The sequence below is a fragment of the Streptococcus suis genome, assembly GCF_046032535.1.
In the GTDB taxonomy this organism is placed as follows: Bacteria; Bacillota; Bacilli; order Lactobacillales; family Streptococcaceae; genus Streptococcus; species Streptococcus suis_AK.
Genome location: NZ_JARQPL010000006.1, coordinates 1 through 57,671, shown reverse-complemented (window position 1 = coordinate 57,671; position 57,671 = coordinate 1). Strand labels below are relative to the sequence as shown.

The window sequence follows — 57,671 nt, the reverse complement described above, 5'->3', positions numbered from 1 at the left end:
GGATCGGGAAGGTTACCTTTTGTCCTTGCTATCTCATCCTCGAAAGCAGGTCCAGTCAAGTCCCTGGCAGTCCTATCTACACGATCAGGGAAGGCTTCCTCAGACAGTTGAGGCCATTCAATTTATCCATATCCACCTTTGGTCACAAAAAGAGGCCCAGCTGGATGCCTGGCAGGCCATGATGACCGACCTCTTGCCCAGTCAACTGGCTCAGGTGCAGCTGACGCCTCAAGATTATCTCATTGTATTGGAGCAGGGCATCTGGATGGATCATCAGACCGTTTTACAGGACACCCTGTCGGCCTTGGAGTTCGACTTCGGCTTGCGGTTGACCCTCTTTGTTGGGCAGGTCTGGCCTAAACACGTCGCAGACCACTGGCCTCGACTCTATCAAGCAGAAGCTCAACTCTTTGCTCACTGGCGGGCACGCTACCAGCAGTCAGCCGTCCTCTCCTTTAGTCAACTCTTTCTTTGGGGACAAGGCAGAGCAGGCTTAGAATTTAGCCTGATAAAAGCCAGTATGCTGGAGCTGATTGATCAGCAGGATATGCAGGCTATCATTCTAGCCCTATGGACAGAAGGAGCTGTGGTTACCAAGGCCGCTCAAGTCCTCTATATCCACCGCAATACTCTCCAATACCGTTTGGAAAAGTGGCAGGATTTGACGGGACTCCAATTAAAAGACCTGACTGACTTGAGTTTCTGCTATCAAGTATTATTAGATAGACAATTTTGATATTTTGTGCAACTTGCACAGAATATCTTTTTTCTTTTGGTCAACTTGACATAGAAAAATAAAGCGTTTTCATTTACAATAAAACTATCAAAGAAAGCGAGGATTGGACATGGTTCAACTTAATCTTAAAAATATCTACAAAAAATACCCAAACAGCGAGCACTACTCAGTTGAAGACTTCAACTTGGACATCAAGGACAAGGAATTTATCGTATTCGTAGGTCCTTCAGGATGTGGTAAGTCAACAACTCTTCGTATGATTGCTGGTTTGGAAGATATCACAGAAGGGGAAGCGTACATCGACGGCGTATTGATGAATGATGTGGCTCCAAAAGACCGTGACATTGCCATGGTATTCCAGAACTATGCCCTCTATCCACACATGACTGTATTTGACAATATGGCTTTTGGTCTTAAGTTGCGCAAATACAGCAAGGACGAAATCAAAAAACGTGTAGAAGAAGCTGCACAAATCCTTGGCTTGACAGAATTCTTAGAACGTAAACCAGCTGACCTTTCAGGTGGACAACGCCAACGTGTTGCCATGGGTCGTGCCATCGTTCGTGATGCAAAAGTATTCTTGATGGATGAACCTTTGTCAAACTTGGATGCCAAATTGCGTGTGTCCATGCGTACAGAGATTGCTAAAATCCACCGCCGTATTGGTGCGACAACCATCTACGTAACGCACGACCAAACAGAAGCCATGACCTTGGCAGACCGTATCGTTATCATGTCTGCAACTAAGAATGAAGCCGGTACAGGTACAATCGGTCGTATCGAACAAATCGGTAGCCCAGAAGAGCTCTACAATAAACCTGTAAACAAATTTGTTGCCAGCTTCATCGGTAGCCCTGCAATGAACTTCTTTACAGTGACTCTTCAAGAAGGTGTGCTTGTTGGAGATGGTTTCAAAGTAGATCTTCCAGAAGGTCGTCGCAAGCATTTGGAAGAAAAAGGCTACAACGGCAAGAGCTTCACACTTGGTATCCGTCCAGAAGACATCAAAGCTTCTCAGTTGGAATTGGACACTTATCCAAGTTCAATTATCGAAGCGGAAGTAGTTGTGTCTGAACTTCTCGGTGCAGAAACTATGCTTTACTCTAAAGTGGGTAGCACAGAGTTTGTATCTCGTGTCGATGCACGCGACTACCACAACCCAGGAGACAAAGTTCGCTTGACCTTCAACCTCAACAAAGCACATTTCTTTGATGATGAAACAAGTAAGGCGATTGTCTAACCTTTCTAAAATCGTTCATAAAACACCTGACCGCTAGATGAAAATCTGGCGGTTTTTTGGGTTGAGAACGCATAAATACTTGTTTTTTTTATTAAATTCTATATAATAAATATAGAAAACACTTACAGGAGGTCCCCTTATGAAGAAGCTACTGAGAAAAATTCGTATAACGGCTCTTTATATTTTGCTTTATAATCTCATTTTAATCCTCTCCATTTGGTTAGGAAAGGTATCTTCCAAGGAAGAATTTATGATTGCAGTCGCAGGGAATGCAGTCATGATGGGTATATCTTTCTTGCATTTGCACAACCAAGTATCGTCATTTAGTTTATCTTTTATTACGTCGTTAACTCACCTTGTCTAACTCCAGTTATGCCTGCGGCTCGTTGCCTAGTACTAAAAGTAAACTAAAAGACTATATCAGATGAATTTCATGGAAAAGTAGAAGAACCGTCGGCTTAAACTGACGGTTCTTGGTCTTTATAGACTTCGTAAAAGTCAACCTTGAGGCGAATAAAAGCCTCCATATCGTGTAGGAGTTGGAAGAGGGTGGCACGGGTTTCAAATTCTTCTCGGGTTTGTGGCAGAGGTCGCTCGCGGAAGGTGGCATGGAAGAGTTCGATATCAAGGAGCAGTTCCTTGGCGGAGTTTTCTCGGCTCAGTTGCTGGGCTGCTCGCTCGAAGAGGCTGGACAGGATGACATTTTCTCTGCCTTCCAGTAAACATTTGTTGATATTTCCTGCCATGGTTCGCAGGATTTTGTTTTGTGCGGCCCGCATTTCAAAGTAATGGACCTGGTAGTTGGTCTGCTGGAAGAGCTGGTTGTGGCGGTCTAGGTAGACGACTTTCAGGGCTTGCTCCAAGGTCTGATCCAGCTGCGTAATCAATTCTGCCTCGTTTCGTCCGTCGCCGTTAAGTAGAAAGGCTTCAAAGCGGAGGAGAATCTGCTTGAGCAGGTCTTCGACTTGGTCGTGGTAGGCCTGGATTTTCTTTTCTTGCGAGGGCATATAGAGGTTGAACAGGAGTGCCAGTCCTGCCCCAATCAGAAAAAGCGCCAGCTCATTTCCCAAAAAAATCAGCGAAATATCCTGCTCCAGCAAGAGATGGGTGATGAGGACGGTCGAGGGGGCAATGCCTGCCTCCCAGTTGAAACGGTAGGCCAGGGGGACGTAGAGGGCTAGGTAGATGCCCAGGGTCCAGATGCCAAAGCCAAATAGGGTGAAGGTCAGGACGGCGATGGTCAGGGCCAGGAGGGTGGAAAAGAGGCGGTTGCGGGCCATTTTGAAGCTGGACTTGCGGGTATCGAGGACGCTGAGAATGGCGATGATACCGGCAGCTGTCGCATAGGACAAACCCAGGGCGGTCGCTAGGTAAATAGCCAGAACGGTGGCAAATATCAGTTTAATCGTTCGGAGGGAGAGGGACATGGGGGCTCCTTTGGTTTTAGTCTTCTTTTTATTGTACCATAAAACCCTCCTAAGGTTAGGAGGGTTGAATTTATGCAAACAAAGCAATAATACCGACTACCAAATAGCAGACTAGCTTGTAGCTTTCGTTGATGAGGATGAGGTTGATAGGGCGTTGCTTAAAGACGTAGTTTTTCAATGAAGCAAGGACCGCAATCACGCCCATGCCACCAGCTGCGTGGAGTGGTGAAACATCAAGGGTTTTGATGAAGAAAATAGCCACAACAGCAGTCAGTACTTCAATGACAAGGGAAATCACCATTTCCTTCTGACCATTTTTTCCAGCCTGACGGTCTGCTTCTACCTTAGTCATGTCAATGCCTGAAGCCTTGATCCAAGCATCGCGGAAAATCAAACCATACCACAATCCACCAATAGCAAAGGCAATCAGACCTGCCACAATTCCAAAAATAAGTGTCATAAAATCTCCTTTTTCGATTCCGTTTGTACGGACAAGTAATAGGCATAAGGATACCACACTATCTAACCGTGGGCAACTATTTGAGTTGAAGTATAGAGGGAAGATTTAAAGAAAAGTAAAATCTAATTGTTTGCACAGGCACTTTTATATATGCCCTGTTATACTAAGTATAACAGGTATTGCATTACCATGCAATACCAATCCTATAAGCTCTGGAGTAGATTTTAAGCGATGAAGAGAGGGAGAGTTAAGTGCAATGAATTCTTTTGAGAAACAGCAACGACACAATGAAAAAATTAGGAGTATGAATGCACAAGCACGAGCCATGAGTGCTCAAGCAATAGCACTTCAAAAACAAAATAACATTTTGCAAAAAGAGCATGAGCGTCAAATTGAAAAAGAGTTTAAGGATAGAATTTTTCAATTACGATTGCACTTAGCACAGGTTACGGATGAGAGTCAACGATTTGTCATCCAGCAAATGCTTAGCGAAGCTGAGGAAGATTATGAGAATTATCAAAGAGAGCAAGCTGAGAAACGTTTGGCAGACGCAAAAAGACGAAAGATATGGCTAATCATTTCAAGTATTGTGGCTGTGTTAGGAATGGCTGGCTTATATTTTGTATACCAAGATATTTCTCAAGTTACAGTTCCTGAATTATATGGTATTGAGCTATCTGAAGCTAAGGATTTACTGTATGAAGAGGGGTTAAAAGTTGGTACAATAACAGAAGTTGGTGGACAGTCAGTTCAGCCTGGGATGGTTAGTGTATCTTCTCCAAGTAGTGGGAAGAAGGTAAAGCGGGGAAGTGCGGTTAACTTAATTATTGCTAAAAATGTAGATGCAAAGGATACTACCGTAGTTGAGGATGGTTCGACTAGTGAGGTAGCAACTAGTAAGACAGCTGGAAGTTTGCAAGCTTCTAGCCAGTCTCAGGTAGGTAGCGCCGTTCAATCGTTTACTGTGGATATTAAAAAACAAGGACTGGTTATTCGTCAGGAACCTAGTTTATCTGGAGAAGTTGTGACCAATATAGAACCTGGAACGTACACGATAGTTGAGACGACTCAAAAGGAAGGACATAGTTGGGGCAGATTAAAGTCAGGACAGGGTTGGATTTCGTTGACAGATTTGCATAATCCTGTACCGCAGGTTGATACCAAAAACTTAACGACAGATCAGGTAAAAGCTTGGGTCATGGATGATTTATTTAGCCGTAGCGTCATGATTGAAAAGTATCGAAAAGACCAGGTTGTCATAAGTGTTCGTATAGCTGAAGATGGTCTAGTATATGCAGATGTAACTGTACCATCAGACCCTAATTTTGAACCACGAGATTGGAGTTATCGGATTAATAGTCGTGGGGAGTTGGAAGCTAGTGAGTATGATACAGATCCGGAACAAGGGGGTGTCAACTGGTATGTTGCCCAACATTATTATCTGGAAAACGGTGTGAACTAAGAAAGCTGAGAAATTCTCGGCTTTTTCCTTTTCAAAAATATGCTATAATACTCTTATGGAACATAATGATATTGTATATGGTGTACATGCTGTGGTGGAGAGTTTGGAGGCCAACACCGGCAACAAGCTCTACATCCAGGATGATTTACGCGGAAAAAATGTAGAAAAAATCAAGGCCCTCGCGGCAGAGAAAAAGGTGTCGATTTCTTGGACGCCCAAGAAGACCCTGTCGGACATGACAGAAGGTGCGGTCCACCAAGGCTTTGTCCTGCGGGTTTCTGAGTTTGCCTATGCGGACCTGTCGGTGATTTTGGAAAAGGCAGAGCAGGAAGACAATCCCCTCATTCTCATCTTGGACGGTCTGACAGACACCCACAACTTTGGCTCGATTTTGCGGACCGCAGATGCCACTCAGGTAGCTGGCATCATCATTCCCAAGCACCGAGCAGTTGGGGTGACCCCAGTTGTGGCAAAGACCTCAACAGGTGCGGTGGCCCATGTCCCAATCGCCCGAGTGACCAATCTTAGCCAAACCCTCGACAAACTCAAGGAGGCTGGTTTCTGGGTATTTGGTACCGATATGAACGGAACCCCAAGCCACAAGTGGAACACAGCTGGTAAGCTGGCCCTGATTATCGGCAACGAAGGTAAGGGCATTTCCAGCAATATCAAAAAGCAGGTGGATGAGATGATTACTATTCCTATGAAGGGCCATGTCCAATCTCTCAACGCCAGCGTAGCAGCCGCTGTGCTCATGTACGAAGTATTTCGGAAGAAAATCTAAATGAAAGAAAAAGTTCTCATTGTAGATGGCTACAACATGATTGCCTTTTGGCAGGCCACTAAGCAAGATTTTAAAAAGGGAGACTTGGATGCGGCCAGAACGACCTTGCTTCGAACCCTGTCTCACTACGCAGCCTTTGAACAGATTGAGGTGATTTGTGTCTTTGATGCCCACCATGTGCCAGGTCTTCGCCAGCAATATGATGAATTCAAGGTATCGGTCATTTTTACAGAGGAGGAAGAGACGGCAGATAGCTATATCGAACGGCTCAGCGCCCAGCTCAATAGTGACCGTCGCAAGCAGGTTTCCGTCGCAACCAGCGACCTCAACGAACAATGGGTGGTCTTCTCGCAAGGGGTCTTACGGGTTTCGGCGCGTGAGTTGGAGGAGAGAACCAGGGTTATCAAGAAGGACTTGGACAAGTTTGTGGACCAGGTCGAACTCTACACCCCACGGCTCAATCCCTGGTCAGATGGGAATTTTCAAGCCTTAAAAGAAATGATGGAGGAAATGAAAGAGTGACATTTACAATCGTAACCGATTCGACATCGGATTTGCCAATCAGCTGGGTCCAAGAAAATGATGTGACTGTGCTTGGTTTGACCATTAACCTAGATGGCGTAACCTATGAAACAGTCGGTGAAAACCGCTTGACCTCAGCAGCATTACTGGAGAAAATGGCTTCTGGCAGTCAGCCGACAACCAGTCAGGTCAATGTTGGTCAGTTTGAAGAAGTTTTTGAAGCAGCAGCCAAGGAAGGCAAAGAGGTACTTTACCTCGCTTTCTCAGCAGCTCTTTCAGGGACCTATCAGAGCGGAACCATTGCACGCGATATGGTCTTGGACAACTACCCAGATGCTGTTATCGAAATAGTGGATACCAAGGCAGCAACGATTGGCGAAGGCTATCTGGTCATGCAGGCGGCTCAAGCACGAGCTGCGGGCAAGTCTTTGGCTGAGACCAAGGCACTCATTGAAGAATTGGTGCCACGTTTGCGGACCTATCTCTTGGTTGACGACCTTAACCACTTGGTGCGTGGTGGCCGCTTGTCCAAGGCAGCAGCCCTAATCGGTGGTTTGGTCAATATTAAACCTCTCCTTGCACTCAATGCGGAAGGGAAGTTAGAAGCCATTGCCAAAATTCGTGGCCGTAAAAAAGGGATTAAGGAAATGCTGAACCTGACCTTGGACAACTTGGATCATTCTACGGTCATGGTGGCCTATACAGGTGATATTGAGGCGGCTGAAGCGATTAAGGCAACCTTGTTGGAAGACAGCCGTGTTACTGATGTGCTCTTGACAGAGTTAGGGCCAATTATTGCCACCCATACAGGTACAGGGGTGCTAGCTATCCTATCCATCAATAAGAAAGAGAGATAATCTCTTTTCTTTATTCACACAAAAAGAAAACGGTTACAAATAACAAAACATATCCATTTGGAGGTTCTTATGAAACGTTTATTGTCATGCTATGCCAGTGATATCGTGGGAGCGACCAAGGAGGAGCTCAAGCAGTCCATCTTGTCCAGTGAAGGTCGGATTATTATGGGAGAAACAGTGGTCACAGCGGCTCCCTTGATTGCGGGGGTGACCAATGCGGAGATGATGGCTGCTTTTGGTTGTGACCTCTTGGTGCTCAACGAATTGGATGTCTTTCATCCGGAGATTGTTGGTTTTTATGACTGCGACAATCCTATCGCGGAAATCAAGCGGTTGACAGGTCGATTGGTCGGGATTAACTTGGAGCCTGTGGATAGCAGCCAAGAGGTCCAAGACCAGCAGATTTTTCTCAAACCGGGTCGTCAGGTCAGTCCAGAAAGTCTGGAACAGGCCCAAGCCCTTGGCGTAGACTTCATCATGCTGACAGGTAATCCTGCTACGGGTGTGTCCATGGCTGCAATTCGCTCTGCTATTGGCCTTGCCAAAGAACACTTTGGGGGCCTCATCTTTGCGGGGAAAATGCACGGTGCGGGTCTGGGAGAGTCGGTCGTGGACAGCCAAGCCCTGCTGGACTTTGTGGACTTGGGGGCTGACGGTGTTCTTATTCCTGCGGTTGGAACGGTGCCGGGCGTGCGGGAGGAAATCGTGGCACCGATCGTCAGTCAGGTCAAGGCGCGTGGTGGTCTGGTTATTTCGACCATTGGGACCAGTCAGGAGAGTGCGGACAGCCAGACGGTGCGGGAGTTTGGGCTCAGCAACAAGCGGGTGGGCTCGGACATCCACCATATTGGAGACGGGGGCTACGGTCGTATGCCTGACCCTGAAAATATCTTGGCTCTGTCCTTGGCGGTCAGAGGCAAACGGCACACCTATTTCAAAATGGGGCAATCGGTAAGAAGATAGGGATTTGGTGTCATTTTTCTGCTGTAACTGTTCGCTTTTTCTATCCTTGCTTTAGCCTGGAGAAAAAATAAAAAAAGTAAAGTAAAATAGCTTGACGGAGAACAGTAGTTTTGATAGAATGGTATACGGTATTGTTTACCCCATTTGAAAGGCCCCGGAACCTTCCAAATACCTGCGGACCGGAACATCCGCCCAGTAAACAAAAACGATTCGTATAGGAGAAATCATGAACAAAACAACATTTATGGCTAAACCAGGCCAAGTTGAACGTAAATGGTATGTAGTAGACGCTACTGATGTACCTCTTGGACGTCTTTCTGCAGTAGTTGCTAGCGTACTTCGCGGAAAAAACAAACCAACTTTCACACCTCACACTGATACTGGTGACTTCGTTATCGTTATCAACGCTGAGAAAGTGAAATTGACTGGTAAAAAAGCAACTGATAAGATTTACTACACTCACTCAAACCACCCAGGCGGATTGAAATCAATCTCAGCTGGTGAATTGCGTTCTAAAAACGCTGTTCGTTTGATTGAAAAATCAGTTAAGGGTATGCTTCCACACAACACACTTGGTCGTGCACAAGGCATGAAATTGAAAGTGTTTGTAGGTGCTGAGCACACTCACGCTGCACAACAACCAGAAGTACTTGATATTTCAGGTCTTATCTAAGGGAAAGGACGTAATCTAAATGGCACAAGCACAATACACAGGTACTGGTCGTCGTAAAAACGCGGTTGCACGCGTACGTTTGGTCCCAGGTACTGGTAAAATCACAGTAAACAAAAAAGATGTAGAAGAGTACATCCCACACGCTGACCTTCGTTTGGTTATCAACCAACCATTCGCAGTAACTTCAACTCAAGGTTCATACGACGTTTTTGTTAACGTGAACGGTGGTGGTTACGGTGGTCAATCAGGTGCGATCCGTCATGGTATCGCGCGTGCATTGCTTCAAGTAGACCCAGACTTCCGCGATTCATTGAAACGCGCAGGCCTTCTTACACGTGACGCTCGTATGGTTGAACGTAAGAAACCAGGTCTTAAGAAAGCACGTAAAGCATCACAATTCAGTAAACGTTAATATACCGCGATATATCAACGTTTCAAAGCGCTCGCAGGGTTTTCCCTACGGGTGCTTTTTTCGTGTAATTTTTGAAAAGTATTTTTTCAAAAATTGTACACCAATTTTATTTGAGGTTTTCTTTGGATAAGGCGCTAATGAAATCTAGTAGTGTTCGTTGGAAAATGGTATAATAGGTGGAGATATAAACGTTTTCAAGGAGTAGGTTTTGGAAGAGAGCTTAATTAAATCAAAACAACGTGTTCAAAAACATGGAGAAGTCTTTACACCTGCTTGGATGGTTCAGAAAATGCTGGATACTCCTGGAGTGAAAGAAGCTTGTGAAAGTGTATATAAGACCTTTTTAGAGCCATCTGCAGGCGATGGAAATTTTTTGCAAGCAATTTTAGAGAGAAAGCTAGAGGCTGTGGTCAGACAGTATGACAAACGAAATTGGAAAACAAAGTCTTTAGTTGCTCTCTCGTCCATCTATGGCATAGAGTTTTTAGAAGATAATTTGGAAGTGGCACGTTCACGGATGTTTCTTTGTTATTTAGACTGGTACGAGCAAGCTTTTGGAACTAGACTAAATAGTAAAAATGATATCTATCAATCAGCACACTATCTTATTCATAAAAATATTGTGAGAGGAAATACTTTGACTCAGCAGCATCCAGTTACAGGGGAGCCTATCAGGTTCAATGAGTGGCAACTGGTCAAAGGTCATCCAAGTTTGGTAAGAAAAATTCCTTTTGCACTTTCAGAACTTTTGGGTAAGGAAGTAGAAGACGATCGGACAGTCGTGGAAGGACAACTGAGTTTTTTTGATATAGATGATGAATTTATGATTGAGAATGAATCTGTTAAAAAAGCAGATACGATAAAAGAGATAACCATTCAAAAAGTGTATTTACTAGGAGATTAGGCTATGATTTCAAATTTTGATTTTTTGGCAATTGATATAGATACAGCCGAGCTTTTTAGAACCATAAATATGGCTGAAGAAAATTATACACATGGGGACTATGAAGGCACGCTAACTAAGGTAAGAAAAGTTGCTGAGAATACAGCGAGGTTGGTTGCCGATAGAGAATATTTAAATATTCGTGAACGCGCCACCTTTAACGATGTACTAAGAGAGATAAGAGATTTTATTCCCAATAAAACAATCGTTGATCACTTTTATGATATCAAGGGAAAAGGGAATAATTCTGCCCATGTCCTTAATCCAGAAGATGCGACAAAAGAAAATGCCCTAAAATCACTAAAACAAGTCTTTGACATACTAGCTTGGGTCATGCTGACCTATATTGAACCGGATATTAAAGCCAGTGCAATTGGTCAGTTTTTAGAACCGAGAGCACAAGAAATGTACACTACGGCTGAACGGAAGTTTATCTATATTCAAACAGTTAACAATGAAAGTGGACTATTTAATGCCTTCGAAGGGACTCAAAAAATTGGTGAGGGTAGCGTTTCTTCGGATGATATTGAGACAGATTGGTCGCCAAATAGTGACTTTTTACGTACTGTTGCCCCAAAACGTATTAATCAATACATGAAAACATCTGGTCTGCCTTATACGCTTGGTTGGGTAGAGCTTGCTTACAAAAAGGCGACCAAGTCCTGGTTCCATGATTATGATGTGCATAATGTCTTGAAGCGTTCAGGGATTAAACAGGCTGAACAACTGGAAGGAACAGAGTGGTTCAAGACGGATTTAGAGACAGCTAAGGCTGCTATTAAAGCTGTTAAAGAAGGTAGAAATTATCTAAATATTACTGCCAAAGAATCATTTATTGAAGAACCAGTTATCACCCTTCGTCCAGAACAAGAGGCAGCGGTCGAGCAGACGCAAAAAGTCTTTAAGAAAAAAGACCGAATGCTCTGGAATGCTAAAATGCGTTTTGGTAAAACCTTGACGTCCTTGCAATTGGTCAAGAATGAAGCCTTTCAAAGAGTGCTCATCATGACTCATCGTCCTGTTGTGGCGGATTCTTGGTTTGATGATTTCAAGAAAATGAAGATGAGCGCTGATGGGTATGATTATGGCTCAGTCAATCAAGGAGAAACGCTTGAAAACCTGAAGCGAGGTGAGAAACCTTTTGTGTATTTCGCTTCAATCCAATTGCTTCGGTACAATGGCGGACAAACCAATCTGAAAGATTTTGCAGATGTGGATTGGGATTTGATCATCATTGATGAAGCGCATGAGGGGACTCAGACAGAGCTTAGTGATTCGGTAATGAAAGAATTGGTCAAAGAGCATACAAAGATACTTGAACTATCGGGGACACCTTTCAATCTTTTGGATCAATTTGACGAGGAGCAAGTCTATACTTGGGACTATGTCATGGAACAACAGGCTAAGAAGAAGTGGGAATTAGAACGTCCAAGTGAGCCAAATCCTTATGAAACTTTGCCAAAAGTATCGATGTACACTTTTGAAATGAAGCATAAGGAACGTTTTTCTGATGAGAGTAAATCGTTCAACTTTAGGGAATTTTTCCGTGTGGCTGAGGATGGTCAACTTGTTTATAAGCAAGAGGTTCGCCAATTCTTAGATAATATCACACATCCAGATAGTCGTACGAACTACCCTTTTTCAACGAAGTCTTATCGTGAAGAGTTGCGTCATACGCTTTGGCTTATGCCAGGTGTTAAAGAAGCTAATGCTTTTGAGGACTTGCTTAAAGAACACCCTATTTTCGGGAAAGAATATAAAATTGTTAACGTTGTTCGAGGAGCAAGTAGCGATGATGGAATTGCTAACGATGCGGACATAGAGAAAGTTCGTTCTGCTATTGGTAAAGACCCTTCGCAGACAAAAACCATTACCTTGACGGTTCGTAAACTAACTACAGGTGTTAATATCCCAGAGTGGACAGCCGTCTTGTTTTTGTCAAATACCAATAGTGCCATGAACTACCTACAAGCTGCCTTTCGTGCCCAGACGCCTTTTTCTCATGAGAAATTGGGAATGAAGACGAATTGTTATGTTTTTGATTTTGCTCCTGATAGAGCCTTGACTGTCATGGCGGAGAGTGCCCAGATTAACTCAGGTGTAGGGAAGAAAAATACGCAAGCACAAAAGCAAGCTATGGCTCGTCTTCTAAACTTTATGCCAATCTTAGGGGCTTCAGACAATGGAATGAAGACCTACGATGTGGATAGAATGCTGACACAGCTCAAGAAAGTTTATGCTGAAAAGGCAGTGCGGTCAGGTTTTGAAGACGACAGTCTATATAATGACAATCTTTTAACTTTAACTGCTGATGATGCAAGCATGTTTACCAAACTCAATGCTATTGTTGGTAAGACACAGAGTCAAAAGACGCCTAAGAAAGTTGTAATCAATGAAAATGGATTGACAACTGAAGAGCATGAGCAAGCTGAAAAAGCTAAAAAGAAACCAAAAGCTAAACGAACAGCAGAAGATCTAGAGGTTATCGAAAAGCAAAAAGAAGCTAAGAAACAGCGGAAAAATATGATTTCTATTTTACGCGGGGTTTCTATCCGTATTCCGATGATGATTTACGGCATGGCGGTCGATTTATCAAAAGATATCACCATTCAAGACTTTATCAAGCAGGTGGATGATGAATCGTGGAAAGAGTTCATGCCAAAAGGTTTCACCAAGGGAATGTTTAGTGAGATTACCAAGTATTATGATGCTGAGGTCTTTATCGAAGCGGGTCGTATCATTCGTCAGCGTGCCAAATCCTTTGATGACCTGGACTTCATCGAGCGGGCGGAGCGGATTGCGGAGCTGTTTGGGACCTTTAAAAACCCTGATAAGGAAACGGTACTGACACCATGGCGCGTGGTCAATCTCCAAGTATCTAAGTCTGTCGGTGGTTTGAACTTCTATGATGATAACTTTGAGTCGGCGACAGATGGTGCGAGGTCAAATCTTCACTGGGTGTCTAATGAAGTGACTCCATCAATCTATCAACGAGATACGAAAATCTTAGACATTAACTCGAAGACAGGTCTCTACCCTCTTCATAGCGCCATTAGCTTGTATTATCAAAGAGTGGCAGAAAATGATGACAACCATTTTGAAGCTGACCAAGTCTATCAAGAGATTTTAGCGAATAATATCTACGCTATTGCCAAAACACCAATGGCAAAAACCATTACCGAACGTACACTGACAGGCTATCGGAAGTACAAAACCAATGTAACTTACATTGAATGCCTGACAGATACCCTAAAAACAGATAGTGAACAAGGTAAAAAACTAGTTGAGGAGGCATTTAACAAGGTGAAATTTGATGTAGTGATAGGAAATCCTCCGTATCAGGAAGAGACAATCGGGGAGAATTCTACATTTGCTCCACCTATTTATCATAAATTTATGGACTTATCTTATGAGGTGGCAGATAAAGCAGTTCTGATTACTCCAGCTCGCTTTTTGTTCAATGCAGGAAGTACACCTAAGGCATGGAATAAGAAAATGCTAGAAGATGAACATCTCAAAGTGATTTACTTTGAACAAAATTCAGCAAATATTTTCCCGAATACCGATATCAAAGGTGGAGTTGCTGTCACTTTTCGTGATGCTAATGTAAACTTTGGTGCTATTGAAACATTTACTGCGTTTGATGCCCTAAATAATATTCTACATAAGGTTGCTCCGCTGACTAAAGCTACCCTAGATAGTATTATTAGTGGACGTGGGGTGTACAAATTATCAGAAAAAGCTCTCATTGACCATCCCGAAATCGAAGATATCCAATCAAAAGGGCACAAATTTGATGTTGGTTCTGGTGCGTTTAAGATTTTGTCTGATATCCTCTATTTTGATAAAAAGCAATCTGACAATGATGTGCAAATACTTGGATTGGAAAATTTGAATCGGACATACAGATGGATTAACCAAGATTATCTAAATCCACCAGAAAGTTTTAGAAAATACAAGGTGTTCTTCCCACAAGCTAACGGAAGTGGAGCTATTGGTGAAGTAATTTCAACACCCCTAATCGGGGCACCCCTAATCGGGGCTACTGAGACTTTTTTGTCTATTGGTGGTTTTGAAACCAAAGAGGAAGCAGAGGCTTGTTTGAAGTATATCAAAACGAAGTTTGCTCGAGCCATGTTGGGAGTTTTGAAGATTACGCAAGCTACTACAAGAGATAAATGGGCGAAAGTCCCACTCCAAGACTTTACGTCTAACTCGGACATTGATTGGTCACAATCAATCGCTGAGTTAGACGTGCAACTCTACCGAAAATATGGACTTTCTCAAGAAGAAATTGACTTTATAGAAAGTAAAGTGAAGGAGATGGAGTAAGGAAAATTTGAAAACAGAGGTGTAGATGACAGAATTTAAATTTAATAAGTTAACACCATTAAACGATGTTGATATCGATGCGTCGCATGAAGCAGCGATGAATTATGCACTAGAAGATAAAGGTATTAAGAATGTAGCGATATCTGGAAATTATGGTTCAGGTAAAAGTAGTTTTATAGAGACTTATAAAAGTAAAAATGGAAGTTTTAAACCATTACATATCTCGTTGGCACACTTTTCTTCTCTGAATCACCTTGAAAATGGGAGCAATGCTCAATTGGAAATATTTCAAGGGCAGATTGAAAATAGTGATTCGCTGGAGCAAATTAATATCATTGAGGGGAAAATAATTAATCAATTGTTACATCAGATTGATGCAAAGTATATCCCGATGACTATTTTCAAGTCTAAGAAAAACCCATTATTTTCCGAAATTCTTAAACTATCTACTGCATTCCTACTATTCTTATTGCCGATTATGTTTCTATGGAATTATACTCAATTAGCCATTTTAGTTAGAGAAGGATTTCCAAACTTTCCTCACCTTGGGAGTATTATTCGTTTGTTAGCTTATCTAATTTTAACGTGCAATATGATTTATGCAGTATATAAATTATCTGAATTACAGTTAAAAAGACGATTAATCAAAAATCTTTCTTTTCGTGGGGCAAATATTTCTGGAGATATTGAAGTATTTCAAAGTGAAGAAGACTCCTATTTTGATAAATATTTAGATGATGTTTTATATCTCTTTGATAACTGTCAGAGTGATATTGTCATCTTTGAAGATATTGATCGATTTGAAACAAACCTAATCTTTGAGAAACTAAGAGAAATAAATACGCTTGTTAATAATAAGAGAAAAGATGGAAAGAAACTTTTATTCATCTATCTTATCAAAGATGATATGTTTACTTCGCAAGATAGAACTAAATTTTTTGATTTCATCATTCCAATTATTCCAGTAATTACCTCATCTAATTCAGGTGAAAAACTAGGAGAAATACTAACAAATTTAGGTGAAGCACACAGTGTTAGTAAAACAATGTTAAAACAAGTGGCGATTTACATTGATGATATGAGACTGGCGTATAATATCTGTAATGAGTTTGTTTTATATAAGAATAACTTATTTAGTCAGAAAGAAAATGATAATAATAAGCTGAATCTTTCATCAGATAAAATTTTTGCAATCATTGTTTATAAAAATATTTTTCCTAAAGATTTTTCATTACTCCAGAAAGACTCAGGATTTGTTCATCAACTTTTTAGTAAGATTGATAATTTGAGACAGCGTAATCTAGATAAAAAATCAGCAGAAATTGAGAAAATAGAAGAAAAGATAATTTCTTCTGAACAAGAATTTTCTAGGAATAAACTTGAACTTTATTCAACGTATCTGAAGGTTCCTGAGGGAAGGGTAGCTATTCGAGTAAATGGTAAAACCGAGAGTCAATTTCCTAATAGGCTAGATTTTATACGTGAAATTCTATCGGAAGATGCTGAAATTGAATCAGTTAAAGCAGATTATTATTCTCAGCTAAATGGTCGAAAAGAAGAATTAGAAGATATATTCCCGATGAATGATATTAGTTTTCAAGAGCGGTTGAGTGCTTTAGATAATCAAAATCATCTTAATGAGTTGAATTCTAATTTAGAAAAATTACGCGAAGAGTATGAAAATATTAAATCAGAAAAGTTATCTGTACTCATTAACCGTCATTTTTTCGATACTATAATGGAAGAATATTCCTACTTAAAGAAAGAGAAAAACTCTCTAATCATGCATTTATTGAGAAATGGCTATATAGATGAGAGTTTTCCAGACTATATTACTTATTTTTACCCTAATAGCCTGAAGAAGCAGGATAAAGAGTTTTTAAATGCGGTGCAAGGAGAGATTGAACTCGACTGGGATTATTCTTTGATAGAAGTTGCAGAAGTCAATGAAAGACTTGATGACTCCGATTTTACGAGAATTTATGCCTTAAATTTTGATCTGTTTGAATATCTTTTACAGAGAGAAAGTAAGAAAAGATTGGAAAGTTATTTATCAGAGACTAATGTAAAATTTGTTAACAAGTTTTTACAACAAAACTCACGACCTCTTGCAGCAAAAATTTCTGTCCTGCTCTACTTAACTGATTTAAATCAGGAAACATTAAAATTACTTTTGACATCTGATGACATTCTTGAAAAAGAAAAAATTCAGATAATTGTTTTACTGTTATCATTTATTGACTTTTCTAAAGTCGGTTGGCAAGAAGAACTACAAGAGGTAATAAACTCTTTTGTAAATAGTAACTGGTCAGATATCCAAGAAATTATTGATAATTTTAACGAGCTCCTCAATAATACTCAGATTCAAGATAATTTGAAGTTTATGGAAGTTAAAATTAAAGATTTAAGTTTTGAAGATAGCCATAAAGTGATGAGTGATTTTGTTTATGACAATAATCTTTATGATGTTAATGTTAAAAACGTTCGAAGTTTAGCTTTTTATTTGGATGATAATTTTAAACAAGACAGTTTGATAAAACAACCAATTACGACTGTTAGAAAGTTTGATAAGCTCTTTAGTTATATTGAAAAAAATATTGACCGATTTGTAACAGAGTTTATACCCTATATGAGCGATAATTTATGTGATAAGTGGCTAGATATGTATTATTTACTTAATCATAACGAAGTAACCAGTGATAATAGAATAGAGTACTTGAAGAGAGTCCAAAATAATATTTTGGATTTTGAACAATTGGATGATGCTATAATCAAGGACGCAGCTATTGCATTCAATAAAGCAAGATTTAGTACGAAAAATATTCTAGATTACTTCTGTGAATATCATAGTTGGAATGATCGATTGATTGAATTTGTAAATAACGGGGAGCACTTGGATTTTTTACAAACAGAGTTCAAGGGATTTTCAGATGAATTTCAAGAAGAATTTTTTGAAGAAACCGTTAAATGTAACCAATTAGCTAATGATAAATACAAAGAGATTCTTTCAAAATTGGGATGGTGTTTTACAGAATTTAAGTTGGCAAATATTGCTGATGAAAAAATGTCAATTCTAATTAGTACAAGAAGTATATCGGATAAATTTTCAGTAAATACATTAAATTTCCTCAGAGATAATTATCAAAATCATGTTATTGAATATTTGATGGAATATATTGATGAGTATCTTTTAGAAAATGTGGAGGATACGGATGTTTATCACGAAAGTGAAATGATAAGTCTTCTTGATGAAGTGCTAACTGATGAAGATAAATTTAAAGTTATTGATAAATTTCCTAGTAGCATATCCCTATCGGATAAGAACTATTCTACAGCGGTGATTGACTATATCTTGCAAAATAAATTTGATGAAGAAGATTTGAAATTTTTTATCTCTAATTATAAAATTTTATCGATTAGTACGAAATCAATATTTAGAAAAATATTTGCTGATTATATTTCTGAGTTTTTAAATGAAATCGATTCAGTTGATAAAAGTTTGCTCTATGAAGTCATCGAGGATACAGCCATAGATATTGAACACCGTCGACTTGTATTGGCGAACTATATTGATGATTTTAGTTATCCTGAACTTTTAACTTTATTGAATAGTGTCAGACTAATGGAAATTATTACCTCTTTAACAGATAATAAAAAACCGAAAGTAGAAATAACCGGCTATAATGAATTGATTCTTGAATACCTTAAGACAAACAAAAAAATTGCCTCCTATCATCAAGAAGGAGATAGCTATAGAATTTATAGTCGGAAACATAGGTAAGGAGGTGCTTTTATATTGAAAGATAAGGATGAATTATTTTGTAAACTATCCCACTACCAATTCTCACCAGAAAACCAATACCTAGATCGAAAATCAGCCAGAAAGAAACCGTCTGAACTTCTCAAACACTTGATTGCTTTTGCCAATGCGGATGGCGGTCAACTGGTTATTGGTATTGAGGACGAGAAACAGGATAATATTATCACTGGTTTCAAGGACGGCAGGGCTTATCCCATAGACGATTTTAAAAAGATTGACCGTGAGATGCGTGAGACTCCTTTGGATTTATCTTTTGAGGAAATCCCTGTAATCAATCATAAGGGTGAAGAAGATTTCATTTTAGTTATCACTGTGGAATTGTCATCAAATCGTGTGATTGCAGCACCAAATGATGATGTCTATCTTCGTCAAGGAGATGAATCTGTCAAGTTGAGTTATGAGCAACGAACTCAACTCAGTTATGATAAAGGACAACGCTTCTTTGAAGATGAGGTCGTCCCTGATGCCCGTCTGAAAGATATTGACGATAGCTTGGTTCAGGATTTTAAAAATCGTTTTGATATATCAGAGCGTTCTGTGGAAGAAATCCTTAAAGCACGTCGATTTCTAATCAATGGGAAATTAACCAAGGCAGCAATTTTACTCTTTGGCAAATATCCGTCAGCATTCTTCCCTCAAGCGCGTGTCCGATTCCAGCGATTTGATGGTACAGATATGGGAACTGGAAGTAGTTTTAATGTTATCAAGGAAGTAACCTTTGATGATGCTCTCCCAATTTTGATTATCAAGGTACGAGATTTTATTCGTACTCAGCTTCGTGAATTTCAGTATTTGGATGACAATGGGCAATTCCAAATTTTGCCTGAGTATCCTGAATTTGCCTGGTTTGAAGGTGTTGTCAATGCTGTAACTCACCGTGATTATTCTGTCTATGGTGATCACATTCGTGTGCTTATGTTTGATGATCGACTAGAGATTCATAGCCCAGGGAAATTACCCAATATCGTCACCGTTGACAATATCAAGCATGAACGATTTTCACGAAACCCTCGCATTGCCAGAACCTTGACAGAGTTCGGTTGGGTACGTGAGATGAATGAAGGTGTTAAACGTATCTACTCGGAGATGGAATCTGCTTTTCTACATGAACCTAAATTCTCAGAACCTGGGAATAAGGTTGTCCTGACGCTTGAGAACAACATTGTCAGCCGACATCTCCGTACAAGAGACAGCTTGGAAAAACAGTTCTCTGATTTTGGTGCATTAACAGCAGACGAGCAGGCTATTATCCACTATATGTATAATTCAGGCGAGAGAATGACAACGGCAAAAGCTGTTGAATTGACTGGTAGAAGCAGACGTCATATAGGAAAAGTGTTGCAAAAATTGACAGATCAAGGACTCTTGAAATGGTATGGCAATAGTAAAAATGACAAAAATCAATACTACACTCTTGCTTCAAAATAGATTTCATTTTATACTGAGAACGCAGTAGAACGCAGTAGAACGCAGTAGAACGCAGTAGAACGCAGTAGAACGCAGTAGAACGCAGTAGAACGCAGTAGGATACAGTAGAATACAGTGTTGCTAGGGCACCAAATTATTCAATATGTTGGATAATTTTGATTATAGGTGAAAAGTATCTAGATGAGGAATGGAAAGAGGAAGAGATGATTTTTATTAGTTATAATCACGGAGATCAAGATGTAGTAGATATGATTGCTAAACGATTAGAGATTGAGTTTGGACGAGATAATATTTTCTACGATAAATGGTCTATGCAACCAGGAGATAGTATTATAGGCAAAATGGATGAAAGGCTTGAAAAAGTTACAACATTTTTTTATTTTCTATCATCAAATAGCTTGAATAGCAACATGGTCAAAAAAGAATGGCAAGCGGCTCTAACTAAGTCTCTCTATGAGGGAGTTAAATTTGTCCCAATAAAGGTTTCTGATTGCAAGATACCAGCTATTTTAACAGATGTATACTACATTGATTTATTTAGTCAAGGATTAGATAATACTATTGAACAAATGCGAAGTGTGATAAGTGGCAGTTCGAGATATACACCCTTACCTGATATAGAGAATTTACAAGTTTCTATTAAATATATATCAACTAATGAGGTTGAGTTTAAAATTTTTACTACACATTTTGTGGAAAGTGATGCATCTTTTGGTTTTGTTTGCAAAAATCCAATTGACTCATATGAAGTTCGTCCCTTAACAGAAACGATATACCGGAGTATGCAAGGGGAAACATATAAGAAATTAAGTGATGGTAGAGAGAAAGCATTTAAAATGCAAATTGGAATTCTGCAGCGTTCTATTACGCCAAGTCAACCTTTTATAGGCAGGTTGGTCTCTAAGCAATTACCATTACAGCTAGAAGGTATTTTGCATATAAAGTCATTTGAACCGGTAAATTTTAGGGAATTAAAGATAAATATTGAGCAGTGATTAGTATTTAAAATAACTCGAATCAGGGAATAAAAAAACAAGTCATTCTATGACGACTTGCTTATCCATTTCTCAACTATATAAGCTCCGAAAACGAGTTTTTGGTAATCTATTTGAAAGTTTGCTTTAATAGGCTTTTATTGAGATTTTACTTTTGGAACCCAAAACCAGGTCTTAAGAAGGCTCGTAAAGCTAGCCAGTTCTCTAAACGTTAAGAATCAGCTACAATACAGCAGAACAACACTTCATGGTTCACACCATGGGGTGTTTTTTGATGATTTTTTAGCAAAATTCACACCACTTTTCACACCAAATTCACACCATTACTTTTTAAGATTACGATAGGCGATTTCGCCAACAGCCATTGGAATGACATTTGAAGTATTGACATAAGTCTTCGTTGTAATAGTGTCACTATGTGTTAGAGCTTCAGAAATAGCCTCTAGTGATGTTCCTGCTTGTTTAGCTAGTGTTGCTCCAGTGTGGCGTAATTTGTGCGGTGTTGCATGAGACAGCTCCTTGTGACGGCGTTTGACTGACTTCATTTTGTTATTGAGATAATCAGCGTGTAAGGGGCTATTCACATTGCCTTTCATGTCGATATAGGTAAATACATATTGTTCATCAGATTGGATAATGCCGAATTTGGCTAGTTCGGTTTTCTGTTGTTTTTTCCAAGATTGGAGAAGGTCAGTAAGTTCATTAGGAATTCGAAATGTTGTTTTCTTATTTCCCTTAGTAGATTTAGGATTCTTGTATTTATCCAAGGCTTGAACTAATTGAATTTCCTGTTTTTTAATGTTGATGTGTTTCCATTGCAAAGCGTAGCTCTCGGATTTTCTATCCCCTAAGAAAAAAGTAGTATAGAATAGTACATAATCTTTGAAAAAGAGCTTTCCGCTTTCTAGGTCTTCTTCAAATGCTGTGAACCATGCTTGAAGTTCTGCTTGTGAAAGATATAAATCCTCATCACGCTTAGATTCTTGCAGATTAATTTTTTTAGTAGCCTTAATTCGACTTATTGTTTTTGATAGTCGGTTTGTCTCGATATATTCCAATTCCTCAGCCCAGTCAAAGATAGAATTGACATAGCTTCTAATGACCTTAAAGTTTGCATACTCTTCGGCTTTTTGAGTCAATAGGTTCAAGACGACTTGTTTATTTTGGTTGAGAAAGTCAATGGAATAATTCCCAAGCATGGGTAGGATATGCTTTCTAAAAACAATTTCAGTACCGTCAATTGTTGCTTGTGACGGTGGTTTAGTTGTAGAAGTTGTTTGACCTGCTTTGTAAGATTCCCACCAAACATTGTGATAAAAGTCTGAGAAGAGGATTGCCCCATTTGTTTCCAATGGAGTTGATTCTCCGCTTAGTATTTTATCAATTTTGTTTTGTAGTTCGAATTCGTATTTTTTTGCTTCACTCCTTAACTTAAAACGTTTCTCAATCACTTTTTTATCAATTCCAAGTGAAGATTTAGCTTCTTCTGGAATATAAATACGTAAGCGATAAGTTCCATTTTTTGTTTTAGTAATTGACATAGTATTCTCCTTGTGAATTGAGCTAGAAAAATACCGTGGCTTTATTATATCAAACCACGGATAGAATGCTACTGATTTTGTAGCCAGCGCTTGAGTTCAGTTTTATCAAATCGAACCGTTTTTCCGATTCGAATCACTGGTAATCCTTTTTTTATCCAAGAATCAAGTGTATTGTTGGAAATTCCTAGATAGTCACAGGCTTGTTGTTTATTCAAAAATGGACTACTAAGATTGCTGTTACCCAACCTATTTTCAATTTCCCGTTTGATTAAGTCAGCAATTAAGAGCTGAATTTGATGAACTTGTTCATCTGATAGAATGACTTGCATCATCTCGAGCCTTTCTAATAATTTCTGAATGACGTCTTGAATCAAGATACTTTGCAAAGAAGTATGTTTTATCTACAATCAGTGACAATAACATCGGTTCTTTATCTCTAGCAAAGTTCACCAGAGTCTTAAATTCTGTAAAATTATATTCCTCAATGAGATCGATTATAGTTGCGAGAAACTGATCATTTGTATTGCTAATTAAAAATTTGTCTAACTCAAAACCACAACCTGATTCAATATCTTCAAGTTTGTATGGAGTTTTATCAGGATTTTCAGCATGTACAAAGTAGTCATACATTCCTTTTGGAGATAGTATCACTTCTACGTGTGCTGGGGTATTTAGTTTTTCTGTTAGAAGTTCTGAAACTTGAGAGTAGCTTTTTAAGGAATCAAAGAACAAAGCACCATGTTTGTGCGACTTCTTAAACTCTCCAGTTTGTCTATTGACATCTTTATCATGCCAAGGGCTTAGCACAAATGGGACATGAATTTCTTCAAGGATTTCTAAATAATTATCAGGAGTACTTTCTTGATAAAGTAAGAAGGCCCATTTGTTAGAACGTTTTTCTTTTGACATTATTTTCCTTTCTGATTAATGATTATTGATTCACTGGGGGTCGTAGTAACCCCAGTGAATCAAGTGAAAAAGCAGGGCTTTTGTCAGTCACTTTGTGAGACAAGCCCTGCTTTTTTATCGTTTTGAACCGAAAATCTGCATCCATCTACCATTTCTCATAGGAGAAGAGAAGTAATAGTTAGGGTTATTATTTACGACTTCTTCAAAAATAATGGGCTCTGCTTGCTTATATAATTTTACTGAATCAACATTCGCAGGTAATCGAAGTGCTACTTTGATGCTTTGATTTTGAACATTTACTGTGCAATGACTGACTGCATTGTTATAAATTGTGAACTTATTTTGTTCCAATGTATTATTATTTACTTTATAAATAAACCATCTCATCCTTAAAGTTTTATAGATTGAAACTAGCAAATTTATTGGTGAATCTTTGATGATCCTAAGTGCGATTTCAATAAATAATAATACAATAATCAATGATAAAGAGGTTATAGTAATTGTGTTCAATATTCCACTGCTCTCATAAAGTAGTCTGATATAACCAAAAAATTTTGTATCTCCTAGAAATAGGATTTTTTCTACGTTTTGAATACTTATTTGTTGCATTATCAGATTGATAATGCAGCTTAATATCGATATTTGAAGTAATAAAATAATTAAATTGAAAGCTATATGAAAGTAATTATTCTTTTTAGACACTAAAGTATTCCTTTCTTTGTAAAATATGTTGGACATAGTAATGGTAACACTTGATAGGGGTGTTCGCTATCTGTAACTTGAATCAATCCAGTCCCTTTTCCAATTGGAATAACGATACCTTCGGGATCCAAATCTGGAAATAAAAACTGTGTAGTTTTTTTGTTGATGTTTCCGATTTGTATAAGTACATTTAGTTGTTCACGAACAGAGATTGGTAGTGTAGTGTGGTCAAATCGTTGACTAACAAGTAACAAATGCACTTTAGTTGCACGACCCAATAAGGCTATTTGTGTAATTAATGAGAAAAAAGACTCTCGAATTTGTTTGTTCACCCCTTCTGAAAGTGCCAATACCTCATCTATGACGATGGTAATATGCTTGAATTTCTGGTTTGGATTTTCAAAAAGTAATTTCTGTCGCTCATATATAATATTCAAGCTTTTACTGAGTTCTTCATTGACTTGAGATACAAAATCAGATTTAGAGCGACTAAAACTTGGATAGATGCATGGTACATTGTATTGAAATGCCCATCTCGAGGGTGTATCGAACTTTGGATCAACGATTATTAAATCGGAGAAATTTTTTAGTAGTGTTAAAAAATAAGTGAGTGCATAAGATTTCCCAGATCCAGAATTTCCTGCAATTGCAATTGATGTTATATTTTCATAGTTAATTTTGAGGTTTTTCATTATTGGAATGATGTTCTTATTCTGTTTTTGAACAAAACTTTCCAAATTTGGGATAATCAGTCGTTCAGAAATCCCAATTACCCAAGGGAAAAAGAGCCCTCTTTGTGTATGTATATCATCTGATTCTAGTGCGATGAAATACGCAGAATTTTGTTTAAGCAGCGTGTATTGTGGGAAGAGTGTAGCGTTTGCAATAAGATAGATTTTTTGATAAAGACTATCATCTATAATAAAGCTAGCAGGCATACGTGGAATAAATAGAAAGCCATCTTCCTGGACCTTAATAGAAAAACTATTGGAATAGCTTGTCTCACCTTGAATTAAACTACCCAGAGCCATGTTCAGGCTCTGAAGTAGATATTGTTCTATTTGATTATTTTTCATCATTTAATCTCTTTAACGTCTCTTGCTTTGAAATACACATTATTACCAACTTCGCAGGCTTGCAAATCATCAAATTGAATGATAGACATGTAGGCTGGTAAGTCAACATCGGTAGTAAATTTCACAGAAAAAGGAGGTAGACCTTTTTGAGTAAACCAAGCTCTGTAAGCGACAATTTCACCAGTTGGTCTCTTATTTTCAAACTTCAAAACAGGTTCTAGTTTTGTACTGATATTATAAATAGCTTGTTTGAAATCGATGTATTCAGATGCAACTGTTGCTGAGTAACCAGCTTGTCTGTTCTTTCTTTTCATTGATGTTACCTCGTAAAAAATTATTTTTGTCTCGGCCTTGACATAACTACTTTAACAAAAATAAAAATCCAACATTTGAAATTCTGTATGATACTGAATTTGCTGTTGCAATCTTTTTGCTTCATAGCTATAATTGTTAGTGTAAATAGTATTTATTACAGCATCGCCATTCATGCTACAACACACGTGTGTTGTGAAAAAACCTGTGATGGTAGATTGATTAGCTGTTAAAGAGAAAACCGAAGGTGTTCTTGTTGGTTAGTTGATCATGGTTATTGAGCAAGGAAAACAGATGGGTACAAGGCTATGGCTTGTTTTCCGGTTTATGTTCAGCCTACATGCTATTATGACGATGATTGTTATTCATTGGAAGTATGCTTTTTGATGAAATAACACAGGAGGAGACATTATTTGCTCTATCTAGGAGCGTTTCAGTAGACCTAGAAAATTAGGTCACAATCATGGCTTTTTTGTCATGCTCTGAAACGGATTCTAGGGGGCTTTTTTGTTTTATGTACTAAATTTGGTCAATGTTTTTTTGAAAGGAGGGTTGTAGCATGATAACAAAAGATAATATACAGATCAAACTTTGTACAACAGGAGGAATTATTTTGAAATTAGATTGAAAAACTACTAATTTTAACGCTGAAGATTAGTAGTTTTTATATATATGTTGAGCACTTTCAACTTAGAAAGGTGCTTTTTTTATTAACTATTTCAGCGTAAGAAAGAGGTATTTCATATGAATAACATTCAAAATAATTATTTAGCAAATTTAGGTAGGAATATTCGAAAGCAAATGAGAGAGAAAGGGTTAACGGTATATGATTTTGGTGCTGGAGAGAGGATGGTTGATAAATCAACTATTTCTCGGATTATTAATAGTAAAGAAAACTTAAGTAGAAATAAATTAGATGCTTTTCTAGAAACTTTAGTTTTAAAAAATAGTTTCTGTTTATACTTTCATAATAACTTCTTTTGCTATGAACTAATTGAAAGTACACTTGAATTAATAGAAAGAGAAAAAACATCTTGTTTATATAAAATATTAGCTAAACTACTTAGAGAAAAGTATGTTGATTTTTCGATGTTGGATACGTACTCACTAGTAAGAATTTACTTTGTAAACAATAGAGACACTATGACAAATAATCTTCAGCATTTTATGAAAGAGTCGCTTACGACAACGATGTCTTCTTTCGAAGTTGCAAAATTATATGAAAAATGGATTGAAGATTATTTACGAAATAATTGATAATATAAATGATAAAACGAGCAGTATCACACTGCTCGTTTATGTGTATTTGCTACTAATCATTTTCCCCGGCTTTTAGAATTGCATCGAAAATTAATAAATACTCTTTGCGTTTATTACTGCTTAGATTTGATAAGTTTGTCTGCAAGGAGTCAAGTAAGGGCTCTGTTGGTTTGCCGATTGTTTGATAGTCATTGAAGAAAGTTGTTGTTGAAATGTTGAAGGCGCTAATTAATTTTTCTAAGGTGTTAATCTTGATGTTTGAACGTTCTCCTCGTTCAATTTTTGCGATCGAAGACACATCGATATTGGCTGCTTCGGCTAATTGCTCTTGTGTCAGTTGAAATTCTTTTCTTAACTTTTGTACTTGTTTTGCAACGTATTGATCAAGGGTCATTTCCTGTCCTCCTATCCTCTAAGGATATATGTTTTTAAGGACAGTTAAAAGGTCTTAAAAGGACTGTAAAAATAGACTCTAGAGGACAATCTGTGGTATAATAGCTTATAATAAAAATATAGGAGAACAATATGAACAAGAAGTTAATCGTTAGTAGCTTATTGGTGCCGTTAGTTGCATCAACTGGAGTGGTAGTGCAGGCAGAACAAGTAGATACTACCAGTGTTCCGGAAACAAATGTAGAGAGCGCTGAGGTTACTGCCCAAAGCACAGAAACTACATCAGCACCTACAAAAGAAGAAGTAGATCAAGCTAAGTCTGAGTTGGATGCGGCTAATACTGCGGTCGCAACTCAGGAAGCAGTTGTTGAAAAACAGCAACATGCGGTCAATACAGAAGCGGTTGCTGTAACGACAGCCAAAGAAGAATTGACATCAGCGAAGACAATTGCAGAAAATGCAACTGATGAAAATATCGCTGCTGCATCACAAGCGGTAACTGAAGCTGAAACCAAAGTGACAGAAACTGAACAAGCTATCGTTAAAGCACAGAATGTTGTAAGTGAACAAGAAGCGGCTGTTGCTACACAGGAAGCGGTTGTTTCTTCTGCACAAGAAAATGTTACTTCTAAACAAGCAGAGGTAACTTCAGCACAAGCAGTTGTTGATTCTGCCCAAGCTAGTCTTGACGGAACAGGTGCAAGCAAAGTGATTGCAGCTCAGGAAACCGCTCAAAACAACGTTACAACCGCTGAAACTGCGGTATCTACTGCACAAGATGAATTGGCTTCTGCTCTTGAAACAGACGCTGCACGTGCAATCTCTATCATTGAAAAAGAGAGAGCTGTAACATCTGCACAAAAAGCAGCAACCACAGCAGCGGAAACATTGGAAGCTGCTCAATCAACTGCAACGAGCACACAAGCGACCTTGGCTTCTGCTACAAGCGCTTTGGCAACTGCAAAAGCGGATTATGACTCAATTAATACCATTTTTGTATCCGATGAATATGTAGAAGCTCTAAGACAATATAAAGATAGTCGCTATGGTAGTGACGCTTACAAAGCCGCAGTTGCCAAATTAAAAGAGATCAACGAAGGTTTACGAGCAGCAAATACTTACAAATCAAATGCGAATGACAAGTTGATTGTAATTGAAGATGTGAACAATATGTCTGACGAGTTGCTAACAGAGCTTTCTTTATTTGCATCTGACTTGGTAAATCAAGTTCGAGCTAAATTTGGAACGGTCTCTACATCTGTAACTACAAGCAGTGTAAAAGCTTCTGATTTGGTAACTGATGGATATGTAGCAGATAACTATGGATGGGAAAGTATCGTAGAATTCAGCCACAACGACTCCGCTCTGGATAAAGCAGGAAACTACTTTACTAAAGTGACGGTTGGAGAGAATTTAAACACCTGGAAAACCCTTCTAAGTAGAACGAATGTAGATAATGTAAAATCACTTATCTACCGTGCTATGATTGACTTCCTATACAACGGACGTGAGTGGCTACACGCGTCATCTGTGACAGGTTTGGATCTTTCAAGTCGTGCTACTGCAACGTATCTTGGTGTAGATATTTCTTCAGTGGCAGGTGCAACCAGTGTCCACTTGAACGATATTGACACAACTGACCTCTGGTCTGGGAATACCTTCAGCACCACAGCTATCGCTAATCCAAATGATAGCGCGACTATCCGTAGCACTTACGAACAGGCACAATCTGTTTACAATACTGCGTTGACTACCAACCAGAAAGCACAGAATGCTCTTGCTACTGCCAAAGATACAAATACAACAGCTCAGACAGCCCTTGCAACTGCGCAAGCAGAACTTTCTAAAGTTCTTGCAACTGCGGAACAAGCACCTGCTGCTCGTATTAAATTGGCGACAGCTCAGGCAACTCTCGCAACTACGCAAGAAACTCTTCGACTTGCAAATGAAGCCGTGGCTAACTTGAACGCAAGTATTCAAGAAAAACAAGCAACATTGGCAACTGCTAAAGCAGTTCTTGCAGAAAAAGAAGCAGCACTCGCAACAGCAAAATCAGAGTTGGCAACAGAAGTAGCTACTTTGAACAATTTGAAAAATCAAGTTGCTTCATCAAAAGCTACTCTAGCTAATCTGCAAAATGCACCTGCCTTGTTGGCAGCAGCACAAAGCAAATATGATCAAGCTAACGCAAGTTTGACAAGCAAAGTAGAAGCTCTTAATAAAGAATTGGCTCTCCTTGCAGATTTGAAAGCGACTCAAACAATCAGCGAAGAAAACTACACTGCCCTTTTGAATGCTTACAATGCTTACCTTGAAGAAGTAGCTGCTAAAGAACTTAAAGAACGTTTGGATGCAGAATACAAAGCTATCGTTGACAATAATGGAACACCTGTTCCTGTTGTTGATGAAACTGGAAAAGTAGTAGGTTATACAGATTCTAATAAGTCTGTTGCTCCTAAAGCAGCTGCAGTGACTACCCAAGCAAGCACAAAGGCTATGACGACTCAGAACGCCTCTAAGCCAGCAACTAAGACGTTGCCGTCAACAGGTGATACATTCAGCCTAATGAGTTTAATCGGAGTTGGTTTGTTGGGTCTGGCACCGGTTGCTCGAAAACGGAAGTGATTGATTCCGGTTGACTTTAGACTAACTATGTTAAAAAAGATTGACGTTTTGTAGTGTTAATCTTTTTTTGATTGACCTATATGATTATGATAATTACTATAAGAATCTTGATGAATTAAAAGCATTTATTACCTCTTTTTTACCTCTGCAAGGGGCAATATCAGAAAGTAACGAATCCGTAAAAACTATGAAGCAAAGTCTAAAAAATAGCATCGGGTTAGAAAGAAATCTAAATCAAGCTATCAGAGATGTTTGCTCAGGTCTAGACGCTTATCTAACACTTACTGAACGTTTTAATAATTCAATTGATATTTTATTGGAGAAAAGTAGATTTATCATCAAGTAACTTTGTAATAAATTGCCATAAAAATGTCCCTACATAAAAGTAAACGGCACTCTTGAAATACAATCAGGAGTGCTGTTATTGTGATATATTGATGATGAAACTAACCAATACTAATGGTTAGTTCTTGATTTAGAGCAAAAGCGATTTTGCTCATGGTTTCGATGCTGGTATTGTTTCCTCGCTCAATACGAGCTATGGTTGACTGTGGAACATGTGAGAGCTCTGCTAGTTCACGTTGAGTAAGTCCAGCCTTTTGGCGTGCATTATAGACAGCGAGAGCGCTCTCTAAGATAGTTTTTTCTGCCAAATAGCCAGATTTGAAGTCATCGTTTTTCAGTTCTTTATTCAAAAAATCATCAAAATTAATGTTAGCCATTATTGTTCTCCTCAAATTCTTTTTTCAATGTCTTAGCGTGCTTGATTTCAGCAGTAGGTGTCTTTTGTGTTTTCTTAGTAAAACCATGCGTGATGATGAAACGATCGTTAACAACATGGAAATAAAGGGCGCGCTGAATATTACTGGATACTTTGGATCGGATTTCAAAGATGCCGTTATCTAACTTTTTAACCCATTCCATGCGTTGTGCAACCAACAAGCCCTGTTCTTGAATCATGCTGATAGTAGCTAGGAGTTTTTGCTTATCTTTTGTTGGTAAGGTTTGTAGAAATTCGACAAATTCTGTCCGCCCGTTTGGGCGTGTGTAAAATTCAAATTTTGGGTGTTTCATTATGTCTCCATGATAGCATATATTGTTCATTTGTGCAATTATCAATGGTGTGAACTTTTCGGCATAAATTAGCTCAATTCGTGTATTTTGGGGGTAAAATTCACACCATTCAGATGACATTCATTGAAATTAGATGAAATATATTGTTTTGAAAATCCGTAAAAACGTTGATATTAAAAGGTTTTGAAATTAGTTGAAATAAACAATGCTCCAACCAGGTCTTAAGAAAGCACGTAATGTTAGCCAATTCTCTAAACGTTTACATACCTCGATATATCAACGTTTCAAAGCACTCAAGAGTCGCTTTTTTATAATTAGGTAGTTTTTATAGTTACAACGGATTTTGATTGATGTCATAATCGGTTCAGAGTCAAATCCATACCAATTGGAAATCAAAAGGGTTGAGGAACCTTTGAAGGTTGAAAATGAAGCAAACATAGCTACCTTCTTTAATGGTTCTGTCAGTAGGGAGTTGTTCATGAAACACTTTCACCATTTCTATCAATATCCCACTTAACATTTTCGCTTGTTTTTGATATACTTTAGAAAATAGGTGTTTTCAAGGGGTGATACCATGGAACTAAAAGATATTATGCATATTTTGGAAGATATGAAGGTTGGAGTTTTTGCAACTCTGGATGAGTATGGAAATCCACATGCTCGTCATGCTCATATCACTGCAGCAAACGAAGAAGGGATTTTCTTTATGACAAGCCCAGAAACGCATTTCTATGATCAATTGATGGGGGATCAAAGAGTTGCGATGACTGCTATTTCTGAGGAAGGGTACCTTATCCAGGTAGTGCGTGTAGAAGGGACTGCCAGACCTGTGGAGAACGACTATCTAAAGACAGTTTTTGCGGATAATCCTTATTATCAACATATCTATAAAGATGAGTCTAGTGATACAATGCAAGTATTTCAGATTTATGCTGGTCATGGCTTCTATCATAGCTTGACTCAAGGTCATAAGTATATCTTTTCTATTGGTCAAGGTGAGAATTCAGAGGTTCGTACACTTTGAAAACTAGATGAAAACATCTGATAAGACAAGTATATTTCAAATAATTATGATACAATACTTTTTATAAATGTTTTAGGAGTGTTTGGATAAATGAGAGAAGATATTCAGATCAATGAGCGAGCCCTTGTTTTGTCAGAACAGTTGGTAGAGGTTTTGGAATCTATTTACGATCCGGAAATTGAATTGGATATTTATAATTTGGGCTTGGTCTACGAGATAAATATTGATGAAGTTGGCTTTTGTAAGGTCATTATGACCTTTACAGACTCAGGTTGCTCTTGTGCCGATACTATGCCAGGAGAGCTTGTTACAGCCTTGAAGACCATTGATGGCATTGAAGATGCTCAAGTTGAGATTGTCTGGTCTCCTGCCTGGAAGATGACCCGTATCAGCCGACTTGGACGCATTACACTTGGTATCAGTCCGAAATAAAAAGAAAATGAGTTGCGTGGAGCAGCTCATTTTTTAAATGTTTCATCGTACTGTCTGTCTAATTCTTCCATGGTTTCATAAACAGGATTGGGAATCATGATAACTTGCGGATCCAAATCGACCATACCATAGCTTGGATCGATGCACTCTTCCCAATATTCTAAATGTTTTTTGTCGATATAGGATTCTGAATCGTCGACTTCAATACCCCCTTCTGCTTGGATAGAGTACCAATAGAGGTATTCGCGTCCGTCCGATACCTCGCGGAAGATGGTTTCGACATACATTTTCTCTCCTTCAAGAGTGAGAAGGGTGTCTTCCATGTGCTCATTGAGAAAGGCCATCCATTCATCTACTTGAGCGGTTTTGCCTTCTTTAACACGGAAACGGGATAGTTCGACAGTTAGTTTCATTTTTTCTCCTTTTTTACTCGCTAAGTAATCGCACTGCAGTAACAAAGTTTTCGGGAAGGTGATAGGAGAAGACTTGTCTGTGTGAATAATTCTCAAAAATTGGTGCTGCGATATTGTCAAAAGAGAGAACGGGCTTTTGATTTACAATGACATGCTCTAGCAATTCATCTAATTTACTCCCATGGTTAATATCAAGATAGATATCGCAATTTTTTATCATATCTACTAAGACATAAGCGATGATATGTGGATAGATGAAGACATTTTCTTGGCTACTTAGTTGTTTTAAATTATTTGCGACATCTGTAAAAGCTGTGATATGGAATTCATAATCAGGAAGCTGTTTAACAAGGTATTCAATATTTTGCAACCAATGAGTATTGGTGATTATGAGTAATTTTCCCTTGCAGTGTTTTTTAGGAATCATTGTTTGAATATTTTCCCATTTTTTCAGGATGTCTGTCCAAGCTAGGAAGTGATAGTGCCACCATACCTCACGAAGACGTCCAGAAGAATAAGTATTCCAAGGTTTATCTCCGGAGATATAGTGCAGAATTTTAGGCAAGGGGTCTAAGCTGAGTTCAAATAGATGCTGATGGCGATAGGAAAAGGCTCCTTGATCAAATCCGATTTGAAAATTATAGGTATCATCTAACCAAATTGCTTCGTGACCTAAAACCAAGTTTAAAATAGTTTGGTCACCTTCTTGAATGGAATCCTTTTCCTGTTCTGTTTTTTCGACTAATTTAGTAGTAATATTTTCGGCTTTCCAACGTTTGTTGTTAATGAGCATCATACCGGAATTAAAACCTAGTCCGTAGCCAAATGTTGCTCGAACGACAGCTAGATAGTGTTGGCTAATGTCAATTGTGAATAAGTTGTCTAGGGAATCAGTAATGATGATGTCGCTATCTAGATACAATACTTTGTCCTCAGAGACAAATTGAGGAATAAAATATCGAGCAAAGGCCATGTATGTAATATGTGAAAAACCAGCATACCAGTCTCTATTTAGAGGGACGTCTAATAATTTTATATCGATTAAATCGCTACCAATTTGATTTAGTAACGATTTATAATGAATAAACCATTCTTTAGGGATATCCTGATTAAAAATATAAATCTTAAGATGACTATTATGAAAAATCAAGGATTTCAATGTTGTTTCGATTTGACGGATATAACCATAGTCCCCCGCTAGAACTACAGCCCTCTTCTCTTCTCTTCTCTTCTCTTCTCTTCTCTTCTCTTCTCTTCCTTATGCGGTTGCTTATTGGAAGTCAGAGGAGAGGTCGAATCTTGTAGTTTGACCATATAGTTTCCTCCCTGTGGATTTACGAGTTCTTTTATTTTTTCCCCGTACGTTCTGGTCTCCAGAAGTCGGTAACGGCTCCTTTAGAGGCAGAGGATACAGTGTGGGCGTATTTTCCGAGAACACCACGAGAGTAGAGTGGTGGAATAACAGTTGTTTTCTTGCGTTCTTCGATTTCTTGGTCAGAAACGTGCATGGTGATTTCTTTGGTATCTTGATCAACCGTCACCAAATCACCAGTACGGAGGTAGGCAATTGGACCACCATCCTGAGCTTCAGGTGCGATGTGACCAACAACCAGACCATAAGTACCACCAGAGAAGCGACCGTCTGTTAGAAGAGCTACCTTGTCGCCTTGGCCTTTTCCGACAATCATAGAAGAAAGTGACAGCATTTCAGGCATACCAGGACCACCTTTTGGTCCAACATAGCGGACAACGACTACATCGCCATCTACGATTTCGTCAGTCAAGACTGCTTCAATCGCCTCTTCTTCTGAGTCAAAGACCTTGGCTGGACCAGTGTGGTTGCGGACTTTCACACCAGAAACCTTGGCAACGGCACCTTCAGGAGCAAGGTTACCTTTTAGGATGATGAGTGGGCCATCTGCACGTTTTGGATTTTCAAGTGGCATGATGACATCTTGACCTGGAGTCAAGTCTGCAAAATTCTCTAGGTTTTCAGCAACGGTTTTACCTGTACATGTGATGCGATCGCCATGAAGGAAGCCGTTTTTGAGCAAGTATTTCATAACCGCAGGGACACCGCCGACATTATAGAGGTCTTGGAAAACATATTTACCAGATGGTTTTAGGTCTGCCAAGTGAGGTACGCGCTCTTGGAAATCGTTGAAGTCTTCCAGTGTTAATTCAACATTAGCAGCATGGGCGATGGCTAGAAGATGGAGCGTAGCGTTGGTTGAGCCACCGAGTGCCATGGTAACAGTGATTGCATCTTCAAAGGCTTCACGAGTCATAATGTCAGATGGTTTGATGCCAAGTTCTAGCATGCGCACAACAGCACGACCAGCTTCTTCGATATCAGCCTTCTTCTCAGGAGATTCAGCAGGGTGAGAAGAAGAGCCAGGAATGGACATACCCATTACCTCAATGGCAGTAGCCATGGTATTGGCAGTGTACATACCACCACAACCACCAGGACCAGGACAGGCATTACACTCAATCTGACGAACTTCTTCAGCAGTTAAGTCGCCATTGTTCCATTTTCCGATTCCTTCGAAGACAGAAACCAAGTCAATATCTTTACCATTGAGGTTTCCTGGTGCGATGGTTCCACCGTAGGCAAATACGGCAGGAATGTCCATATTGGCGATAGCAATCATAGAACCAGGCATGTTTTTATCACAGCCACCGATTGCGACAAAGGCATCCACGTTATGCCCTCCCATAGCTGCCTCGATAGAATCAGCAATGATATCACGAGAAGTCAGTGAGAAACGCATACCAGGCGTTCCCATGGCGATTCCGTCTGCAACGGTGATGGTACCGTATTGAACAGGCCAGGCACCTGCATCTTTTACCCCTTCTTTGGCTAATTTTCCAAAGTCATGAAGGTGGATGTTACAAGGTGTATTTTCTGCCCATGTCGAAATAACCCCAACAATCGGTTTTTCAAAACTATCGTCGGTCATTCCTGTTGCTCTTAACATAGCACGGTTAGGTGATTTGACCATCGAATCGTAGACAGAGCTACGATGACGGAGGTTTTTTAGTGTTTCTTTTTCAGTCATTACTCTTCTCCCTATCTTATTTTACCCATTATATCATAGATATGAAAGAAACGATAAAAGATTTGATAACTAATTGGAAATTTCCGAATTTTTCAATAATTCATTCTACAGTAAAAGGCATCTAAGATGTTAAGTGCCCTTGCAATTAATTTGTAGATTAAGTGGTCGTTTTTCGATGATTGCTTGCGGATGGATTGATGAAAAGACCGACTAACGATAGAACTAAGAATCCTGCGCCGATGTACCAATAAGGTTGAACTAAGGTAGTTGAACGTCCAGATAGGTTGATAATGCCTCGGAGAAGACAACCGGCTGTAATAGTTGCAACGCCAGAATTCCAAAAATTATAAGAGAGACGTGAAAGAGTAGGTATAAGTTGCAGCAGACCGAGTAGCATAGCTCCGCCTATTAATGGTACACAGAACATATAATGCATAAAGACAGAGACTTCGCCATAGCTGAGACTTTCATAGATTCGACTGAAAATAAACAGGAAAGATGTCATTGCTAAGTAGGAGATAAACGTTCTTGAAACTCTGGTTGTTGAATTAGTAACCGATGTAGACAATGTCACTCACCGCCCTTTCTGAGATAGTATTTCCATTTGTTGTTGGGTTGTTAATAACTTGACCGTTGAAGTAAAGCGTAGATGAACCCCCACCATCAAGGTTGTAGGCAGTTTGAGCACCATATTGTTTCATAACTTCGGCCAATTGATAGAGAGAGAGTCCTTGGCTTTCAGACGTACGTCCATCTGCTACGACGATGATATAATGATTTTCATCGATAATCCCGATAGCAGAACGAGGGTTGGATGACATTGCACGTCCGACTTCTGTTGAAGTATCGACGACAATTTCGCCGTTTTCGACCAATGATGGACCAAATGCTAAGAGGTTGACAACGCCCTTGTCAATCAATTCTTGAGCGGTAATCTCATTTTCATAAATGACCTCAAATGAGCCATCTGCGTAGATGCCCAAGTCGCCATAAGCTGCATTGTCCCGAACAGTGTCTCGATACAGAACCCCATTCTTAATAACATAACCAGTTGAGTTGGCTCCGTAGTAGTCACCGTTAACAGCTAAGATAGCATTGTTTGCTGCCGCTGTCTCTGAGGTTTTAGCTGTTACGTTCGTGCCATAGGTATTTTGGGCTAGAGCTGTCTTTAAATACTCGGGTGAGCTGACTTGAATATCTGCGACGTAAACAGTTGTGTTGTTGGTAGTGATGGTCTCTAAGTTGATTTGGATATTGTCATCAGTGTAACTAGTATCCGTTGTAGAGACATTAGTTGCAGTGGTTGCGGCAGTTGACGACGATGAAGTAGCTGTGTTCTGGCTATTGGCTGTGGCATTACTGGCAGCAACCGTTGTGATTGCTTCGGAAAGCACGAAGGTTTTTAACATGGAGTAAGTAAAACCTCCTGTCAAAAGCATTCCGAAGATGGATGCGTAGGCAAAGGGTTTTTTAAGCAATTTCATGGGAAAATGATTTCCTTTCTTTAAAAATAATATTCTTTTGAACAAACCACGAAGCTAGGAAAAGGAAGATACCAACTACAAGTTTGACAATGTAGAGGTTGAGTCCTAGAATTTGGTGGAAGAGATAGAGGAGGGCTGTATCGCAAAGAAAGAGGACAAGGGCTAGTGTAAAGTAGCCTGCGCCTGTTCGTGCGATACTTTCATTATTTTTAAAGACCAACCTCTTATTAAGAGCAAAATTACAGGTAGCGCTACAAATGCGAGCAATCGTGTTTGCGACCAATAAGCGTAGAGCAGTTGGTAAGCTAGTGAGTAGCAATAAGGCAAGTGCATATACTCCGTAGTCAACTAGAAATCCACCAAAAGATGCCAGGGCAAATTTGAAGAGATTTTTGTAAATGAGCAGTCCATCTTTTATGGGACGAAAATGTGAACTGGCATTATCATCGATATAAATGGTTTGGATTGGAACTTCCGTAATTTTATAGCGTTGACTTGCCTGAGTTAACATGTTCATCTCGTACTCATAGCGGTCGCCTTCAATATCTAACATGAATGGAATTAAGTCAGTATGGAAACCACGCAAGCCTGTTTGGGTATCGGACACATTGACACCCGTTTGTAGTCTAAACAAGACTCTGGTTAGTTTGTTACCAAATCGGCTACGGAGCGGGATGTCTTTGGTAAATTGACGGACGCCAAGGATGAGGCGGCTTGGTAGATTCATGGCGGCGCGTGCGACACGGTCAATATCATTTACAGCGTGTTGACCATCTGCATCAGCGGTAACAACGACACCAGGCTTTCTCAAATCTTGGATGAAACTAAAGGCTGTTCGTAAGGCTTGGCCTTTTCCTTTATTGACATCGTGGTGGAGAACAATGGCATAGGTTTTGGCGATTTCAAGAATATTTTTGGATGTGCCAGTACTACCATCATCCACAACGATGGCCTGACAATTTAGCCTGTTTTTCATTATTTCTAATAGTTGGATTAATTTTTCATCTGGCTGGTAAGCCGGTATCGCTACATAATACATATCCTAAACCTCATTTATTTTTCTTGTTGGGACTACTATACTGAAGTTTTCTAAAAGCAAGCTGAAACCAAGCCAGTCAAGGGATTGGCTTAAGTTTTACTTAAGAAAATGTTAGGAAATAGTTAAGAAAACGAACAAATGTAGGAATTTTCAGAAAATTTCTTGACATTCTACTTCCTTGTGATAATATAGTAGATAACAAATTTGCAGAGAGGAGGAATATTCGTGCAAGAAATTCAACTAGACCAACCGCGTTCGGGGTCCTATCTCATTTTGGACACCCTGCATCAGCTAGGAGTAGACCTTGTTTTTGGTTATCCTGGTGGGGCAGTTTTGCCTCTATATGATGCTATCTATCAATATGAGGGAATCCAACATATTTTGGCTCGTCATGAACAAGGAGCGGTCCACGAGGCCGAAGGATACGCTAAATCATCAGGAAAGGTGGGCGTAGCCATTGTCACTTCTGGTCCAGGAGCAACAAATGCCATCACAGGCATTGCGGATGCAATGGGAGATAGCGTCCCTTTGTTGGTCTTTACAGGTCAAGTAGCTACACGGGGGATCGGTAAGGATGCCTTTCAAGAGGCCGATGTTTTGGGCATGACCATGCCCATTACGAAATATAATTATCAGATTCGAGATACGGCAGATATTCCTCGTGTGATTACAGAGGCGCTTCATATTGCAACAACTGGTCGTCCAGGTCCGGTTGTCATTGACGTTCCAAAAGATATTCAAGAGAGAGTAGTTGATTTTTATCACGATCCAACTGTTCAACTTCCAAGTTATCAACCGACAGTTGAACCAAATGGTTTGCAGGTTAAGAAAATTTTGAAACAGCTTAGCCAAGCTCAAAAACCAGTTATATTGGCTGGTGGTGGTGTCAATTATGCAGATGCCAATAAAGAATTAGTTGCCTTTGCAGAGCGCTATCATATTCCAGTAGTTTCAACCCTCCTTGGATTAGGTGCAATGCCCATTGAGCATGAATTATCCTTGGCTATGGGGGGGATGCACGGTTCATACGCTGCTAATATGGCTATGGATCAGGCTGATTACATTATCAATATTGGAGCGCGATTCGATGACCGCCTAACAGGAAATCCAACAACCTATGCGGCAAATGCGACGGTAGCACATATTGATATTGATCCCGCAGAAATTGGTAAAGTTGTCAAAACGGCTATTCCAGTAGTAGGAGATGCTAAGGCAACCTTGAAAGCTCTGCTTGCTTTAGAAACAGTCGAAACAGGCTATGCTGATTGGACGGCACAAGTATTGGAAAACAAACGTCGGGCGCCATTTTGGTATGATGAAGATGAAAAGTTTATTAAGCCACAGGCGGCAATTGAATTAATTGGTCAGTTGACGCAAGGGGATGCCATTGTCGTGACAGATGTTGGTCAGCATCAAATGTGGGCTGCCCAATTCTACCCCTACAAACATGCACGTCAACTTGTAACATCTGGAGGCATGGGAACCATGGGCTTTGGTATTCCTGCGGCTATCGGTGCCAAATTAGCCAATCCAGATAAAGAAGTAATCATCTTTGTCGGTGATGGCGGCTTCCAAATGACCAACCAAGAATTGGCTATTTTGAATGGCTATGGTGTACCGATTAAGGTTGTATTGATCAATAACCACTCTCTTGGAATGGTTCGTCAATGGCAGGAATCCTTCTATGAAAAGCGTCGTAGCCAATCTGTCTTTGACGATGAACCGAATTTCCAATTGTTGGCAGAGGCCTACGGAATTAGTCATTATAGTTTTGACAATCCAGCGACTCTAAGTGAAGATATGAAAGTTATCTTAGAAGATAAACCAATGCTCATAGAGGTTCATATTTCTAATCGTGAACATGTTCAACCGATGGTGCCAGCAGGTAAGAGCAATGCAGAAATGTTGGGGGTGAAGTTCAATGCGTAGAATGTTAACAGCTAAATTGCGAAATTCATCTGGTGTTCTGAATCGTTTTACAGGTGTCCTATCTCGTCGCCAAATCAATATTGAGTCCATCTCCGTCGGCCCAACAGAAGTAGATGGCATCTCACGTGTGACGGTGATTGTAGATGTGGCCAGTCACGATGAGGTCGAACAAATCATTAAACAGCTGAACCGCTTGATTGATGTGGTCCGTGTCCGTGATTTGACGGACATTCCCCACTTAGAGCGTGAGGTGATTCTTGTTAAAATTTCAGCTCCGCCAACAAAACGAGCAGAAATTTTAGCGATTATCCAACCCTTTAGAGCAAATGTTGTTGATGTGGCACCGCACTCCATTACCATTCAAATGACAGGTGATGGAGATAAGATTGACGCCCTCCTGCGTGTGATTCAGCCTTATGGCATTAAGAATATCGCAAGAACGGGTGCGACTGGCTTTAGTAGAGACTAATCCTTTTCGATACTAAATCCTATCCTGCGTTGATTTGGCTTGATGAACGTTAGTTCTATCTTCGTCTACATCGCCTAGTCTAGCCTTCATTTTCTTTGAACATCCAAAACTACAAATAAAAATAGAAAAGAGAAAAAATTATGACAGTAACAATGCAATATGAAAAAGATGTAACAGTAGCAGCACTTGACGGTAAACGTATCGCCGTTATCGGTTATGGTTCACAAGGTCATGCCCATGCTCAAAACTTGCGTGATACAGGGCATGATGTCATCATCGGTGTGCGTGCAGGTAAGTCATTTGACAAGGCAAAAGAAGACGGTTTTGAAACTTTTGAAGTAGCAGAAGCAGCAAAACAAGCAGATGTCATCATGATCTTGGCTCCAGACGAAATCCAAGCAGACCTTTACAATGACGAAATCGCTCCAAACTTGGAAGCGGGCAATGCCCTTGGTTTTGCCCATGGTTTCAACGTTCACTTTGAATTTATCAAGGTACCAGCAGATGTGGATGTCTTCATGTGTGCACCAAAAGGTCCAGGTCACTTGGTCCGCCGTACCTTTGAAGAAGGTTTTGGAGTACCAGCCCTCTATGCTGTTTACCAAGATGCAACTGGCAATGCAAAACATATTGCGATGGACTGGGCAAAAGGTGTTGGTTCAGCCCGTGTTGGTCTTTTAGAAACAACTTTCAAAGAAGAGACAGAAGAAGATTTGTTTGGTGAGCAAGCTGTTCTCTGCGGTGGTTTGACAGCCCTTATGCAGGCAGGTTTTGAAGTCTTGACAGAAGCTGGTTATGCACCAGAATTGGCTTATTTCGAAGTTCTCCACGAGATGAAACTCATCGTTGACCTTGTCTACGAAGGTGGCTTTAAGAAAATGCGCCAATCTATCTCAAACACTGCTGAATTTGGTGACTATGTATCAGGACCACGCGTGATTACAGACCAAGTTAAAGAAAACATGAAAGCAGTCCTTGCAGATATTCAATCTGGTAAATTTGCAAATGACTTTGTAAATGACTATAAAGCAGGCCGTCCACGTATGGAAGCTTATCGTAAAGAAGCAGAGAATCTTGAAATCGAAAAAGTAGGTGCAGAACTCCGCAAAGCAATGCCATTTGTCGGACGCAATGATGACGACGCATTCAAAATCTATAATTAAACACTAACATGGTAGATAGGGGGATAGTCAGCTTTACTTTGAGTGATGGCAATACATTTAAGGTTTGAGTTGGCGGATGAGGGGATGTCATTCCCTTTTTCCCTTATCTCCGAAAATGAATAAAAGAGCTGGTTTTTCCAGCTCTTTTGCCCATTTTGTTCATAAATAGATCTTTACAAAATTAAACATTCGTTTTCTGTTGAATAACATGCTAGTAGCTTGAATATAAGTATAAATACTAGGATTTTCTAGGGAATAATGATACAATAAATATAGAAAGAAATTAATGGAACTATGATTACAGCAAAAAATGTAGAACAAGCATACTCCGTTCTTAAGCGCGTGGTAGTACGTACCCCCTTGGATTATAGTCGATACTTGTCGGAAAAATATGGTGCAACTATTTATTTAAAAAGAGAAAATGAACAGCGTGTTCGCTCTTTTAAAATTCGAGGAGCCTATTATGCTATTTCACAATTGACAGATGATGAGAAGTCACGCGGAGTGGTCTGTGCTTCAGCCGGAAACCATGCTCAAGGTGTGGCCTATACCTGTCAGGAAATGCAAATTCCTGCTACGATTTTTATGCCCATTACAACTCCGCAACAAAAAATAGGGCAGGTTAAATTTTTCGGAGGAGACTACGTAGAGATTCGGCTCGTAGGTGATACCTTCGATGAGTCAGCCAAGGCGGCACAAGATTATACTCAGGAAAGTGGGAAAACCTTTATAGACCCATTCGATGATGAAAATGTGCAGGCTGGTCAGGGAACAGTAGCCTATGAAATCTTGGAAGAAGCGGAAGAGCAAACCATTAGTTTTGACCAAATTTTAGTTCCCATAGGAGGAGGTGGTCTGGTTGCAGGCGTTTCGACCTATCTAAAAGAACATGCACCTGAAATTAAGATTGTTGGTGTTGAAGCAAGTGGGGCACGGTCAATGAAAGCGGCTTTTGATAAAGGTCGTCCGGTTAAATTAGACCAAATTGATAAATTTGCTGACGGTATTGCGGTACAGAAAGTCGGTAAGTCGACCTACGAAGTGGCTCGGAAATACGTAGATCGGCTGATTGGTGTGGATGAAGGATGGATTTCCGGGACTATTTTAGACCTCTATTCTAAGCTGGGTATTGTTGCTGAGCCAGCAGGAGCAGCAACGATTGCAGCTCTTGAGGTAGTCAAGGACCAAATCAAGGGGCAAACCATTTGTTGTATCATTTCTGGTGGTAATAACGACATCAACAGGATGCCGGAAATGGAGGAACGTGCGCTTATCTACGAGGGAATTAAACACTACTTTGTTGTTAATTTTCCACAACGTCCAGGGGCTCTTCGTGAATTTGTAAATGAAATTCTAGGGCCAAATGATGATATTACTCGTTTTGAATATATCAAACGTGCCAATAAGGGAACAGGACCGGTTCTAATCGGTATTGCCCTAGGAGATAAAAAAGATTATGCGCAGTTTATTTCTCGCTTGGAAGAATTTGATCCCCAGTACATCAATCTTCATGAAAATGATTCGCTTTATAAAATGCTAGTTTAGGAGGTCATTATGGTGCTTGGTCCAATTGTTTTTATTGGTAGTTTCTTGTTTTTTGTACTGATTGCTTTGATTTTGATTGCTTCAGGGCTATACGTTGTTAAGCAGCAGACGGTCGCTATTATTGAGCGCTTTGGGAAATACCAAAAAACATCTACTTCAGGTATAAACTTTAAAATACCATTTGGAGTCGATGTCATCGCAGCCCGCATTCAATTGCGGATGTTGCAAAGTGAAATTGTGGTAGAAACCAAGACGCAGGATAACGTTTTTGTCACAATGAATGTGGCAACTCAATATCGAGTAAATGAAAATAATGTGACGGATGCCTATTACAAACTCATGCACCCAGAAGCACAGATTAAGTCCTATATTGAAGATGCCCTGCGTTCATCTGTGCCTAAATTGACCCTGGATGAGCTCTTCGAGAAAAAGGATGAGATTGCACTTGAGGTACAAAAACAAGTAGCAGAAGAAATGTCAACCTACGGTTATGTTATTGTCAAAACCTTAATTACCAAGGTAGAGCCAGACGCCGAGGTTAAACAATCTATGAATGAAATTAACGCAGCTCAGCGGAAACGGGTTGCGGCCCAGGAATTGGCAGAAGCTGACAAGATTAAAATTGTCACAGCAGCAGAAGCGGAAGCTGAAAAGGATCGCTTGCATGGTGTAGGTATTGCACAACAACGTAAGGCGATTGTAGACGGACTGGCAGATTCGATTCGTGAACTGAAAGAATCAAATGTTAGCCTATCTGAAGAGCAGATTATGTCTATCTTGCTGACCAACCAATACTTGGATACTCTCAATAATTTTGCACAAGGAGGTAATCAAACTATCTTCCTTCCAGGGAATCCGGAGGGGGTCGAAGACATAAGGACGCAAATACTATCATCACTTAGGGCAAAATGATGGTAAAAACCGAACAATTTACTTGACAAAATAGGTTTAACTGTATTATACTTAATTGCACGAATAAAAAGGAAAGGGGTTTCTCATGACAAGTTACGAAAAAGTAGCCGCAGTTGTCGGCTGGGTTCGTGAAAAGAAAATCACAGGTTACCGTATCAGTAAGGAAACAAATGCTCGTGAAATGTCAGTTATCGCTCTTGCACAAGGTCGCGCTAAGATTGACAATATTTCATTTGCAACTGCCTTGGGTTTGATTGATTTTTACGACAAAAACCACAAGAAATTTGAAAACTAATCTAAATGGTTTCATTTAGAGATGTCCAAAAAGGAGGGGAATTCTGCGAATTCCTCTTTTTTTAGTCTAAAAAACTTACCAGCTTTGAAACTGGTAAGTAATAGTCTTCTATGGAACAGATTGAGTTTATCCAAGAAAACGCTGAAGGAATTCACGTGTGCGTTCTTCTTGTGGATTTTCAAAGATTTGTTGAGGGCTGCCTTCTTCGGCGATGACACCCTTATCCATAAAGATAACGCGGTCAGATACGTCACGGGCAAATTCCATTTCGTGAGTTACGATAAGCATCGTCAATCCTGATTTTGCCAAATCTTGCATGGTTTTGAGAACTTCCCCAACCATCTCTGGATCGAGAGCAGAAGTCGGTTCATCAAAGAGGATAACTTCTGGGTCAACAGATAGGGCGCGTGCAATGGCCACACGTTGTTTCTGTCCCCCAGAGAGTTGACTTGGTTTGGCTTGCCAGTACTGTTCGGTCATGCCAACCTTGTTGAGATTTTCTTTGGCGATTTTCTCTGCCTCAGCTCGATCTCGTTTCAGTACCGTAGTTTGTGCTACAATGGCATTTTCCAATACATTTAGATTGTTGAAAAGGTTGAAGGATTGGAATACCATACCTAGTTTTTCACGGTAAGTCGTCAAATCATATCCTTTGGCCAAAACATCTTGTCCGTGGTATAGAATCTGTCCTTCTGTTGGTGTTTCCAAAAGGTTGATAGATCGGAGGAAGGTTGATTTTCCCGAACCAGATGAACCGATGATTGAGATAACCTCGCCTTTTTCAACGCTAATAGAGATGTCTTTGAGGACTTGATTTTGTCCGTATGATTTCTTTAGATTTTTGATTTCAAGAATTACATTTTTAGTCATGCGGCACCTCGACTTGCATTTGGTTTGCACCTGTTGTGTATGTATCTGTATCAAAATGCTTTTCAACTGCGCGTAAGATACGTGTCACAGTAAAGGTTAGGATGAAGTAGATAATAGCAATAACCGTAAAGGTTTGGAAATATTGATAGGTTTGGGTTGCGACAGTATTTCCTGAGAAATAGAGTTCAACAACTGAGATAACGTTCAATACAGAAGTATCTTTGATATTGATGACAAATTCATTACCAGTCGCTGGTAAGATGTTACGAATAACCTGTGGAAGGACAATCTTACGCATTGTCTGATTATGGGTAAATCCGAGAGCAGTAGCAGCTTCAAATTGGCCCTTATCGACGGCAAAGATACCACCGCGGACAATCTCACTCATGTAGGCACCTGTGTTGATGGATACAATGAAGATAGCGGCAAGTGTGCGGTCAAGATTAAGTCCGAATGCTTGGGCGGTACCATAGTAAATAACCATGGATTGTACAATCATTGGCGTACCACGGAAAATTTCGATGTAGATATTGATAATCCAACCGAGCACTTTCTGACCAATAGCAAGCGCCTTGTTTGCTGCTTTTGGAGCTGTACGGAAGACACCGATGAGGAGACCGATAGCAGTACCGATAATTGTACCGAGGATGGAAATGAGTAATGTCATCCCAGTTCCGCGCAGAAGTTGTTGCCAGTTGTTAACAACAATATTCCAAACTTGGGCGAAGAAACTGGGTGTTTCGCCCTCGCTGGCTTCTTCAACGGGTTGGTTTTCAATCATATCATCCATAAGTGCGATTTGCTCTTCTTCTGAAATAGTTGCTAAGACTTCGTTGACCTGAGTGATACGAGCGTCATCTTTGCGCATACCGACAGCAATGGTCACGTCTTCGGCATTGGTCTCAAAACTGTCTGCCAATTCAACCATTTTGAAAGCTTTATTTGCCGCTTCTGCTGTACGACCTTCTGGGCGTTCAGAAACATAGGCGTCTATAATGCCAGATTCTAAAGCTTGACGGATTTGGGAGAAATCTCCCATGGCAGTCTGTTTGTTAGCCCCTTCGATTTGGTCAATCAAATCATAGAGGTAAACCCCTTGCTGGGCAGTGATTTTTGCACCAGCAAAATCTGCCAAGCTGGCTGCGTTTGCGTACTGACTATCAGAACGAACAACCAGGGTAGGAATTGAAGTGTAGTAGCTATCTGAGAAGGCGATTTCTTTCTTGCGCTCTTCTGTCGGGCTCATACCGGCGATAATCATATCGATTTTACCAGATGTAAGAGCAGGGACCAACCCTTCCCACTTGGTTTTAACAACCAAGAGTTCTTTGTCCATGGATGCAGCGATTTTTTTTGCAACCTGAACATCATATCCGTTGGCAAATTGATTGGTTCCCTCAATAGGAACGGCACCGTTGCTATCATCTTCTTGGGTCCAGTTAAATGGTGCGTAGGCGGCTTCCATACCGACCCGCAGGTATTCGTCTGCCCGAACCCCTGTTGCTACAGAAAAAACAGCGATTAGGGTCAGCAGAAATATACTGAGTTTACGTTTCATAATGTCTCCTTTAAAATGCTATTACACCATTTTATTAAAAATTCTGACAAATTTCAATATCCTTGAACTATCATTGTGTTATTTTTTTATGGTATAATAATTAGAATTGAAAAAAAGGAGTTTATTATGATTTTGGAATTGTTGAAAGCCATTTTTTTAGGAATCATTGAAGGGGTAACGGAATGGTTGCCAGTCTCTTCGACAGGACATTTAATTTTGGTTCAAGAGTTCGTGAAATTAAACCAAAGTAAGAACTTCCTAGAAATGTTTAATATTGTCATTCAGCTAGGAGCAATTCTAGCAGTTATGACCATTTACTTTAAAAAATTGAATCCATTTCAGCCTGGAAAAAACAAGCGTGATATTCAATTGACTTGGCAATTATGGGCCAAGGTTGTCATTGCCTGTATTCCGTCCATCCTAATTGCAGTCCCGTTGGATAATTGGTTTGAAGCGCACTTCAATTTTATGGTACCGATTGCGATTGCTTTGATTGTCTACGGTATTGCCTTTATTTGGATTGAGAATCGTAACAGTGGTGTAGAGCCACAGGTGACGGACCTAGCGAAAATGTCTTATAAAACTGCCTTGTTGATTGGGTGTTTCCAGGTCTTAAGCATCGTTCCGGGGACTAGTCGATCAGGTGCGACCATTCTGGGAGCGATTATTTTGGGGACCAGCCGATCTGTGGCGGCAGATTTTACTTTCTTCCTTGGGATTCCAACCATGTTTGGTTATAGTGGCTTGAAAGCTGTTAAATATTTCTTAGATGGCAATAGCCTGAATATGGAGCAGGTATGGATCTTGCTAGTCGCTAGTGTGACGGCTTACTTGGTATCCTTAGTTGTTATTCGTTTCTTGACAGACTTTGTTAAAAAACATGATTTCACGGTTTTTGGTTACTACCGCATCATTTTAGGGGTGATTTTATTGGTTTATGCCTTTATCACATTTTTATTTTAAGAGCAGGGAGACCTGCTTTTCTTTTGTCTTTCGAGCTTGGTTTTAGTATAATGGTGGAAGATATGTATGAGTATTGAAAATGATCAATCAATTTTAAGAAATTGATGAATCAATGAATGAGGTAGTTATGAAAGTAAAGCAAATTAGTGATTCAACCTTGAAAATCACTATAAAATTAGATGATTTGGAAGAGAGAGGAATGGAACTTTCGGACTTTCTCATTCCGCAAGAAAAGACAGAGGAGTTCTTCTATACTGTTTTGGATGAATTGGATTTACCAATGACTTTCCGAGAAAGCGGTATGTTGAGTTTTCGTGTGACTCCGAAGCCAGATCGGGTGGACATCTTTGTTACCAAATCTGATTTGGATCAGAGCTTGAATTTCGATGAATTTACAGATTTTTCGGAACTTGGTGATGTTGCAAGTATGACTCCAGATGAGTTTTTCAAGAGTTTGGAGCAAACCGTTCGTGAGAAAAGTGCACCGGATGCAACAGCCGTTCGTCATTTGGAAGAGGTAGAGCAAGAGGAAGAAGCAGATGAAGAGGAGCAGGAGCGCTATATTTACTATATTTTGGAATTTCCAACGATAGAGGATCTGTTTACTTTTGTTGGTACGGTTGATTATCCAGTAGAAGAATCGGAATTATATAAAATGGATGGTCACTACTACTTGACCGTTCTTATCAATGTAGAAAATCGTTCCAAGCAGTATCCAGGCTACATTCTCTCACGAATGTTGGAATTTACCAATGATACGAAGTTGACCAGACCTGCTTTACAAGAACACGGAACTTTGATGCTTCCGCTTGCGGCAATCGAGGAGCTTAGGAAGGTTCCGACAGTATGATTCCTTTTGCTCTAAAATACATAATGGTCATTATTACAACCATGGTCATATCAGCCATTGCGACTCCCTTGGTTCGTTTTATGTCCCTGAAGGTTGGAGCAGTCGATAATCCCAATGCACGGCGGATAAATAAGGTGCCCATGCCTTCAGCGGGAGGGCTGGCTATCTTTGTGGCATTTACCATTTCTGTCCTATGGTTTTTACCAGGAATTGTTACCCGTGTCAATTACCATGGCACTTACTTGCATTATATCTGGCCCCTGGTCCTAGCATCCAGCATTATCGTTCTTACGGGATTCATTGATGATGTCAAGGAGCTAAAGCCTGCACCTAAAATGTTTGGTATTCTAGCGGCAGCGACGATCATTTGGATTTTTACGGAATTTCGTTTTGATAGCTTTAAGATTCCTTTTGGAGGACCTTTCCTTCAATTTCCTGTCTGGCTCTCTTTTCTATTAACGGTCCTTTGGATTGTTTCTATTACGAATGCAGTCAACTTGATTGATGGTCTGGATGGTCTGGTTTCGGGAGTATCGATTATTTCCCTGACAACGATGGGAATTGTGTCTTATTTCTTTTTGCATGATAGCAATATTTTTTTGACCTTAACCATCTTTGTTTTGGTCGCAGCGATTGTTGGATTTTTACCTTATAACTATAATCCTGCCATCATTTATCTTGGCGATACAGGTGCCCTCTTCATCGGGTTTATGATTGGAGTCTTGTCCCTTCAAGGACTGAAAAATTCGACAGCTGTTGCAGTGGTTACTCCGATGATTATTCTTGGAGTGCCTATTACGGATACTGTAGTAGCCATCATTCGTCGAAAATTGTCTGGGCAAAAAATCTATGAAGCAGATAAGATGCATCTGCATCATCGCTTGCTCTCTCTGGGACTTACTCATCGTGGCACAGTATTGGTGATTTACGCCATCTCTTTCTTATTCTCCCTGACCTCTCTTTTGCTCAATGTTTCGAGTAGAATAGGAGGGGTTCTCCTATTGGTGACCATGGGACTGGGAATTGAGATTCTCTGTGAATTGATTGGCATCTTTGGTATCAATAGAACTCCGTTGCTCAATCTTCTTCGGTTTATTGGTAATAGTAGTTACCGTCAAGAAAAAATCGCAAAGTATAAAAAGTGCTACGAAGAGAAAAAAAGAAAATAAGAATCTTTCTAAACAAGATAAGAGCCGTCAGGCTCTTTTTTTGATATAATATAGTGGATATGGTTAATTAATACTCAATGAAAATCAAAAGTAGCCTAGGAAACGAAGCCGAAGATAGAACTCTGTTACTATCTTATTTCAAGGTAACAGGCTGAAAACCTCCACTGGAGCTTTTCACTCATCAAGGTAAGTTGACAACGGATAATTTTGATTTTCGAAGAGTATAAAATTGTCAGAAAAGACTATTTTATAGATTAACACTCTCTGAAAATCATCATTAACAAGAAAAGAGGCTGGGCTCAAGGCCCGCACCGCTTCTCAAAGTTGGCGTCAATATCTCAGCGCAGTAGTGGTTAACAGTCCAGTGGAGTGAAACAACTAGAAATAAAGATTTGTTGACGAACTCTTCTATGAATGGTCGGGTTCTTTCCCACTGCCAAAGTTGAGTCTTGTCGGTGTATCTAGTTAGCTTGGTCAGTTAATGTGGTTTTTGAAGAGGACAAAAATGAAAAGGAGCACAGCATGTCAGTATTAGAAATCAAAGACCTTCATGTGGAAATTGAAGGCAAAGAAATCTTGAAGGGTGTGAATTTGACCCTTAAAACAGGTGAAATTGCAGCCATCATGGGACCGAACGGAACAGGGAAATCCACCCTTTCAGCAGCCATCATGGGCAATCCAAGTTATGAAGTGACCCAAGGTGAGATTCTGTTTGACGGTGTCAATGTTTTAGAATTAGAAGTCGATGAACGTGCCCGTATGGGACTCTTTTTGGCTATGCAGTACCCGTCAGAAATTCCAGGGATTACTAATGCAGAGTTCCTCCGTGCCGCTATGAATGCTGGTAAGGAAGATGAAGACAAGATTTCTGTGCGTGATTTCATTACCAAGTTGGATGAAAAAATGGAACTCCTCAACATGAAAGAGGAAATGGCAGAGCGTTATCTCAACGAAGGCTTCTCAGGTGGTGAGAAAAAACGCAATGAGATTTTGCAACTGCTCATGTTGGAGCCAACCTTTGCTCTTCTTGACGAGATTGACTCAGGCTTGGACATCGATGCCCTCAAAGTCGTGTCAAAAGGTATCAATGCCATGCGTGGCGAAGGTTTCGGTGCCATGATTATTACCCACTACCAACGCTTGCTCAACTACATCACACCAGACGTTGTCCATGTCATGATGGAAGGCCGTGTCGTGCTTTCAGGCGGACCGGAATTGGCACAACGCTTGGAAAAAGAAGGTTATGTCCAAGTTGCAGCTGAGCTTGGCATCGACTACAAAGAAGATGACCTTTAAGTCTTTGGAGGAAGCTATGACCAAAGAAAAAATTCAAGAATTTTCAGCCTTGCAGGCAGAGCCAACTTGGTTGACAGACCTGCGTCTTAAGGCTTTTGACAAAATAGCAGAGCTGGACTTGCCAGTTATTGAGCGGGTCAAGTTTCATCGTTGGAACCTTGGTGACGGAAGCCTAGCCACAAATGATGAAATCGGGGCTGTTCCAGATTTTACAGCTATCGGTGACAATCCTATGTTGGTTCAAGTTGGCAGCCAAACGGTTCTAGAACAGTTGCCGGTTGACCTTGTAGAGAAAGGTGTAGTCTTTACGGACTTTGCCTCAGCCATGGATGTCATTCCTGATGTCATTGAAAAATACCTCGGTGCTGCCGTAGCCTACGATGAGCACAAATTAGCGGCTTACAACACTGCCTATTTTAACGCAACTGCGGTACTTTACGTGCCAGACAATGTTGAAATTGACCAGCCAGTTGAGGCTCTTTTCTACCAAGACAGCACCAGTCCAGTTGCCTTTAACAAACGTGTCCTTATCATCGCAGGAAAAAACGCCAAGCTTAATTACCTGGAACGTTTTGAAAGTCTGGGTGATGGAGCAACAGCGACTTCAGCCAATATTGTCGTAGAAGTAATCGCCCTTGCTGGTAGCCAAATCAAGTTTGCGGCTATTGACCGCCTTGGTAAGCATTTGGATACCTACCTCAATCGCCATGGCCATCTCGGAAACGACGCTAGTATTGACTGGGCCATTGGTCTTCTCAACGAAGGAAATGTCATTGCGGACTTGGACAGCGAATTAAAAGGAAACGGCAGCCATGCCAATCTCAAGGTTGTCGGTCTTTCATCTGGTCGTCAGGTACAAGGTGTGGACACCCGCGTGACCAACTATGGTCATAATTCGGTCGGACATATCCTTCAACACGGGGTTATCTTAGAAAGCGGAACCTTGACCTTCAATGGTATCGGACACATTGTTCGTGGTGCTAAAGGGGCAGATGCCCAGCAGGAAAGCCGTGTCCTCATGCTGTCTGACAAGGCTCGCTCCGATGCCAACCCAATTCTCCTTATCGATGAGAATGAGGTCACAGCTGGACACGCAGCCTCAATCGGTCAGGTGGATCCAGAAGACATGTACTACCTCATGAGTCGTGGTCTGGACCGAGCAACTGCTGAACGCTTGGTTGTTCGCGGTTTCCTTGGCGCAGTCATTACCGAAATTCCTGTCAAGGAAGTTCGTGACCAGCTGATTGCCGTGATTGAAGAAAAACTAACAAAGAGATAAGATATGGATTTGGAACGCATTCGCAAGGATTTTTCAATCCTAGACCAAGTTGTTAACGATGAGCCGCTGGTCTATTTGGACAATGCGGCGACTACTCAAAAACCGCAGCAGGTACTAGATGTGCTGGCGGATTATTACCAGAAGGATAATGCCAATGTTCACCGTGGCGTTCACACCCTTTCGGAACGGGCAACGGCTCGCTACGAGGCGGCTCGGCAGAAGGTGGCAGATTTTATCCAGGCCAAGTCTAGTAAGGAAATTCTCTTTACCAGAGGAACGACAACCGGTCTTAACTGGGTGGCTCAGTTTGCAAAGGAAATTCTCCAGCCAGACCAGGAAGTGATAATCTCAGTTCAAGAGCACCACTCCAATATCATCCCTTGGCAGCAAGCCTGTCAGCAAACAGGTGCTAAGCTCCGCTATGTGACCCTAAAAGACGGCGAGCTAGACATGGACCACCTGCGGTCGCTACTGTCTTCCAAGACCAAGTTCGTCTCCCTGGCCCACGTATCCAATGTCCTAGGCAGCGTGGCTCCTATTGGGGAAATAGCAGAGCTGGTGCATGAAGTCGGTGCCTACTTGGTGGTGGACGGAGCCCAGTCCGTTCCCCACATGGCCGTCAACGTGCAAGAATTAGACGTGGACTTCTATGCCTTTTCAGGTCATAAAATGTTGGGACCGACAGGAATCGGCGTCCTCTACGGCAAGGAAGAATTGCTCAATCGCATGTCGCCAGTCGAATTCGGCGGTGAAATGATTGACTTTGTCTATGAGCAATCAGCCACTTGGAAGGAATTACCTTGGAAGTTTGAGGCAGGAACGCCCAATATTGCAGGTGCGATTGGGTTGGGAGCGGCCATTGATTACCTGACCGAAATTGGTATGGACGCCATCCAGGCCCACGAGGCAGAACTGGTTGACTATGTCTTTCCAAAATTGCAGGCTATTCCAGGCTTGACCATTTATGGTAGTCAGGACCTGTCCAAGCGGACGGGAGTTATTGCCTTTAACTTGGATGACTTGCATCCACACGATGTGGCAACTGCTTTGGACTATGAAGGTGTTGCTGTGCGGGCTGGCCACCATTGTGCCCAACCGCTTCTCAGATATTTGCAGGTGCCTGCTACTGTACGAGCAAGTTTTTACATCTACAATACCAAGGCCGACTGTGATAAGTTGGTCGAGGCAATTATCAAGACAAAGGAGTTTTTCAATGGCCCTATCTAGATTAGATTCTCTTTATATGGCAGTTGTGTCTGAACACTCCAAGTCGCCTCGTCATCGCGGAAGTTTGGACGGAGTGGAGAAACTAGAACTCCACAATCCAACCTGCGGTGATGTGATTGAACTATCAGTCAAGATTGAAAAAGATGTGATTACCGATATTGCTTTTGACGGAGTTGGGTGCACCATTTCAACCGCATCGGCTTCTATGATGACTGAAGCAGTGCTTGGCAAAGAAATCAGTCAGATTCAAGAGCTGGCGGAAATCTTCTCACAAATGGTCCAAGGGCAAGATGATGAACGTCAAAAGGAACTAGGGGACGCCTCCCTCCTTGCAGGTGTCGCCAAATTTCCTCAACGAATCAAATGTGCCACATTACCGTGGAATGCCCTGAAGAAAGCAATCGAACGCAGTGAGAGTGCTGAATGAAGGATAACTGCGACATGAGCGATTTTGGTCGATAATAGCAAAATCAGCGAATTAGCTCCAAAGGTTTAGGGAACCTTTGGAGGTTGGAAATGAAGCGAACGTAGTTCGTGTCATTGGTAGAAATTGGTTTCGTTTTGCGAAACACGAATATCAAGTTCCAACCAAGTTTAGTGTCTTGAAGAAAGCAATCGAACGAAGTGAAGGTGCTGAATGAGCATGAACAAATAAATAAAAATGAAAATCATACAGAAAGGATTGTTCAGTTTCTGATTGGAATTGAACAGGCCCAGGAAGCTTTGAAGAAAGCGTAACAGCATTCTCATACTTTTTGGGCTTAGTATCTTATATTATGTCAGAAGAAAGAATTGAACCAACCCCGATTGACCTTGGGGAATATAAATTCGGTTTCCATGATGAAAACGTGGAACTGGTGGCTTCGACTGGTAAGGGATTGAACGAAGAAGTCATTCGTGAAATGTCCCGTATCAAAGGCGAGCCTGAATGGATGTTGGAATTCCGGTTGAAATCCTATGAAACCTTCAAGAAAATGCCGATGCAGACTTGGGGAGCCGACTTGTCTGAACTGGATTTTGATGATATTGTTTACTATCAAAAACCGTCGGATAAGCCAGCACGTAGCTGGGATGATGTGCCAGACAAAATCAAAGAAACCTTTGAACGCATCGGTATTCCAGAGGCTGAGCGTGCCTACCTAGCAGGTGCTTCTGCCCAGTACGAATCAGAAGTGGTCTACCACAACATGAAGGAAGAGTACGACAAGCACGGTATTATCTTTACAGATACCGATACGGCTCTCAAGGAACACCCAGAACTCTTCAAAAAGTACTTTGGAAAACTCGTTCCGCCATCAGATAACAAACTGGCTGCCCTTAACTCAGCGGTTTGGTCAGGTGGAACCTTCATCTACGTACCGAAAGGCGTTAAGTTGGATATTCCGTTGCAAACCTACTTCCGTATCAACAATGAGGGGACAGGTCAGTTTGAACGCACCCTTATCATTGTGGATGAAGGAGCAAGTGTTCACTATGTAGAAGGCTGTACCGCTCCGACTTACTCAACGGCCAGCCTTCACGCTGCTATTGTAGAAATCATTGCCCATGAAGGTGCCTATATGCGTTACACGACCATTCAAAACTGGTCTGACAACGTCTATAACTTGGTAACCAAACGTGCCCGTGCCGAGAAAAATGCTACAGTTGAGTGGATTGACGGAAACCTTGGTGCTAAGACGACCATGAAATACCCTGCGGTTTACTTGGAAGGTGAAGGGGCTCGTGGTACCATGTTGTCCATTGCCTTTGCCAATAAAGGTCAGGTACAGGATACCGGTGCCAAGATGATCCACAATGCACCGCGGACTTCATCTTCTATCGTATCCAAATCCATTGCCCGTGGTGGTGGAGAAGTCAACTACCGTGGTCAAGTAACCTTTGCTAAAAACTCAGCCAAGTCCATCAGCCACATCGAGTGTGACACTATTATCATGGATGATATTTCCAAATCAGATACCATTCCATTTAATGAAATCCATAACTCACAAGTGGCCCTTGAGCACGAAGCCAAAGTATCAAAAATCTCAGAAGAACAGCTCTATTACCTCATGAGCCGTGGCTTGTCCGAGTCCGAAGCTACAGAGATGATTGTCATGGGCTTTGTCGAACCATTCACAAAAGAACTCCCAATGGAATACGCAGTCGAACTCAACAGACTGATTGCCTATGAGATGGAGGGGAGCGTTGGCTAATTTGTGTAGCTCCACATAGCTAAGAAGCTATTTGGAGCACACAAATGCCAACGCTCGTTGGAAATAGAGAGCGACGGCAGTCGCTCTTCTTTGTAATCATATAAAAATTCCAGGCCTCCCACCAAATTACTACAAAGCGGCCTTATATAAAAGAACACAGACTCTAAAAAGAATCTGTGTTCTTTTTCATCTATTAAAAAGCTAATTTATAATTTTTCATTGACATAGCGGACAAATTGATTCCACCAAGAGAATGGCCAGGATGCTTCTTTCATATCGCTAGGGATAATCATATCGACACTAGCTTGCTCGGAAATATAACCTTTTCCAATGAGATCTTGATCTTTCAGTTGCAGTTTGCCAACCAGGGTCCCTGCTTTGAGGGGAGCATCAATTTCTTTTATATCCGTTGTGAAAGTTGCAGTGGGGACATTATCAGTTTGATTTCGTTGAACAACAGTTAAATCTGCTGCTGCAACAACAGGACTTGTTTCTTTTTCGCCATTGAAAACATTTATTTTACTATCTTCAAAAGCTTCACCTTTTTTTACTAGCGTAACAAGCGAAAAGTTAGAATAAACATAGTTCATTAAATCATTTGTCGCGACAAATCGATTTTCTGGAGAGGTCAGCCCATCAGTGGCATTCAATACTACTGTGATAATACGCATACCAGCTTGTTGAGTTGTTGCAAGAAAACTTGAACCTGCTGAGTTTGAGGTCCCTGTTTTTAAGCCGTCAACCCCTCCACGAGCGTGAGTACCATCGCTTAGCATTTGGTTGGTGCTATAGTAAGTGTAGCCACCAAAATCGTAGGCGTTTAGTGAGGTAATGTCGAGTACCTGAGGATAGTCGAGTATTAATCGTCTTGCAATGATAGCAACATCTAGGGCTGAAAACATATTTACATCTTCAGGACTGGAGCCTGGATAAATATTTTCACCTAAGTCGGTATTGTCTAGTCCGGATACATTGACAATCTTTGCGTCGGTAATTCCCCATTCTTGGACTTTTGCTTTCATTCGATCCACGAATGCAGCTTCGCTACCGGCTATTTTTTCTGCCAGAGCAATAATAGCACTATTGGATGATGTTATTAAAGAAGCGTTTAATAGGTCTCTTACCGAATAGGACCGTTCATCAAGGTTGACGTTGCTTAATTCTGTATTAGAAGTGAGACTATAGGGATAATCAGAAATATCTACCATAGTATCTAAAGTGATCTCACCCTTTGCCAGTGCTTCGTAGACCAGGTAAAGGCTCAATGTCTTACTGATAGAAGCAATGCTTGCTTTGGTTTCGGCATCTTGCTCATACAAGATTTTGCCGCTACTTACTTCAACTGCGATAGCATGCTTAGCTGCAACAGAAAAATCTTCTGCCAAAATAGGTGTGGAAGTGAAAAAAAGAGCAATAACTGTAGTGAGTGTTAGTAAAAATTTACGCATAATCATTCCTTTGGCTGTTATTTTATTCTATTATATCACAAGAAATGTGAGAAAAATTTGGAAAAAATATGTAAAAAATAAGAAAATGCTGAAAAATTATGTTTTT

Annotated in this window: 53 protein-coding genes (1 of these 53 running past the window's edge); 33 read left to right on the top strand and 20 right to left on the bottom strand. The window is 40.3% G+C overall.

Translation table 11 applies throughout. The features are described 5' to 3' along the window. The 3 genes from P7J58_RS03345 to P7J58_RS03335 form a co-directional block, all read left to right on the top strand. A protein-coding gene (locus P7J58_RS03345; RefSeq protein ID WP_408555687.1) for a helix-turn-helix domain-containing protein crosses the window boundary here: on the top strand, nucleotides 1-736 show its 3' portion. It extends 119 nt beyond the left edge of the window; the window shows 736 of its 855 coding nt (coding positions 120-855); its start codon lies beyond the left edge, outside the window; it ends in the stop codon at nucleotides 734-736. 109 nt (nucleotides 737-845) lie between these two features. After that, the gene (locus tag P7J58_RS03340; protein ID WP_024378280.1) at nucleotides 846-1,976 is read left to right on the top strand and encodes an ABC transporter ATP-binding protein; all 1,131 of its coding nucleotides are present in this window, start codon (nucleotides 846-848) and stop codon (nucleotides 1,974-1,976) included. A 139-nt stretch (nucleotides 1,977-2,115) separates the two neighbouring features. Beyond that, nucleotides 2,116-2,340 (top strand): hypothetical protein, encoded by a 225-nt coding sequence (locus P7J58_RS03335; RefSeq protein WP_408555686.1) that lies wholly within the window; start codon nucleotides 2,116-2,118, stop codon nucleotides 2,338-2,340. Nucleotides 2,341-2,434: 94 nt separating this feature from the next. On the opposite strand, the gene P7J58_RS03330 is transcribed toward P7J58_RS03335, so the two are convergent. Beyond that, nucleotides 2,435-3,403, bottom strand: coding sequence for an aromatic acid exporter family protein (locus P7J58_RS03330; protein WP_408555685.1), 969 nt, complete (start codon nucleotides 3,401-3,403; stop codon nucleotides 2,435-2,437). Nucleotides 3,404-3,473: 70 nt separating this feature from the next. Continuing rightward, nucleotides 3,474-3,863, bottom strand: coding sequence for a DUF1761 domain-containing protein (locus tag P7J58_RS03325; protein WP_408555684.1), 390 nt, complete (start codon nucleotides 3,861-3,863; stop codon nucleotides 3,474-3,476). Between the two features lie 304 nt (nucleotides 3,864-4,167). Here P7J58_RS03325 and P7J58_RS03320 point away from each other — a divergent pair, with 304 nt between their 5' ends. The 12 genes from P7J58_RS03320 (at nucleotide 4,168) to P7J58_RS03265 (ending at nucleotide 21,054) form a co-directional block, all read left to right on the top strand. Next, nucleotides 4,168-5,325, top strand: a complete 1,158-nt coding sequence (locus P7J58_RS03320) for a PASTA domain-containing protein (protein ID WP_408555683.1) — start codon at nucleotides 4,168-4,170, stop codon at nucleotides 5,323-5,325. Between the two features lie 55 nt (nucleotides 5,326-5,380). Further along, a complete protein-coding gene (gene rlmB, locus P7J58_RS03315) occupies nucleotides 5,381-6,109 on the top strand; it encodes a 23S rRNA (guanosine(2251)-2'-O)-methyltransferase RlmB (RefSeq protein WP_408555682.1) in 729 nt (242 codons plus the stop codon). Beyond that, nucleotides 6,110-6,631: an NYN domain-containing protein gene (locus P7J58_RS03310; RefSeq protein ID WP_408555681.1), complete on the top strand. Its 522-nt coding sequence runs from the start codon at nucleotides 6,110-6,112 to the stop codon at nucleotides 6,629-6,631. Continuing rightward, on the top strand, nucleotides 6,628-7,488 hold the full coding sequence (locus P7J58_RS03305) for a DegV family protein (RefSeq protein WP_408555680.1): 861 nt from the start codon (nucleotides 6,628-6,630) through the stop codon (nucleotides 7,486-7,488). The genes P7J58_RS03310 and P7J58_RS03305 overlap by 4 nt, the downstream gene beginning before the upstream one ends. A gap of 69 nt (nucleotides 7,489-7,557) precedes the next feature. Beyond that, nucleotides 7,558-8,451 (top strand): haloacid dehalogenase-like hydrolase, encoded by an 894-nt coding sequence (locus tag P7J58_RS03300; protein ID WP_408555679.1) that lies wholly within the window; start codon nucleotides 7,558-7,560, stop codon nucleotides 8,449-8,451. Nucleotides 8,452-8,677: 226 nt separating this feature from the next. Further along, nucleotides 8,678-9,124: a 50S ribosomal protein L13 gene (gene rplM / locus P7J58_RS03295; protein ID WP_002876943.1), complete on the top strand. Its 447-nt coding sequence runs from the start codon at nucleotides 8,678-8,680 to the stop codon at nucleotides 9,122-9,124. 19 nt (nucleotides 9,125-9,143) lie between these two features. Then, the gene (gene rpsI / locus P7J58_RS03290) at nucleotides 9,144-9,536 is read left to right on the top strand and encodes a 30S ribosomal protein S9 (RefSeq protein WP_002942223.1); all 393 of its coding nucleotides are present in this window, start codon (nucleotides 9,144-9,146) and stop codon (nucleotides 9,534-9,536) included. Nucleotides 9,537-9,744: 208 nt separating this feature from the next. After that, nucleotides 9,745-10,440 carry a hypothetical protein gene (locus P7J58_RS03285; RefSeq protein WP_002942225.1) on the top strand — a complete coding sequence of 232 codons (696 nt, stop codon included), beginning with the start codon at nucleotides 9,745-9,747 and terminating at the stop codon, nucleotides 10,438-10,440. A gap of 3 nt (nucleotides 10,441-10,443) precedes the next feature. After that, nucleotides 10,444-14,811: an Eco57I restriction-modification methylase domain-containing protein gene (locus P7J58_RS03280; protein ID WP_408555678.1), complete on the top strand. Its 4,368-nt coding sequence runs from the start codon at nucleotides 10,444-10,446 to the stop codon at nucleotides 14,809-14,811. A gap of 25 nt (nucleotides 14,812-14,836) precedes the next feature. After that, the gene (locus P7J58_RS03275; protein ID WP_408555677.1) at nucleotides 14,837-18,592 is read left to right on the top strand and encodes a DNA-binding protein; all 3,756 of its coding nucleotides are present in this window, start codon (nucleotides 14,837-14,839) and stop codon (nucleotides 18,590-18,592) included. A 15-nt stretch (nucleotides 18,593-18,607) separates the two neighbouring features. Then, nucleotides 18,608-20,059 carry an ATP-binding protein gene (locus tag P7J58_RS03270; RefSeq protein WP_408555676.1) on the top strand — a complete coding sequence of 484 codons (1,452 nt, stop codon included), beginning with the start codon at nucleotides 18,608-18,610 and terminating at the stop codon, nucleotides 20,057-20,059. A gap of 203 nt (nucleotides 20,060-20,262) precedes the next feature. Next, nucleotides 20,263-21,054: a toll/interleukin-1 receptor domain-containing protein gene (locus P7J58_RS03265; protein ID WP_099778463.1), complete on the top strand. Its 792-nt coding sequence runs from the start codon at nucleotides 20,263-20,265 to the stop codon at nucleotides 21,052-21,054. 323 nt (nucleotides 21,055-21,377) lie between these two features. Here P7J58_RS03265 and P7J58_RS03260 read toward each other — a convergent pair whose 3' ends face one another. From P7J58_RS03260 to P7J58_RS03235, 6 genes are all read right to left on the bottom strand, one after another. Continuing rightward, on the bottom strand, nucleotides 21,378-22,595 hold the full coding sequence (locus P7J58_RS03260) for a tyrosine-type recombinase/integrase (protein ID WP_408555675.1): 1,218 nt from the start codon (nucleotides 22,593-22,595) through the stop codon (nucleotides 21,378-21,380). A 68-nt stretch (nucleotides 22,596-22,663) separates the two neighbouring features. Continuing rightward, a complete protein-coding gene (locus P7J58_RS03255; RefSeq protein WP_024405301.1) occupies nucleotides 22,664-22,924 on the bottom strand; it encodes a helix-turn-helix domain-containing protein in 261 nt (86 codons plus the stop codon). Beyond that, the gene (locus P7J58_RS03250) at nucleotides 22,902-23,504 is read right to left on the bottom strand and encodes a replication protein (protein WP_105146051.1); all 603 of its coding nucleotides are present in this window, start codon (nucleotides 23,502-23,504) and stop codon (nucleotides 22,902-22,904) included. The genes P7J58_RS03255 and P7J58_RS03250 overlap by 23 nt, the downstream gene beginning before the upstream one ends. Before the next feature lie 114 nt (nucleotides 23,505-23,618). After that, entirely contained in the window at nucleotides 23,619-24,113 is a 495-nt protein-coding gene (locus P7J58_RS03245) for a hypothetical protein (protein ID WP_125183903.1), read from the bottom strand. 92 nt (nucleotides 24,114-24,205) lie between these two features. Beyond that, nucleotides 24,206-25,282, bottom strand: coding sequence for a cell division protein FtsK (locus tag P7J58_RS03240; RefSeq protein WP_408555674.1), 1,077 nt, complete (start codon nucleotides 25,280-25,282; stop codon nucleotides 24,206-24,208). Further along, nucleotides 25,282-25,596: a hypothetical protein gene (locus tag P7J58_RS03235; RefSeq protein WP_029177395.1), complete on the bottom strand. Its 315-nt coding sequence runs from the start codon at nucleotides 25,594-25,596 to the stop codon at nucleotides 25,282-25,284. The genes P7J58_RS03240 and P7J58_RS03235 overlap by 1 nt, the downstream gene beginning before the upstream one ends. 742 nt (nucleotides 25,597-26,338) lie before the next feature. Here P7J58_RS03235 and P7J58_RS03230 point away from each other — a divergent pair. Next, complete coding sequence (locus P7J58_RS03230) at nucleotides 26,339-26,851, top strand: helix-turn-helix domain-containing protein (RefSeq protein ID WP_105146050.1); 513 nt, start codon at nucleotides 26,339-26,341, stop codon at nucleotides 26,849-26,851. A gap of 55 nt (nucleotides 26,852-26,906) precedes the next feature. Here the strand turns inward: P7J58_RS03230 and P7J58_RS03225 are convergent, their stop codons facing one another. After that, a complete protein-coding gene (locus P7J58_RS03225) occupies nucleotides 26,907-27,248 on the bottom strand; it encodes a helix-turn-helix domain-containing protein (protein ID WP_044680634.1) in 342 nt (113 codons plus the stop codon). 131 nt (nucleotides 27,249-27,379) lie between these two features. Here P7J58_RS03225 and P7J58_RS03220 point away from each other — a divergent pair, with 131 nt between their 5' ends. Further along, entirely contained in the window at nucleotides 27,380-29,872 is a 2,493-nt protein-coding gene (locus P7J58_RS03220; RefSeq protein WP_408555673.1) for an SEC10/PgrA surface exclusion domain-containing protein, read from the top strand. Between the two features lie 446 nt (nucleotides 29,873-30,318). On the opposite strand, the gene P7J58_RS03215 is transcribed toward P7J58_RS03220, so the two are convergent. Together P7J58_RS03215 and P7J58_RS03210 are read right to left on the bottom strand one after the other, a co-directional pair. Then, nucleotides 30,319-30,594 (bottom strand): multiprotein-bridging factor 1 family protein, encoded by a 276-nt coding sequence (locus P7J58_RS03215; protein ID WP_024403884.1) that lies wholly within the window; start codon nucleotides 30,592-30,594, stop codon nucleotides 30,319-30,321. Continuing rightward, complete coding sequence (locus P7J58_RS03210; RefSeq protein WP_408555672.1) at nucleotides 30,587-30,946, bottom strand: type II toxin-antitoxin system RelE/ParE family toxin; 360 nt, start codon at nucleotides 30,944-30,946, stop codon at nucleotides 30,587-30,589. Before P7J58_RS03210 ends, P7J58_RS03215 begins: the two co-directional genes overlap by 8 nt. 574 nt (nucleotides 30,947-31,520) lie before the next feature. Between P7J58_RS03210 and P7J58_RS03205 the strand changes: the two genes are divergently transcribed. Both P7J58_RS03205 and P7J58_RS03200 read left to right on the top strand, forming a co-directional pair. Next, nucleotides 31,521-31,970 (top strand): pyridoxamine 5'-phosphate oxidase family protein, encoded by a 450-nt coding sequence (locus P7J58_RS03205; RefSeq protein WP_002942240.1) that lies wholly within the window; start codon nucleotides 31,521-31,523, stop codon nucleotides 31,968-31,970. A 90-nt stretch (nucleotides 31,971-32,060) separates the two neighbouring features. Then, nucleotides 32,061-32,402: a metal-sulfur cluster assembly factor gene (locus P7J58_RS03200; RefSeq protein WP_029177360.1), complete on the top strand. Its 342-nt coding sequence runs from the start codon at nucleotides 32,061-32,063 to the stop codon at nucleotides 32,400-32,402. 26 nt (nucleotides 32,403-32,428) lie between these two features. Here the strand turns inward: P7J58_RS03200 and P7J58_RS03195 are convergent, their stop codons facing one another. From P7J58_RS03195 to P7J58_RS03170, 6 genes are all read right to left on the bottom strand, one after another. Further along, nucleotides 32,429-32,815 (bottom strand): DUF6176 family protein, encoded by a 387-nt coding sequence (locus tag P7J58_RS03195; RefSeq protein WP_408555671.1) that lies wholly within the window; start codon nucleotides 32,813-32,815, stop codon nucleotides 32,429-32,431. A gap of 13 nt (nucleotides 32,816-32,828) precedes the next feature. Further along, nucleotides 32,829-33,974: a glycosyltransferase gene (locus P7J58_RS03190; RefSeq protein ID WP_225620741.1), complete on the bottom strand. Its 1,146-nt coding sequence runs from the start codon at nucleotides 33,972-33,974 to the stop codon at nucleotides 32,829-32,831. A gap of 187 nt (nucleotides 33,975-34,161) precedes the next feature. Further along, the gene (gene ilvD / locus P7J58_RS03185; protein ID WP_408555670.1) at nucleotides 34,162-35,877 is read right to left on the bottom strand and encodes a dihydroxy-acid dehydratase; all 1,716 of its coding nucleotides are present in this window, start codon (nucleotides 35,875-35,877) and stop codon (nucleotides 34,162-34,164) included. A 157-nt stretch (nucleotides 35,878-36,034) separates the two neighbouring features. After that, nucleotides 36,035-36,451: a hypothetical protein gene (locus P7J58_RS03180; protein WP_408555669.1), complete on the bottom strand. Its 417-nt coding sequence runs from the start codon at nucleotides 36,449-36,451 to the stop codon at nucleotides 36,035-36,037. After that, on the bottom strand, nucleotides 36,426-37,361 hold the full coding sequence (locus P7J58_RS03175) for a phosphodiester glycosidase family protein (RefSeq protein WP_408555668.1): 936 nt from the start codon (nucleotides 37,359-37,361) through the stop codon (nucleotides 36,426-36,428). The genes P7J58_RS03180 and P7J58_RS03175 overlap by 26 nt, the downstream gene beginning before the upstream one ends. Next, nucleotides 37,348-38,400 carry a GtrA family protein gene (locus P7J58_RS03170; protein WP_408555667.1) on the bottom strand — a complete coding sequence of 351 codons (1,053 nt, stop codon included), beginning with the start codon at nucleotides 38,398-38,400 and terminating at the stop codon, nucleotides 37,348-37,350. Before P7J58_RS03170 ends, P7J58_RS03175 begins: the two co-directional genes overlap by 14 nt. Before the next feature lie 225 nt (nucleotides 38,401-38,625). On the opposite strand from P7J58_RS03170, the gene P7J58_RS03165 reads away from it, so the two are divergent. The 6 genes from P7J58_RS03165 to P7J58_RS03140 all read left to right on the top strand — a co-directional run bounded on the left by P7J58_RS03165 (nucleotide 38,626) and on the right by P7J58_RS03140 (nucleotide 44,713). Next, nucleotides 38,626-40,329, top strand: a complete 1,704-nt coding sequence (locus P7J58_RS03165; protein WP_408555666.1) for an acetolactate synthase large subunit — start codon at nucleotides 38,626-38,628, stop codon at nucleotides 40,327-40,329. Then, nucleotides 40,322-40,798 carry an acetolactate synthase small subunit gene (gene ilvN / locus P7J58_RS03160; RefSeq protein WP_002942256.1) on the top strand — a complete coding sequence of 159 codons (477 nt, stop codon included), beginning with the start codon at nucleotides 40,322-40,324 and terminating at the stop codon, nucleotides 40,796-40,798. The genes P7J58_RS03165 and ilvN overlap by 8 nt, the downstream gene beginning before the upstream one ends. A 140-nt stretch (nucleotides 40,799-40,938) precedes the next feature. Beyond that, complete coding sequence (ilvC, locus tag P7J58_RS03155; protein ID WP_002942259.1) at nucleotides 40,939-41,961, top strand: ketol-acid reductoisomerase; 1,023 nt, start codon at nucleotides 40,939-40,941, stop codon at nucleotides 41,959-41,961. A gap of 294 nt (nucleotides 41,962-42,255) precedes the next feature. Continuing rightward, complete coding sequence (ilvA, locus tag P7J58_RS03150; RefSeq protein WP_024376590.1) at nucleotides 42,256-43,506, top strand: threonine ammonia-lyase IlvA; 1,251 nt, start codon at nucleotides 42,256-42,258, stop codon at nucleotides 43,504-43,506. A 9-nt stretch (nucleotides 43,507-43,515) separates the two neighbouring features. After that, complete coding sequence (locus P7J58_RS03145; protein WP_002942264.1) at nucleotides 43,516-44,418, top strand: SPFH domain-containing protein; 903 nt, start codon at nucleotides 43,516-43,518, stop codon at nucleotides 44,416-44,418. A gap of 85 nt (nucleotides 44,419-44,503) precedes the next feature. After that, entirely contained in the window at nucleotides 44,504-44,713 is a 210-nt protein-coding gene (locus P7J58_RS03140) for a hypothetical protein (protein WP_009910800.1), read from the top strand. A gap of 126 nt (nucleotides 44,714-44,839) precedes the next feature. Here the strand turns inward: P7J58_RS03140 and P7J58_RS03135 are convergent, their stop codons facing one another. Together P7J58_RS03135 and P7J58_RS03130 are read right to left on the bottom strand one after the other, a co-directional pair. Next, nucleotides 44,840-45,583, bottom strand: a complete 744-nt coding sequence (locus P7J58_RS03135; RefSeq protein ID WP_012775335.1) for an amino acid ABC transporter ATP-binding protein — start codon at nucleotides 45,581-45,583, stop codon at nucleotides 44,840-44,842. Next, nucleotides 45,576-47,141 carry an ABC transporter substrate-binding protein/permease gene (locus P7J58_RS03130; protein ID WP_408555665.1) on the bottom strand — a complete coding sequence of 522 codons (1,566 nt, stop codon included), beginning with the start codon at nucleotides 47,139-47,141 and terminating at the stop codon, nucleotides 45,576-45,578. Before P7J58_RS03130 ends, P7J58_RS03135 begins: the two co-directional genes overlap by 8 nt. Before the next feature lie 123 nt (nucleotides 47,142-47,264). Here P7J58_RS03130 and P7J58_RS03125 point away from each other — a divergent pair, with 123 nt between their 5' ends. The 8 genes from P7J58_RS03125 to sufB all read left to right on the top strand — a co-directional run bounded on the left by P7J58_RS03125 (nucleotide 47,265) and on the right by sufB (nucleotide 56,117). Next, entirely contained in the window at nucleotides 47,265-48,104 is an 840-nt protein-coding gene (locus P7J58_RS03125; protein WP_408555707.1) for an undecaprenyl-diphosphate phosphatase, read from the top strand. A gap of 127 nt (nucleotides 48,105-48,231) precedes the next feature. Further along, nucleotides 48,232-48,954: an adaptor protein MecA gene (gene mecA / locus P7J58_RS03120; protein WP_029177367.1), complete on the top strand. Its 723-nt coding sequence runs from the start codon at nucleotides 48,232-48,234 to the stop codon at nucleotides 48,952-48,954. Beyond that, nucleotides 48,951-50,123 (top strand): glycosyltransferase family 4 protein, encoded by a 1,173-nt coding sequence (locus P7J58_RS03115; protein ID WP_029175760.1) that lies wholly within the window; start codon nucleotides 48,951-48,953, stop codon nucleotides 50,121-50,123. Before mecA ends, P7J58_RS03115 begins: the two co-directional genes overlap by 4 nt. A 522-nt stretch (nucleotides 50,124-50,645) precedes the next feature. After that, a complete protein-coding gene (gene sufC / locus P7J58_RS03110; RefSeq protein WP_408555664.1) occupies nucleotides 50,646-51,419 on the top strand; it encodes a Fe-S cluster assembly ATPase SufC in 774 nt (257 codons plus the stop codon). Between the two features lie 16 nt (nucleotides 51,420-51,435). Next, nucleotides 51,436-52,698, top strand: coding sequence for a Fe-S cluster assembly protein SufD (sufD, locus tag P7J58_RS03105; protein WP_408555663.1), 1,263 nt, complete (start codon nucleotides 51,436-51,438; stop codon nucleotides 52,696-52,698). A 3-nt stretch (nucleotides 52,699-52,701) separates the two neighbouring features. After that, complete coding sequence (locus P7J58_RS03100; RefSeq protein ID WP_408555662.1) at nucleotides 52,702-53,925, top strand: cysteine desulfurase; 1,224 nt, start codon at nucleotides 52,702-52,704, stop codon at nucleotides 53,923-53,925. Then, on the top strand, nucleotides 53,912-54,352 hold the full coding sequence (gene sufU / locus P7J58_RS03095) for a Fe-S cluster assembly sulfur transfer protein SufU (protein ID WP_099806687.1): 441 nt from the start codon (nucleotides 53,912-53,914) through the stop codon (nucleotides 54,350-54,352). Before P7J58_RS03100 ends, sufU begins: the two co-directional genes overlap by 14 nt. Nucleotides 54,353-54,701: 349 nt before the next feature. After that, complete coding sequence (sufB, locus tag P7J58_RS03090; RefSeq protein WP_002938151.1) at nucleotides 54,702-56,117, top strand: Fe-S cluster assembly protein SufB; 1,416 nt, start codon at nucleotides 54,702-54,704, stop codon at nucleotides 56,115-56,117. 206 nt (nucleotides 56,118-56,323) lie between these two features. Here sufB and pbp3 read toward each other — a convergent pair whose 3' ends face one another. Then, a complete protein-coding gene (pbp3, locus tag P7J58_RS03085; protein WP_332424643.1) occupies nucleotides 56,324-57,565 on the bottom strand; it encodes a D-alanyl-D-alanine carboxypeptidase PBP3 in 1,242 nt (413 codons plus the stop codon). Nucleotides 57,566-57,671 lie beyond the last annotated feature (106 nt).

Excerpts from the sequence above, each read along its gene's own strand:
- P7J58_RS03340 (WP_024378280.1), top strand. The coding sequence starts at position 846 with ATGGTTCAACTTAATCTTAAAAATATCTACAAAAAATACCCAAACAGC.
- P7J58_RS03335 (WP_408555686.1), top strand. The coding sequence starts at position 2,116 with ATGAAGAAGCTACTGAGAAAAATTCGTATAACGGCTCTTTATATTTTG.
- P7J58_RS03330 (WP_408555685.1), bottom strand. The coding sequence starts at position 3,403 with ATGTCCCTCTCCCTCCGAACGATTAAACTGATATTTGCCACCGTTCTG.
- P7J58_RS03325 (WP_408555684.1), bottom strand. The coding sequence starts at position 3,863 with ATGACACTTATTTTTGGAATTGTGGCAGGTCTGATTGCCTTTGCTATT.
- P7J58_RS03320 (WP_408555683.1), top strand. The coding sequence starts at position 4,168 with ATGAATGCACAAGCACGAGCCATGAGTGCTCAAGCAATAGCACTTCAA.
- rlmB (WP_408555682.1), top strand. The coding sequence starts at position 5,381 with ATGGAACATAATGATATTGTATATGGTGTACATGCTGTGGTGGAGAGT.
- P7J58_RS03310 (WP_408555681.1), top strand. The coding sequence starts at position 6,110 with ATGAAAGAAAAAGTTCTCATTGTAGATGGCTACAACATGATTGCCTTT.
- P7J58_RS03300 (WP_408555679.1), top strand. The coding sequence starts at position 7,558 with ATGAAACGTTTATTGTCATGCTATGCCAGTGATATCGTGGGAGCGACC.
- rplM (WP_002876943.1), top strand. The coding sequence starts at position 8,678 with ATGAACAAAACAACATTTATGGCTAAACCAGGCCAAGTTGAACGTAAA.
- rpsI (WP_002942223.1), top strand. The coding sequence starts at position 9,144 with ATGGCACAAGCACAATACACAGGTACTGGTCGTCGTAAAAACGCGGTT.
- P7J58_RS03280 (WP_408555678.1), top strand. The coding sequence starts at position 10,444 with ATGATTTCAAATTTTGATTTTTTGGCAATTGATATAGATACAGCCGAG.
- P7J58_RS03275 (WP_408555677.1), top strand. The coding sequence starts at position 14,837 with ATGACAGAATTTAAATTTAATAAGTTAACACCATTAAACGATGTTGAT.
- P7J58_RS03265 (WP_099778463.1), top strand. The coding sequence starts at position 20,263 with ATGATTTTTATTAGTTATAATCACGGAGATCAAGATGTAGTAGATATG.
- P7J58_RS03260 (WP_408555675.1), bottom strand. The coding sequence starts at position 22,595 with ATGTCAATTACTAAAACAAAAAATGGAACTTATCGCTTACGTATTTAT.
- P7J58_RS03255 (WP_024405301.1), bottom strand. The coding sequence starts at position 22,924 with ATGCAAGTCATTCTATCAGATGAACAAGTTCATCAAATTCAGCTCTTA.
- P7J58_RS03250 (WP_105146051.1), bottom strand. The coding sequence starts at position 23,504 with ATGTCAAAAGAAAAACGTTCTAACAAATGGGCCTTCTTACTTTATCAA.
- P7J58_RS03245 (WP_125183903.1), bottom strand. The coding sequence starts at position 24,113 with ATGCAACAAATAAGTATTCAAAACGTAGAAAAAATCCTATTTCTAGGA.
- P7J58_RS03240 (WP_408555674.1), bottom strand. The coding sequence starts at position 25,282 with ATGAAAAATAATCAAATAGAACAATATCTACTTCAGAGCCTGAACATG.
- P7J58_RS03235 (WP_029177395.1), bottom strand. The coding sequence starts at position 25,596 with ATGAAAAGAAAGAACAGACAAGCTGGTTACTCAGCAACAGTTGCATCT.
- P7J58_RS03230 (WP_105146050.1), top strand. The coding sequence starts at position 26,339 with ATGAATAACATTCAAAATAATTATTTAGCAAATTTAGGTAGGAATATT.
- P7J58_RS03225 (WP_044680634.1), bottom strand. The coding sequence starts at position 27,248 with ATGACCCTTGATCAATACGTTGCAAAACAAGTACAAAAGTTAAGAAAA.
- P7J58_RS03220 (WP_408555673.1), top strand. The coding sequence starts at position 27,380 with ATGAACAAGAAGTTAATCGTTAGTAGCTTATTGGTGCCGTTAGTTGCA.
- P7J58_RS03215 (WP_024403884.1), bottom strand. The coding sequence starts at position 30,594 with ATGGCTAACATTAATTTTGATGATTTTTTGAATAAAGAACTGAAAAAC.
- P7J58_RS03210 (WP_408555672.1), bottom strand. The coding sequence starts at position 30,946 with ATGAAACACCCAAAATTTGAATTTTACACACGCCCAAACGGGCGGACA.
- P7J58_RS03205 (WP_002942240.1), top strand. The coding sequence starts at position 31,521 with ATGGAACTAAAAGATATTATGCATATTTTGGAAGATATGAAGGTTGGA.
- P7J58_RS03200 (WP_029177360.1), top strand. The coding sequence starts at position 32,061 with ATGAGAGAAGATATTCAGATCAATGAGCGAGCCCTTGTTTTGTCAGAA.
- P7J58_RS03195 (WP_408555671.1), bottom strand. The coding sequence starts at position 32,815 with ATGAAACTAACTGTCGAACTATCCCGTTTCCGTGTTAAAGAAGGCAAA.
- ilvD (WP_408555670.1), bottom strand. The coding sequence starts at position 35,877 with ATGACTGAAAAAGAAACACTAAAAAACCTCCGTCATCGTAGCTCTGTC.
- P7J58_RS03175 (WP_408555668.1), bottom strand. The coding sequence starts at position 37,361 with ATGAAATTGCTTAAAAAACCCTTTGCCTACGCATCCATCTTCGGAATG.
- P7J58_RS03170 (WP_408555667.1), bottom strand. The coding sequence starts at position 38,400 with ATGTATTATGTAGCGATACCGGCTTACCAGCCAGATGAAAAATTAATC.
- ilvN (WP_002942256.1), top strand. The coding sequence starts at position 40,322 with ATGCGTAGAATGTTAACAGCTAAATTGCGAAATTCATCTGGTGTTCTG.
- ilvC (WP_002942259.1), top strand. The coding sequence starts at position 40,939 with ATGACAGTAACAATGCAATATGAAAAAGATGTAACAGTAGCAGCACTT.
- ilvA (WP_024376590.1), top strand. The coding sequence starts at position 42,256 with ATGATTACAGCAAAAAATGTAGAACAAGCATACTCCGTTCTTAAGCGC.
- P7J58_RS03145 (WP_002942264.1), top strand. The coding sequence starts at position 43,516 with ATGGTGCTTGGTCCAATTGTTTTTATTGGTAGTTTCTTGTTTTTTGTA.
- P7J58_RS03140 (WP_009910800.1), top strand. The coding sequence starts at position 44,504 with ATGACAAGTTACGAAAAAGTAGCCGCAGTTGTCGGCTGGGTTCGTGAA.
- P7J58_RS03135 (WP_012775335.1), bottom strand. The coding sequence starts at position 45,583 with ATGACTAAAAATGTAATTCTTGAAATCAAAAATCTAAAGAAATCATAC.
- P7J58_RS03130 (WP_408555665.1), bottom strand. The coding sequence starts at position 47,141 with ATGAAACGTAAACTCAGTATATTTCTGCTGACCCTAATCGCTGTTTTT.
- mecA (WP_029177367.1), top strand. The coding sequence starts at position 48,232 with ATGAAAGTAAAGCAAATTAGTGATTCAACCTTGAAAATCACTATAAAA.
- P7J58_RS03115 (WP_029175760.1), top strand. The coding sequence starts at position 48,951 with ATGATTCCTTTTGCTCTAAAATACATAATGGTCATTATTACAACCATG.
- sufC (WP_408555664.1), top strand. The coding sequence starts at position 50,646 with ATGTCAGTATTAGAAATCAAAGACCTTCATGTGGAAATTGAAGGCAAA.
- sufD (WP_408555663.1), top strand. The coding sequence starts at position 51,436 with ATGACCAAAGAAAAAATTCAAGAATTTTCAGCCTTGCAGGCAGAGCCA.
- P7J58_RS03100 (WP_408555662.1), top strand. The coding sequence starts at position 52,702 with ATGGATTTGGAACGCATTCGCAAGGATTTTTCAATCCTAGACCAAGTT.
- sufU (WP_099806687.1), top strand. The coding sequence starts at position 53,912 with ATGGCCCTATCTAGATTAGATTCTCTTTATATGGCAGTTGTGTCTGAA.
- sufB (WP_002938151.1), top strand. The coding sequence starts at position 54,702 with ATGTCAGAAGAAAGAATTGAACCAACCCCGATTGACCTTGGGGAATAT.
- pbp3 (WP_332424643.1), bottom strand. The coding sequence starts at position 57,565 with ATGCGTAAATTTTTACTAACACTCACTACAGTTATTGCTCTTTTTTTC.